General features: G+C 30.9%; 54 protein-coding genes and 1 pseudogene (2 of these 55 only partly in view). 23 read left to right on the forward strand and 32 right to left on the reverse strand.

What is annotated here, in order from left to right; all coding sequences use genetic code 11:
• On the reverse strand, window positions 1–454 hold the start of the coding sequence (hisS, locus tag QM746_RS12075; protein ID WP_414984461.1) for a histidine--tRNA ligase. Its footprint begins 893 nt before the window's first position; only the first 454 of its 1,347 coding nucleotides appear in the window; the start codon lies at window positions 452–454; its stop codon lies beyond the left edge, outside the window.
• A 158-nt stretch (window positions 455–612) separates the two neighbouring features.
• Window positions 613–1,098 (reverse strand): GNAT family N-acetyltransferase, encoded by a 486-nt coding sequence (locus tag QM746_RS12080; protein ID WP_414984462.1) that lies wholly within the window; start codon window positions 1,096–1,098, stop codon window positions 613–615.
• Window positions 1,099–1,762: 664 nt separating this feature from the next.
• On the opposite strand from QM746_RS12080, the gene QM746_RS12085 reads away from it, so the two are divergent.
• The 7 genes from QM746_RS12085 to QM746_RS12115 all read left to right on the forward strand — a co-directional run bounded on the left by QM746_RS12085 (window position 1,763) and on the right by QM746_RS12115 (window position 10,209).
• On the forward strand, window positions 1,763–3,220 hold the full coding sequence (locus QM746_RS12085) for a tetratricopeptide repeat protein (RefSeq protein ID WP_414984463.1): 1,458 nt from the start codon (window positions 1,763–1,765) through the stop codon (window positions 3,218–3,220).
• Window positions 3,221–3,580: 360 nt separating this feature from the next.
• Window positions 3,581–5,935, forward strand: coding sequence for a carbohydrate binding domain-containing protein (locus tag QM746_RS12090; protein WP_414984464.1), 2,355 nt, complete (start codon window positions 3,581–3,583; stop codon window positions 5,933–5,935).
• An 80-nt stretch (window positions 5,936–6,015) separates the two neighbouring features.
• Window positions 6,016–6,534, forward strand: a complete 519-nt coding sequence (locus tag QM746_RS12095) for a hypothetical protein (protein ID WP_414984465.1) — start codon at window positions 6,016–6,018, stop codon at window positions 6,532–6,534.
• A gap of 1,236 nt (window positions 6,535–7,770) precedes the next feature.
• Window positions 7,771–8,025 carry a hypothetical protein gene (locus tag QM746_RS12100; RefSeq protein ID WP_414984466.1) on the forward strand — a complete coding sequence of 85 codons (255 nt, stop codon included), beginning with the start codon at window positions 7,771–7,773 and terminating at the stop codon, window positions 8,023–8,025.
• Window positions 8,026–8,122: 97 nt separating this feature from the next.
• Window positions 8,123–9,163 (forward strand): BtrH N-terminal domain-containing protein, encoded by a 1,041-nt coding sequence (locus QM746_RS12105; RefSeq protein ID WP_414984467.1) that lies wholly within the window; start codon window positions 8,123–8,125, stop codon window positions 9,161–9,163.
• Window positions 9,164–9,214: 51 nt separating this feature from the next.
• Complete coding sequence (locus QM746_RS12110; protein ID WP_414984468.1) at window positions 9,215–9,451, forward strand: hypothetical protein; 237 nt, start codon at window positions 9,215–9,217, stop codon at window positions 9,449–9,451.
• A gap of 35 nt (window positions 9,452–9,486) precedes the next feature.
• Window positions 9,487–10,209: an MBL fold metallo-hydrolase gene (locus tag QM746_RS12115; protein WP_414984469.1), complete on the forward strand. Its 723-nt coding sequence runs from the start codon at window positions 9,487–9,489 to the stop codon at window positions 10,207–10,209.
• Between the two features lie 60 nt (window positions 10,210–10,269).
• Here the strand turns inward: QM746_RS12115 and QM746_RS12120 are convergent, their stop codons facing one another.
• Entirely contained in the window at window positions 10,270–11,103 is an 834-nt protein-coding gene (locus QM746_RS12120; protein WP_414984470.1) for an AraC family transcriptional regulator, read from the reverse strand.
• A gap of 181 nt (window positions 11,104–11,284) precedes the next feature.
• Between QM746_RS12120 and QM746_RS12125 the strand changes: the two genes are divergently transcribed.
• From QM746_RS12125 to QM746_RS12135, 3 genes are all read left to right on the forward strand, one after another.
• Window positions 11,285–12,478 (forward strand): MFS transporter, encoded by a 1,194-nt coding sequence (locus tag QM746_RS12125; protein WP_414984471.1) that lies wholly within the window; start codon window positions 11,285–11,287, stop codon window positions 12,476–12,478.
• Window positions 12,462–13,409: an aldo/keto reductase gene (locus QM746_RS12130; RefSeq protein WP_414984472.1), complete on the forward strand. Its 948-nt coding sequence runs from the start codon at window positions 12,462–12,464 to the stop codon at window positions 13,407–13,409. Before QM746_RS12125 ends, QM746_RS12130 begins: the two co-directional genes overlap by 17 nt.
• Before the next feature lie 132 nt (window positions 13,410–13,541).
• Entirely contained in the window at window positions 13,542–14,171 is a 630-nt protein-coding gene (locus QM746_RS12135; protein WP_414984473.1) for a CatA-like O-acetyltransferase, read from the forward strand.
• 120 nt (window positions 14,172–14,291) lie between these two features.
• Here the strand turns inward: QM746_RS12135 and QM746_RS12140 are convergent, their stop codons facing one another.
• The 3 genes from QM746_RS12140 to QM746_RS12150 all read right to left on the reverse strand — a co-directional run bounded on the left by QM746_RS12140 (window position 14,292) and on the right by QM746_RS12150 (window position 16,389).
• Entirely contained in the window at window positions 14,292–14,873 is a 582-nt protein-coding gene (locus QM746_RS12140) for a YceI family protein (protein WP_414984474.1), read from the reverse strand.
• Between the two features lie 34 nt (window positions 14,874–14,907).
• Window positions 14,908–15,468: an ester cyclase gene (locus QM746_RS12145; protein ID WP_414984475.1), complete on the reverse strand. Its 561-nt coding sequence runs from the start codon at window positions 15,466–15,468 to the stop codon at window positions 14,908–14,910.
• 93 nt (window positions 15,469–15,561) lie between these two features.
• Complete coding sequence (locus QM746_RS12150; RefSeq protein WP_414984476.1) at window positions 15,562–16,389, reverse strand: helix-turn-helix domain-containing protein; 828 nt, start codon at window positions 16,387–16,389, stop codon at window positions 15,562–15,564.
• A 189-nt stretch (window positions 16,390–16,578) separates the two neighbouring features.
• Between QM746_RS12150 and QM746_RS12155 the strand changes: the two genes are divergently transcribed.
• The gene (locus tag QM746_RS12155; protein ID WP_414984477.1) at window positions 16,579–16,929 is read left to right on the forward strand and encodes a DUF2200 domain-containing protein; all 351 of its coding nucleotides are present in this window, start codon (window positions 16,579–16,581) and stop codon (window positions 16,927–16,929) included.
• Window positions 16,930–16,986: 57 nt separating this feature from the next.
• Here the strand turns inward: QM746_RS12155 and QM746_RS12160 are convergent, their stop codons facing one another.
• Complete coding sequence (locus QM746_RS12160) at window positions 16,987–17,577, reverse strand: hypothetical protein (protein ID WP_414984478.1); 591 nt, start codon at window positions 17,575–17,577, stop codon at window positions 16,987–16,989.
• 190 nt (window positions 17,578–17,767) lie between these two features.
• Between QM746_RS12160 and QM746_RS12165 the strand changes: the two genes are divergently transcribed.
• The 4 genes from QM746_RS12165 to QM746_RS12180 all read left to right on the forward strand — a co-directional run bounded on the left by QM746_RS12165 (window position 17,768) and on the right by QM746_RS12180 (window position 23,877).
• Complete coding sequence (locus QM746_RS12165; RefSeq protein ID WP_414984479.1) at window positions 17,768–18,640, forward strand: AraC family transcriptional regulator; 873 nt, start codon at window positions 17,768–17,770, stop codon at window positions 18,638–18,640.
• Window positions 18,641–18,752: 112 nt separating this feature from the next.
• A complete protein-coding gene (locus QM746_RS12170) occupies window positions 18,753–19,496 on the forward strand; it encodes a hypothetical protein (RefSeq protein WP_414984480.1) in 744 nt (247 codons plus the stop codon).
• Window positions 19,497–19,544: 48 nt separating this feature from the next.
• Complete coding sequence (locus tag QM746_RS12175) at window positions 19,545–19,892, forward strand: hypothetical protein (RefSeq protein WP_414984481.1); 348 nt, start codon at window positions 19,545–19,547, stop codon at window positions 19,890–19,892.
• Between the two features lie 31 nt (window positions 19,893–19,923).
• Window positions 19,924–23,877, forward strand: a complete 3,954-nt coding sequence (locus tag QM746_RS12180) for a T9SS type B sorting domain-containing protein (protein WP_414984482.1) — start codon at window positions 19,924–19,926, stop codon at window positions 23,875–23,877.
• 27 nt (window positions 23,878–23,904) lie between these two features.
• Here QM746_RS12180 and QM746_RS12185 read toward each other — a convergent pair whose 3' ends face one another.
• The 9 genes from QM746_RS12185 to recQ all read right to left on the reverse strand — a co-directional run bounded on the left by QM746_RS12185 (window position 23,905) and on the right by recQ (window position 35,678).
• Window positions 23,905–24,741 (reverse strand): S1 RNA-binding domain-containing protein, encoded by an 837-nt coding sequence (locus QM746_RS12185; RefSeq protein ID WP_414984483.1) that lies wholly within the window; start codon window positions 24,739–24,741, stop codon window positions 23,905–23,907.
• 62 nt (window positions 24,742–24,803) lie between these two features.
• The gene (locus QM746_RS12190) at window positions 24,804–26,177 is read right to left on the reverse strand and encodes a pyridoxal phosphate-dependent decarboxylase family protein (protein WP_414984484.1); all 1,374 of its coding nucleotides are present in this window, start codon (window positions 26,175–26,177) and stop codon (window positions 24,804–24,806) included.
• 69 nt (window positions 26,178–26,246) lie between these two features.
• Window positions 26,247–27,431, reverse strand: coding sequence for a PepSY-associated TM helix domain-containing protein (locus QM746_RS12195; RefSeq protein WP_414984485.1), 1,185 nt, complete (start codon window positions 27,429–27,431; stop codon window positions 26,247–26,249).
• 78 nt (window positions 27,432–27,509) lie between these two features.
• On the reverse strand, window positions 27,510–29,639 hold the full coding sequence (locus QM746_RS12200) for a TonB-dependent siderophore receptor (protein ID WP_414984486.1): 2,130 nt from the start codon (window positions 29,637–29,639) through the stop codon (window positions 27,510–27,512).
• Between the two features lie 148 nt (window positions 29,640–29,787).
• Entirely contained in the window at window positions 29,788–31,191 is a 1,404-nt protein-coding gene (gene lpdA, locus QM746_RS12205) for a dihydrolipoyl dehydrogenase (RefSeq protein WP_414984487.1), read from the reverse strand.
• A 155-nt stretch (window positions 31,192–31,346) separates the two neighbouring features.
• Window positions 31,347–31,859 (reverse strand): hypothetical protein, encoded by a 513-nt coding sequence (locus QM746_RS12210; RefSeq protein WP_414984488.1) that lies wholly within the window; start codon window positions 31,857–31,859, stop codon window positions 31,347–31,349.
• A gap of 3 nt (window positions 31,860–31,862) precedes the next feature.
• A complete protein-coding gene (locus QM746_RS12215; RefSeq protein WP_414984489.1) occupies window positions 31,863–32,936 on the reverse strand; it encodes a glycosyltransferase in 1,074 nt (357 codons plus the stop codon).
• The gene (locus QM746_RS12220; protein WP_414984490.1) at window positions 32,936–33,472 is read right to left on the reverse strand and encodes a hypothetical protein; all 537 of its coding nucleotides are present in this window, start codon (window positions 33,470–33,472) and stop codon (window positions 32,936–32,938) included. Before QM746_RS12220 ends, QM746_RS12215 begins: the two co-directional genes overlap by 1 nt.
• Before the next feature lie 4 nt (window positions 33,473–33,476).
• Window positions 33,477–35,678, reverse strand: coding sequence for a DNA helicase RecQ (recQ, locus tag QM746_RS12225; protein WP_414984491.1), 2,202 nt, complete (start codon window positions 35,676–35,678; stop codon window positions 33,477–33,479).
• 239 nt (window positions 35,679–35,917) lie between these two features.
• Here recQ and QM746_RS12230 point away from each other — a divergent pair, with 239 nt between their 5' ends.
• From QM746_RS12230 to QM746_RS12240, 3 genes and pseudogenes are all read left to right on the forward strand, one after another.
• Complete coding sequence (locus QM746_RS12230; protein WP_414985152.1) at window positions 35,918–36,877, forward strand: KpsF/GutQ family sugar-phosphate isomerase; 960 nt, start codon at window positions 35,918–35,920, stop codon at window positions 36,875–36,877.
• An 86-nt stretch (window positions 36,878–36,963) separates the two neighbouring features.
• Window positions 36,964–37,794, forward strand: a complete 831-nt coding sequence (tatC, locus tag QM746_RS12235; protein WP_414984492.1) for a twin-arginine translocase subunit TatC — start codon at window positions 36,964–36,966, stop codon at window positions 37,792–37,794.
• Between the two features lie 5 nt (window positions 37,795–37,799).
• Window positions 37,800–39,150 (forward strand): annotated as a pseudogene (locus QM746_RS12240) (MATE family efflux transporter).
• Window positions 39,151–39,212: 62 nt separating this feature from the next.
• On the opposite strand, the gene QM746_RS12245 reads toward QM746_RS12240, so the two are convergent.
• The 13 genes from QM746_RS12245 to QM746_RS12305 form a co-directional block, all read right to left on the reverse strand.
• Window positions 39,213–39,428: a putative signal transducing protein gene (locus QM746_RS12245; RefSeq protein ID WP_374362035.1), complete on the reverse strand. Its 216-nt coding sequence runs from the start codon at window positions 39,426–39,428 to the stop codon at window positions 39,213–39,215.
• A 108-nt stretch (window positions 39,429–39,536) separates the two neighbouring features.
• Window positions 39,537–40,037: a hypothetical protein gene (locus QM746_RS12250; protein WP_414984493.1), complete on the reverse strand. Its 501-nt coding sequence runs from the start codon at window positions 40,035–40,037 to the stop codon at window positions 39,537–39,539.
• 184 nt (window positions 40,038–40,221) lie between these two features.
• A complete protein-coding gene (locus tag QM746_RS12255) occupies window positions 40,222–42,429 on the reverse strand; it encodes a TonB-dependent receptor plug domain-containing protein (RefSeq protein ID WP_414985153.1) in 2,208 nt (735 codons plus the stop codon).
• Between the two features lie 324 nt (window positions 42,430–42,753).
• Window positions 42,754–43,566 (reverse strand): 3-deoxy-8-phosphooctulonate synthase, encoded by an 813-nt coding sequence (gene kdsA / locus QM746_RS12260; protein ID WP_414984494.1) that lies wholly within the window; start codon window positions 43,564–43,566, stop codon window positions 42,754–42,756.
• A gap of 52 nt (window positions 43,567–43,618) precedes the next feature.
• Window positions 43,619–44,086: a PH domain-containing protein gene (locus QM746_RS12265; protein ID WP_414984495.1), complete on the reverse strand. Its 468-nt coding sequence runs from the start codon at window positions 44,084–44,086 to the stop codon at window positions 43,619–43,621.
• A gap of 67 nt (window positions 44,087–44,153) precedes the next feature.
• Complete coding sequence (locus QM746_RS12270) at window positions 44,154–44,933, reverse strand: zinc ribbon domain-containing protein (protein ID WP_414984496.1); 780 nt, start codon at window positions 44,931–44,933, stop codon at window positions 44,154–44,156.
• A gap of 4 nt (window positions 44,934–44,937) precedes the next feature.
• Window positions 44,938–46,035: a Nif3-like dinuclear metal center hexameric protein gene (locus QM746_RS12275; protein ID WP_414984497.1), complete on the reverse strand. Its 1,098-nt coding sequence runs from the start codon at window positions 46,033–46,035 to the stop codon at window positions 44,938–44,940.
• Window positions 46,036–46,129: 94 nt separating this feature from the next.
• Window positions 46,130–46,387 (reverse strand): RES family NAD+ phosphorylase, encoded by a 258-nt coding sequence (locus QM746_RS12280; protein WP_414984498.1) that lies wholly within the window; start codon window positions 46,385–46,387, stop codon window positions 46,130–46,132.
• Window positions 46,314–46,586 (reverse strand): RES family NAD+ phosphorylase, encoded by a 273-nt coding sequence (locus QM746_RS12285; RefSeq protein WP_414984499.1) that lies wholly within the window; start codon window positions 46,584–46,586, stop codon window positions 46,314–46,316. The genes QM746_RS12280 and QM746_RS12285 overlap by 74 nt, the downstream gene beginning before the upstream one ends.
• On the reverse strand, window positions 46,586–47,065 hold the full coding sequence (locus tag QM746_RS12290) for an antitoxin Xre/MbcA/ParS toxin-binding domain-containing protein (RefSeq protein ID WP_414984500.1): 480 nt from the start codon (window positions 47,063–47,065) through the stop codon (window positions 46,586–46,588). Before QM746_RS12290 ends, QM746_RS12285 begins: the two co-directional genes overlap by 1 nt.
• A 126-nt stretch (window positions 47,066–47,191) precedes the next feature.
• Entirely contained in the window at window positions 47,192–48,199 is a 1,008-nt protein-coding gene (locus tag QM746_RS12295; protein ID WP_414984501.1) for a peptidylprolyl isomerase, read from the reverse strand.
• A 79-nt stretch (window positions 48,200–48,278) separates the two neighbouring features.
• Complete coding sequence (locus tag QM746_RS12300; RefSeq protein WP_414984502.1) at window positions 48,279–48,788, reverse strand: FKBP-type peptidyl-prolyl cis-trans isomerase; 510 nt, start codon at window positions 48,786–48,788, stop codon at window positions 48,279–48,281.
• A 91-nt stretch (window positions 48,789–48,879) separates the two neighbouring features.
• Window positions 48,880–49,953 (reverse strand): branched-chain amino acid aminotransferase, encoded by a 1,074-nt coding sequence (locus QM746_RS12305; protein ID WP_374363394.1) that lies wholly within the window; start codon window positions 49,951–49,953, stop codon window positions 48,880–48,882.
• 85 nt (window positions 49,954–50,038) lie between these two features.
• Between QM746_RS12305 and mnmD the strand changes: the two genes are divergently transcribed.
• Complete coding sequence (gene mnmD / locus QM746_RS12310) at window positions 50,039–50,719, forward strand: tRNA (5-methylaminomethyl-2-thiouridine)(34)-methyltransferase MnmD (RefSeq protein WP_414984503.1); 681 nt, start codon at window positions 50,039–50,041, stop codon at window positions 50,717–50,719.
• A gap of 43 nt (window positions 50,720–50,762) precedes the next feature.
• On the forward strand, window positions 50,763–51,179 hold the full coding sequence (locus tag QM746_RS12315) for an NUDIX hydrolase (protein ID WP_414984504.1): 417 nt from the start codon (window positions 50,763–50,765) through the stop codon (window positions 51,177–51,179).
• On the opposite strand, the gene QM746_RS12320 is transcribed toward QM746_RS12315, so the two are convergent.
• Both QM746_RS12320 and QM746_RS12325 read right to left on the reverse strand, forming a co-directional pair.
• Window positions 51,171–51,962: a S1/P1 nuclease gene (locus tag QM746_RS12320; protein WP_414984505.1), complete on the reverse strand. Its 792-nt coding sequence runs from the start codon at window positions 51,960–51,962 to the stop codon at window positions 51,171–51,173. The two genes, QM746_RS12315 and QM746_RS12320, sit on opposite strands and share 9 nt — an antisense overlap.
• Window position 51,963: 1 nt before the next feature.
• Window positions 51,964–52,674 (reverse strand): DUF4294 domain-containing protein, encoded by a 711-nt coding sequence (locus tag QM746_RS12325; protein WP_414984506.1) that lies wholly within the window; start codon window positions 52,672–52,674, stop codon window positions 51,964–51,966.
• Window positions 52,675–52,727: 53 nt separating this feature from the next.
• On the opposite strand from QM746_RS12325, the gene QM746_RS12330 reads away from it, so the two are divergent.
• From QM746_RS12330 to QM746_RS12340, 3 genes are all read left to right on the forward strand, one after another.
• Entirely contained in the window at window positions 52,728–53,801 is a 1,074-nt protein-coding gene (locus QM746_RS12330) for a M28 family peptidase (RefSeq protein ID WP_414984507.1), read from the forward strand.
• Window positions 53,802–54,089: 288 nt separating this feature from the next.
• Window positions 54,090–55,034 (forward strand): alpha/beta hydrolase, encoded by a 945-nt coding sequence (locus QM746_RS12335; RefSeq protein WP_414984508.1) that lies wholly within the window; start codon window positions 54,090–54,092, stop codon window positions 55,032–55,034.
• Between the two features lie 119 nt (window positions 55,035–55,153).
• The gene (locus QM746_RS12340; protein ID WP_414984509.1) at window positions 55,154–56,023 is read left to right on the forward strand and encodes a hypothetical protein; all 870 of its coding nucleotides are present in this window, start codon (window positions 55,154–55,156) and stop codon (window positions 56,021–56,023) included.
• Here QM746_RS12340 and QM746_RS12345 read toward each other — a convergent pair.
• A protein-coding gene (locus QM746_RS12345) for a metallophosphoesterase (RefSeq protein WP_414984510.1) crosses the window boundary here: on the reverse strand, window positions 56,020–57,671 show its final stretch. It continues 2,071 nt past the right edge of the window; 1,652 of the gene's 3,723 nt are visible here — the last part of the coding sequence; the start codon falls outside the window, past its right edge — the gene reads right to left on this strand; its stop codon occupies window positions 56,020–56,022. The two genes, QM746_RS12340 and QM746_RS12345, sit on opposite strands and share 4 nt — an antisense overlap.

Raw genomic sequence — 57,671 nt, forward strand, 5'->3', positions numbered from 1 at the left:
TTCCTACCACATCAGCATCACACTGATAAAACTCTCTGAAACGTCCTTTCTGAGGTCTATCTGCTCTCCAAACTGGTTGAATTTGGTAACGTTTAAAAGGAAAAGTAAGTTGTCCATGATTCATCGCTACAAAACGCGCAAATGGAACAGTTAAATCATAACGAAGTGCTTTTTCGGAAATCTTTTTAGTTAACGGTTGATAGTTGATAGTTGATAGTTCTTCTTTAGAAATTTTATCTAAAAAATCACCAGAATTCAGAATTTTAAAAATCAAACGGTCGCCTTCTTCACCGTATTTTCCGGTTAAAGTAGATAGATTTTCAAAACTTGGCGTTTCCAAAGGTTGAAACCCAAACAATTCAAAATTCTTTTGTAAAGTATTGATAATGTATTTTCTGCGATATACTTCCTGCGCTGTAAAATCTCTAGTTCCTTTCGCTAAACTTGGCTTCATTTTTTGTAATTGATAAATGATAATTGATGTTTGAATTGCAAAAATACGGATAAATAATATAATTGAAGTTTGATAATTGATAATTGATGTGCGTTTTTACCTAAATAAGCATTTGTAGATGTTTTTACACAAAAAATATCTATCCTTATTTAGAAACATCACATTTCTTTCAGCATCCAGATATCACAACCATCATGACCAGAATTTCCCAAAGGTTTTTCTAAATGTCGAAAACCTTGTTTTTCGTAGATGGAAACTGCTGTAGAAAACTCAGGAATGCTTTCTAAATATATCTGAGAATAACCAAATTCTTTTGCCTTTTCTATGGTTTCTGCTAGTAATTTTCTGCCAACTCCTTTTCCTCTTCCTTTATTAGAAATGTAAAATTTCACCAATTCTGTACAATTTTCGGGTAAATTTTCTGTAGGAAAAATGCCACAACAACCTACCAATTCGTTTTCTAACTCGGCAACCCAAAGATAAGACTTTGGCGTCTGAAAAAGTTGATACAAATTATCAGTTGTAGAGTCTGTATAAACTGTTCCTTGGGTATTTTTCACACCAAAATCGTGAAAACAATTTCTAATTATAATGGCTAATGCAGCGTTATCTGATTTTTGAATGGGTCTTACATTAATATTCATGCCTCAAAAATAAGGAAAAAAAATTCTAAATATTCTGATATTTCAAATTGCTAAAAGTTTTAATAAATTTGTCAATCTACGTTTACGACGATTATAAACACTTCGTTTTATCTTGCATTATATTGTTTTGGGAATTTGCCTAAAAAGATGGTTTTCACTATCAACACCCTTAAATTCAGCTGTTAAGGCAAGCCTTATTAGCTCCAAATCTTTTAATTTTGTCGCTCGTCTTTGATAAGACAATAAATTTTCATTTGATATTTTTCGTAATACTTCCAAAATTGACTCCGTCGAACCACTTCGTTAGGTTTCTTTTGTAATTTGCGTCTATGTTGTTCATTGTAAATGTTTTGTAATTAATTCAATTTGCTAATTTTCAATCAAACAAACAACTTTTATCTCACTTAATTCATAATGCACAACGAATGAATATTGAATGAAATTAATGCTTTTAGACAAACTTTAATTAGGTGCAAAATCAAAAAAAACAATTTCTCAATTACTTAATTTACTCTTTTTAAGAAATTGAAATCTGAATAAAGAATATGTATAACAATTCTGTTATTTATTTTTTTTATATTTTTGTTCCTTTGAATGATGGTTCAAAATTTGCTACAGACTTATAACTTTAGAAAATTTCTCTAATAAAATAACCTTTAGCTCAATGATACAAAAATTTCTCCTCCTTTTTTTATTCACATTTCTTCATAATATTTGTTTTTCGCAACAGGAGAAACAAATAACCAAAACAGATAGCTTGCTAAATTTATCTGACAACTATATAAATGTAGATTATAAAAAATCTTTGCAATATGCAGAAGAAGCACTCATTATTGCAAAAAAAGAAAACAATTCTAATAACAAGGTAAGAGTTTATTACTATGCAGCAAAATCTCTGGTTTTCTTCAGACAATTTGAAAAAGCTTCGCAATACATAGAAAAAGGACTTCAAGAAAAAGCCTTAAAAAATGACAACTTATTAAAAGCTAACTATTATACTCTACAAGCTTCGTATTATAGTAGAATGTCTTTGTTTGAACAACAGTTTAATAATTTACGAAAAGCCTTAACGCTACTTAAATCAAAAAAAGACATAGAATCACAAATTTTAACTTCTAATATCTATACCTATTTTGCAGATTATTATACTGAACTTCAAGATTATAAATTGGCAAATATATATTCAGACAAATCAATTTCAATAATTGAAAAAATACCTATAAATAAATATCTTTCTACTAAAAAAATCTATAAAAATAAAGCGTTTATATATTTTTATAAAAGCTGGATATACTTAGAACAAAAAAATCCACATCTGGCTTATCCTTTTATTGTTAAAGCATATAATCAAGCTGTACTAGAGAAAATAGACTATATGGCTCTTTTTAACGAAATATATGGAGACTACTATTATCAAACAAATGATTATAAAAAAGCTATTAATTTTTATTTAAAAGCAGTAGATAACAAGATTAAATTTGGACAAAATCATGCAAATATTGACACAAAAATTGCCGATACTTATAAAAAAATAGGAAATAGTAACAATGAAATTTATTATTTGAAAAGAGCAGAAGATAGGCGAAAAATAGACCAAAAAGAATACAATAAAATTATACGAAATGAATTAAATAGAATCGTTGTAAAAAAGAATATAGAAAAGAAAGAAAGCTACAATAAAATTACAATCATAACCCTAGCTTTTTGCATCTTACTTATTGTGCTTATATTAAGGATACGAATCGTTAGAAAAAGAAAGAGAGGAATTATAATAGAAAGAGAAAAAGAAATAGAAGAATTACAACAAAAAGTAACCGACACATTCTCAGAATTAAATGAATTAGCTAAAGAAAATTCTCCACATTTTTGGGGGCGATTTCAAGAAATACATCCTTATTTTGTTCAAAAATTATTAAAAATTAACCCTAATTTAAAAACTTCTGAACTTACTTTATGTGCATACATTTATCTAGGCTTCTCCAATAAAGAAATTGCAGAATATACATTTAAAGCTATAAGAACTATTGAAAACAACAGATACAATTTAAGAAAAAAAATTAACTTAAATTCAACTGAAGATCTCACCGTATGGCTTAGAAAATATATAGACGAAACTTCTTAATTGTATTTCATTTATAAAAAAACAAAAAAGACTACCTCAACAGGCGGTCTTTTTTATTTATCCATAAACAACTGACTACCAAATAAAAGTAAAAAAAAGAGTAGTAATTGAGTGGTGCTTTTTTTTGTTCATATAAGGAGATTTATTCTTTTTGTAAATGAAATCCAAATGATGAAAAAAAACACACTGAAGAAAGGAATTTTCTATACAGTAGGTTTAGTATTATTCCTTTCAAACTTTTGTGTCATACATTTTATCCTTGCTATTTTTCAATCATTACCTAACCATCCAAATATTTTCATAAACAATAAAAAATAATTTTAGCAACATAAAATCTCAACCAATTTATAAACACAACACATGAAAAAAATATTTATAGCCTTTCTGCTTTTTGCAGAAATTCTGAATGCACAAGTGGTTTTTAAAGATGACTTTGGAGCAACAACAATACCCGTAGGAACTACTGACCTTACAACAGTAGAACTTAGAAAAACCTCCCCTTACATGACTACTGGCTCTGCAAGTAACGCCTATCAATTTGCATATTCCAAAGCAACTCTTGCTGATGCAAACAATGTGTATGGAGCTAATGATTTAGAAAATGGGTATTACGCCGTAGTAGCTCCAGAATTAATATGGTATGGTGTAAATCAAAATGATTGGTACAGCTGGACTCAAACAGAAGGAAATTCCGCAAACACATCAAAATCTATCGTTTACGATCATACATCAGGAGACACCCATGGTAATGTACTTGCTATTAACGCAGGTACTTTATCCAATGTACCCATCTATAAAAGAAGCGTAGCAGGGCTAACAAATAACTCTACTTATAGAGTTTCTTTTTGGTATTATATTGTAAATCCAAGTTCGCACGCAATTATTAGAATTAAAGATATTACTACAGGTGTTTTACTAGGAGAAAGTACAGGAACTGTAATTTACAGTGCATCCACAGATTGGGCACAACTAAGTTATGATTTCACTATGCCATCAGGATGTAGTAGCCATGATATATCGGTAGAAATATATAATACCTACTCTTCTACTTCTGGAAATGATTATTATATTGATGATATACAATTAGAAAAAATTACTTACAACGCTACTGCTCCTGTAATTAATTGCCCTACCACTTCTATGCCCATTGATTCGGATGGAGATGGCATCCCTGATGATATTGACCTAGATGATGACAACGATGGTATTTTAGATAGAGATGAAGCTGGCTGTGCATTTACGGGAATAAATTTAGAAGTTAGCAGTGTTGGTATTACAAATATAACACAAACCAAAAGTACCGTGAATGCCATTAATTATGGTGAAGGTAATGGTAAAAGACTAACTGATATGACTTTTGTAGATGGATCAAAAATGACTCGCGTCGCTGAGCCTACTTCTACTTTTGCTGTTCGAAGAAATAGTTTAACATTTGAAGGATCTCGTGCTTATGAAGTAATTTATGCTGAATCTTTAGCAAGTGGTGGTAACAATATCCTAATATCTCACCCTACAAATATGGAAGAATTATTTGAAAAAGGATATTTGAATGCAGGAATGGATAATACTTTTCAAAATGCATCAGGGCAAAACGGTTCAAACATTGAGAGACTTGATATTCTATGGAAGAATGGAGTAAAAATTATTGATGCTAAAAACACTTATATTCTAGTTAATGAAAGAGGCGGACAGGAAAACGCAAGAATCTCTATTATTACAGGAATCTCTAGTTCTGACGAACCCACAGGGTTTTTGCAAGCACAAACAACTCCAAGCGTCAGAAGAAAAAAGACAATAAGTAACATGCAATACACCCTTCTTAGAAAACCTACTGCTACTTCAGAGTATGAAATTACCTCAGGATCAAGCACACAAGATATGGTGGTTTCTATGCTATCTTTTGCTGAATTAGGCGTAAATAATGGTGATACAATCTACGGATATTCACTTCTACCAAATGATGCCGTTGTAGATGGTTCAGGAAAGCCTTATCTTGACTGGACAAATCCTACCTATTATCCTACTAATACCACAGACGGCGCAGACCTGGGTATCGTCTTTGGCCTTTATGAACCGTATTGCTCATACACTAAAGATACAGATGGAGATGGCATCCCAGATCACTTAGATTTAGACAGTGATAATGATGGTTGTCTAGATGCTATAGAAGGAGGAAACAATATATCTACTTCTCAACTTGTAAATACTGGAGGTTCTCTTTCTGTAGGCACTGGCTCTACAGCTTCAAACCAAAATCTTTGTGCGGGAAGCTCTTGTGTTGATGTTAGCGGTGTGCCTCTTATTGCAGGATCAAACGGACAAACAGTAGGAGATTCTCAAAATGCAGCCGTCAATTCTAAATGTAACGCCTCCTGCTACAAACCAGCAACAACAGATGGTAACATCTATCCTACAAAACATGGCATTACTTCTTTAGGAAGAGCTGGTACAGATAGTGATAATTGGCCAATGGTAAGACAAAGCGCTTGGACGGTTTTAGAAGCAAAAACAAAAGGTTTCGTTATTAATAGAGTGAAATTCAATGCTAGCAATTTACCTGTTGCTGATGATGGTACTACCTTAATTATTACAAACCCTGTAGAAGGAATGATGGTTTATGATACCACCAATAATTGCTTGAAAATATACAGCACTACTGATAATGGAACTACTTTCGGGTGGTATTGTTTCGGTACTCAGGCTTGTCCTAATTAATAAAAAAAATGAAAATAGGTTTTCGGTAGCAGGTATAAAAATCTGCTACTTCGAAAATCTTAAAATAAAATTCAAAAACGATGAAAAATTTATTCTTCATAATGTTTGCTTTCTTTTCCTTTCAAATAAACGCTCAGGTAGCCATAGGGAAAAGCAATGTAACAAACGAAAACGTATCATTAGAATTCGGAAATGATAACAAAGGGATAATATTGCCTTGGGTTGATTCTGAAACAGCAGTTTCGGGAGCTGTAAACGGAACAATTATTTATGATACTTATGCCAAGAAAGTAAAATATCTTAAAAACGGAACTTGGTTTGACCTTAGTGTTGATACTAATGGTGTAGTAGATACAACATTACAAGATTCTAAAACAGACCTACCAAATGCAAAAGTAGCCATTGGAAAAGATGCAGCAACAGATACTACGCCAGGGATTTTGGTGTTAACGGATGCAGACAAAGCAATGATTCTACCAAAAGTAGCCAGTCCGCATCTTAATATTAAGAATCCTTCAGCAGGAATGATGGTATATGATACCGCAGCTCATCAATTGGCTGTTTTCAATGGTACTAATTGGAGTTTCTGGAAACCTTAGAAATATTAAAAACCCAACAACACAAATAAAAAGAGATAACGCAATAAACAGAGTGAAGGTTATATAGATTCTATCAGTAATTTTTATCATAGTCTTACGAATCCTTTGATTCAGTTTTTTATAATGTAATTTAATAATCGAATCTCTGTTTTTTGCATATCTCAAATCAATTTTGGCAATTAAAAAGACAATCAGTACACCTTTTTAAAGGTTAATCAAAATTTACAATACAGCCTTCAGAGTCTTCATAGTTTTCATAGTTTTTTATCATTCAGTATGTTAAAAAAAATGTGTTTTAGAAAAGAGCAGCGTTCATCATAAATATCTGAAGGCTTTTTCAAATTGTATTGATAGGTGGTAATTTGTGAGTGTAATAATAAGAGTTATACTTCCTCTGACACAATTACTACTATATTAATAAGGATATTTCTGATATTAATAATTTCCTAGACTAGCGCAGACGAGTTCTATAAATTATCTCACGACAGAATTAGGCAAAAGAATTCTAGATAAGACAATCTGTTCTATAAGGTAATTGTTAGTAAAATGGTCTATAAAAATAATAGTGGTATATAAGCTCCATTATTATGAATTGAAGAGTATCCACAAAATAAACTTTGCAAATGTACATTGTAAAGAAATTTATTTAAATTTTTGAGGCTGTCTCACAAATGAGATAGCCTTTTATAATTCTTCGAATTAATTTTTAAGAAATTCTGTATATCTTCAAATAAAATCAAGCATTTTACATGTTGTAATTCTATCCAACGCTTAGGGAAACTTATACCTAATCCATAAAATGCGAACTTAAAATTTAGGTTAGACCACTCTACTTTGTTAGAAATTGGCGAATCATCATTCGCATTTTTTTCTTAATTTAGTACGTAGAAAATTCAACTAAACTTAATCAATTAAGAAATCGTTTTTTTTCGAAAATTTACAACGTATATACGTTGTGGTTTGTGATAATTTTAAACTAATACTATGCTCAACAAAGATTTTTTCAGAATTTTAATAAAGATAATTGGTCTTTATTTTTTTATTCAAGTTATTTTCAGTGTACTTCCTTCACAGATTTCTTTTTTAGGATTTGATACAGATTTAAGTCAAAAAATTTTCTCAATAATCTATTTTTTGGCAATTATATTAGTTTCAATTCTCATTCTATATTTTCTAATTAGATTTCCTGATAAAATAATTAATTTATTCAAACTTGATAAAGGATTTGATAATGAGATGATTTCTATTAAAAATTTTGATTCAAAAAACATATTAACCGTTGGTGTTTTTATTATTGGCGGATTTTTAATCCTTGAAAACATAACTACTCTAATTTCTTTACTTTATTTTGAGCTCAAGAATTCTTATAATCCAATGTTTCCGAAAGAAAACAATAATGGTTTAAATATTTTATTTGCTGCATTAAATATTGTTTTAGGAAGTGCTTTAATAATATATCGAAAAAATATTTCCGAATATTTTGAAAAATAGACAATTAAAGTTTCATTAATTCAACTCTTGAAATTTAGTAATTCTACTACATATTTCCTCCTACTATTCTTTTACAATTTATTATTCCGAATTGAAAATGATTATAGAAAATTTTTTACCACAAGGCGGTCATCATTGCATCACGAATTCTTTAAAACAGATTTTTGAGTTTAATAATTATCCTATAAGCGAACCAATGCTACTAGGATTAGGTTCTGGTTTAGGATTTGTGTATATTAATCTGGCAAATTCTCCAATGATTGCCGGAAGAGAAAAAATTGGTGTTTACGAAACTAATCTTGAAAACAGAACCGGAATAAAAATCAGGATAAAAACACCTAAAAATGAAGAAATTGCACATGAAAAATTATTAATTTCCATCGAAAACAAAACCCCAATTTTAGTTTATGTTGACATGCCATATTTAAACTACCTCAATATGCAAAACAACGGTCATTTCGGCGGTCATTCTATTGTGGTTTTTGGGGTTGATAAAGAAGAAAAATGCTTTTATATTTCGGATAGAGACAGTTCAAATTGGAAAATCCATACCCCAAAAGGAAAAATTGGCGCTGATTTTCACAAAGTTACATTTGAAGAATTAATGCAAGCTCGTAATTCATCTCACAGACCTTTCCCAGCGAATAACAAATGGGTAGATTTTGATTTTTCAAATGCTAAATCTATAGATAAAAAAGCCATTTTTGATGCCATCCGTTTAAATACAGATAATATGTTAGATTCTCCGGCAAATCTTTTGGGAATAAAAGGAATAAGAAAATTTGCCTATGAAACCAAAAAATGGTTAAAATTTGATGATGATAAAAAAAGACTCACCGGAATAACCAATTATTTCATGATTAGTGCTGATGGTGGAACTGGAGGTGGAATTTTCAGAAAAATGTATGGAGAATTTTTACAAGAATCGTCTGAAGTAACAAAAAATAAAGAACTTTTTGCAATTGGAACCGAATTTCTTAAAATAAGCGAAATGTGGAACAACATAGCCAATCTGCTGATGGAATTGTATGAAACTGGTAAAGATTCTATAATCCAAAATTTATCCACTTATATTATAGAAATCGCAGACAAAGAAGAGGCAGAATTTAAACAATTGAGAATAATTACAAACTCATAAATCTGCTAAAATACAACACCACAAACAAAGAAAACTCAACAATTCAATACTATGAAAACAAAACTTTTCCTAATTTTGCTCTTTACATCTCATCTGGTTTTTTGTCAAATCAATGTAAATCCCGAAAGTAATTCTGTAAGCAATACCATTACCAAAGGAGGTATAGGATTGGGTTCTGTATTAGCAATTGTTCTTTCTTGGGACAGAAATAAATCTATATTACTTGCTATTCTACACGGAATTTTCAGTTGGTTTTATGTTATCTATTTTGCAATTACTAGAAAATGAAAAATAAATAAAGTTATCACTCCTTAAAATAATAAATGAAAATATACCCTTTAAAAGACGGAAACTTTTACGTTAACAAGAATAAAGATTTTTATAACCTCAACGATGCTGAAGGCTTAAAAGGTATAAAACTAGCTGTACAATCTTTTTTAATAGAAACAAGCAACCAATTAATTCTTTTAGATGCAGGAAATGGCTTCAAAGAAAACGGAAAGCCCAAAATATTGAGCAATATTGAAGCAGTTGGCTTAAATCCAGAAAAAATAAACAAAATTTTACTTTCTCATTTACACAAAGACCACATTGATGGTTTGGTGAATAGAACAATGGAAGGCTGGGTTCTCAATTTCCCGAATTCAGAAATTTATCTTCAGAAAAGAGAATACGATTTTGCAATGACTAATGCAGGAAATCCGTCTTATGATTTAGCCATTCTTCAATTTATTATTAAAAATGCCAAAATTATCTGGATGGAAGAAGACAATGGCTACATTTCTAATGAAATAAGATTTCAAGTTTCAGGAGGTCACAGCCCTTTTCATCAATCTTTTTGGATAGAAGAAAATAGCGAAATTGTTTTTTATGGAGCCGACAACTTGCCTACAGAATATTATTTAACCCATCATTTGGCATATAAAACAGATTTTGACGGCAAAAAAGCTTTGGAAAACCGACAAAAATGGGCTCAAAAAGCTCAGGAAGAACATTGGAAAATTCTACTTTATCACGATATGAAAAAAGCAATTTTAGAATTTTAAACCTCTAAAAGTACAATTTTCAATCAATTTTTTTTCAAGAAATTAAATTTGAAAATTCCATTAATTTTTGAATGATTTTTTATATTCGCTAGGGCTAATGCCTTTGTATTTTTTGAAAATTCTATTGAGATGACTGGCATCGCTAAAACCTAATTCGTGAACAATTTCGTTAATCTGCATATCTGTAAATTTCAATCTGGTTTCAATTAATTTTAGTTTATAATCTATGATATACTCTTGCAAACTTTGTCCGATTTGAGCTTTAAAATATTCACTAATATAATTAGAAGAAATACCAAAATGCTTTGCCAAAACCTCAGCTTTTAACATTTTAGGTTCATAAATATTTTGATGAATATAATTGAGCAAAGGCAATGCGTTTTCTGATTTACCATTTTCTGAGGTAGATAAAGGCAACTGCACTATATTTCTGGCAGCAATGGTAATAATGGTATTTATTAATTGTTTTATAACTTCTTGTTGCTGTGGCTGATGATTAACGTGTTCTCTGATAAGAGCTTCTACTAAGGCTCTTACTAAAGGTTTATCTGTAATTGTTTTTAAAATACAACTAGGAGAATGATTGTGATTATGAAAAATAAATTCCAACTTTTGAACCCATTCTTTACTCTGCGTTTTTAGATAAGTTTCATTAAACCTAATGAAAAAAAATTTACTTGGTAATGTTACTTCAAAAGAATGTGTATCTTGCGGAAAAATCAGAAAAAGTTTATCACTACAATATGGTAATCTATGATTATTAATGATTTGAGTACCTTTTCCATTTAAAACAAACACCATTTCGAAAAAAGTATTTTTGTGCTGTTGAGATTCATAATCGGTAACTTCTACCAAATCTAACTCAAAAGGTTGGTGCAAATTTCTTATTTCCATACTTACAAATATACAAATACTCCCAATAATTATACAACAAAAGCAAAATTGTTATTTGTAATTTTGTATCGAAAAAGTGAAAAATGAATAAGTTAGAATATTTCTTATTATGCCTTTCTGTGGCATTATCAAAAAAACACCTTTTCATTAAATTATAGATTAAGAAAATTTTTATTGAAGAATGATTGATAAAAGAATGTTGCCGTTAGCTGTAGGCGGTTTAGGAATTGGAACTACGGAATTTACAATCATGGGATTGTTACCAGATATTGCAAATGCTTTACACGTTAGCATTCCGCAAGCTGGACATTTTATTTCGGCTTATGCCTTGGGAGTTGTAATAGGTGCACCTGTGTTAGTGGGATATTCGGTAAAACATCCTCCCAAAAAAGTACTCATGTGGCTAATGGTTTTGTTTACCATTTTTAATGCTTTATCTGCAATAGCTCCCAATTATACCTCGATGCTTTTTGTAAGATTTCTTTCGGGGCTTCCGCACGGAGCATTTTTTGGAGTAAGTACAGTAGTAGCAACAAGATTAGCAGAAAAAGGTAAAGAAGCAAGGTTTATTTCTCTAGTGTTTTCGGGACTTACGATTGCTAATCTTGCAATGGTGCCTTTGGTTACTTATATTGGGCATACCTTTCATTGGAGTTTATATTTTATTATAGTGGCGATTATTGGCGCTATAACCATCTTACTGATTCACTTATGGCTACCAGAAATGGAAGGAAAAAAGAATGGACATTTTACTAATGAGCTTCATTTTATAAAAAATCCTCAAAGTTGGTACATCTTACTTATTACCGCTATTGGATTTGGAGGCTTGTTTACTTGGCTAAGTTACATCACTCCGTTAATGACAGAAGTATCTCACATTTCGGAAAATAATATACCCTACGTAATGATTTTGGCTGGAGCCGGGATGGTAGTAGGAAATTTACTTGGCGGTTACCTTACAGATAGAATTGGAGTATCAAAAGCCAGCATTACATTACTCTTTTTAATGATGTTAACATTAATTTGTGTATTCTTTTTATCATCAAACAAAGCAATTTCTTTGGTACTTACATTCTTGTGTGGAGGTTTATCAATGTCTTTGTCGCCCCCAGTCAATATTATGATGATAAAAGCTGCACCAAATGCAGAGATGATGTCTGCAGCCTTTATGCAAGCCGCTTTCAATATTGCTAATGCAGCAGGAGCTTATCTTGGGGGAATCCCTCTAACACTAGGATTTTCCTATTCTTATCCATCACTTGTAGGAGTTGGAATGACATTAACAGGTCTAATAATTTGCGTAGCTTATGTATCAAAATACAATAAGCTTAATTTAATAACAATTAAAAATAAAAGTTATGACAGAAAAAATTAAAATTCATAACACAGATTTAGAAGTTAGCCGAATTAATTTTGGTGGAAACGTTTTTGGTTGGACTCTAGACGAAAAACAATCTTTTGAAATCTTAGACGCTTTAGTTGAGAAAAACTTCAATTTTATTGATACAGCAGATACTTATCCTTGGTGGGTAAACGGAAAAGGTGGTTTATCGGAAGCCATTATCGGAAAATGGATGAAAGAAAGAAACAATCGTAATCAATTGGTAATTGCAACAAAAGTAGGCTCTGAAACCAAAGAACATGGTTTTGATGTGAGTAAAAAACACATTTTAAAATCTGTTGACGAAAGTTTACAACGCTTACAGACAGACCATATCGATTTATATTACACTCATTTTGACGATAACAAAACGCCATTAGAAGAAACACTTTCAGCTTATGACGAAATTGTAAAAGCTGGAAAAGTGAGATACATTGCTGCTTCTAACGTTTCGCCAGAAAGATTAATAGAATCTTTTGAAGTTTCAGAAAAGAACAATTTTGTAAAATATGTAGCACTTCAACCTCATTATAATTTGGTAGAAAGAACAAAATACGAAACCGAATATTTACCAATTGTAGAAAAATTTGGATTAAGCGTTTTCCCGTATTGGGCTTTGGCAGCAGGTTTTCTTACTGGGAAATATCGTAACGAAGCAGATTTAGGCAAAAGCGTTCGTGGTGGCGGAGCTCAAAAATATTTGAATGAAAAAGGTTTATCCGTTTTAGCGTCTTTAGACAGTATTGCTGAAAAACATGATACTCAACAAGCAGCCGTTGCACTAGCCTGGCTTTTGGCACAACCTAATATTGGAGCTGCAATTGCTAGTGCTACTTCTAAATCCCAATTAGCAACCTTATTTGAAGCAACTGAACTAAAATTAGACAAAGAAGACCTTAATTTATTAGACCAAAAAAGTAAATAATTCAAAGAAAAAAATTGAATTCTAGCCTAATATAACTATAAAGACAAATGCAAAAATCTGCATTTGTCTTTTATTTATTCAAATTTTACTTAAATAAATTTTTTAGTTTAAATTCACATCAATTAAAATAAAATGAAAATACTAGATATAGAAAATTGGAAAAGAAAAGAACATTACGAGTTTTTTTCTAAAATGGCAAGTCCGTATTTTGGAATTACAGCAGAAGTAGATTGCACCAAAGCCTACGAAAAAGCCAAAGAAAAAGGAATTTCTTTTTTCTCTTACTATCTTCACAAGTCTATGATTGCAGTAAACTCTGTAGAAGAATTAAAATTGAGAATTATTGATAATCAAGTTGTTTTATTCGACACCATTCATGCAGGAGCAACAATAGGAAGAAATGACGGTACTTTTGGATTTATTTTCGCAAATTTTTCAAACAATTTTGAAGAATTTAATTCAGAAATTCAAAAAGAAATAGAAGCTGTGCATCAGTCTTCAGGTTTACGATTGAATAATGATGACATAAAGAAAAATTTGATTCGACACTCTACCCTTCCTTGGACCCATTTTACAAGTTTGCTCCATCCCACCAATTTTGACAGAACAGAATCTGTTCCTAAAATCACTTTTGGTAAATTTAGCATTAGAAATGACAAAAAATATCTACCTGTTTCTGTAGAAGCTCATCATGGTTTGGCAGACGGTCTTCATCTTTCTCAATATTTTAATGAATTTCAAAAACAACTCGATTCCGAGTAAGCAAAAATTAAAAAATAACCTCAAAAAGCAACATTACATCACTAATTGAGGCACTTAAAACAATTTCAAAAAAGGCAAAACCAATGAATCAATTTTGCCTTTTTATTTATTGCTCTATATCTAATCTTTTGCTATTTCTGTGTTCGCCCAAACGATAATATCGTCTCCTACTCCACTTACAGCTGGAGCTTCGCCAACGCCAAAGTCTGTACGTTTTATTTTACCTTTAATTGTAAAACCTGCAGTATTTTTCTTAGACATTGTAACAGCCATACCGTTGTAAACTGCATCAAAAACTACAGGTTTTGTAATTCCGTGAATGGTAATATCTCCTTTTAATTTATATTGATTTCCTTTCACTTTTGTAAAAGAAGTACTTTTGAAAACCAATGTAGGATATTTATCAGCATCAAACCAAGCACCACTTTTAAGGTCATTATCTCTGTATTCTACTTGTGTATTGATAGATTTAATATCTGCTGTCATAAGGAAAGTAGCATCAGAAAAATCGCTTTTATCTGATTGAAAATCTACCGTAAATTTTTGAAATGCACCTTCAACCTGAGAAATGCCAAAGTGTGTTGCGCTAAAATGCAACTGAGAATGGTAAGGATCCATAGACCATTTTACAGGTACAAAAGGAGCAAATGACAACAATACCAATGATAAAATTGACATTGTTAAAATTATTCTTTTTTTCATGTTTTAAGTTTTAAGTATTAATATATTTTTAAAATTATTTTGCCAAACCAATTTGTTTCATAAACGCCTGATTGTCCCAAAACAAATGCTCTTCGTACATTACGCCATCTTTCCAAAGTCCTATTGTACACATTGGTAATTTAAAAGATTTTCCTGTTGGCGGAATAGAAGTTCCATCTGCTAATTTCATGGGTTGAGAAAAAGTTCCTTCTAAAACACCTGTTACTGCGGTATATTCTCCAGAGCCAAAACGAATTGGGTGAACTTTAATTTTAGTATCTGGTGCAAATGTAAACATTGGTGCTAACTGAGCGATATGGTCTTCGATACCTACAGTTACACTACCATCAGGATACACTACTCTAATATTTTTCGCATGACTTTCGTGCAACCTGCTCCATTCTTGTTTGCTATAAATTACAAAGTCTAAAGTATCAAATTTTACTAAATTTTGCTCTGTTAATTTATTGGCTTTCAGAATTTCACTCATTTGTTTTTTAGAATCAGAAATTTGTTTTTTTGTTTGCGCATTAACCTGTAACACACTCATTAACAATACCATCAATGTTAATGTAATCGATTTTAAATTTTTCATCGTCTTCACTTTTTTTTAATTGAAAATAACGATACAAAATTATAACGATTGAAAAGGTAAGCGGTATCAGATTTCGGAAGAAAGGTTGTAAAATTAGGGCAAGAGTAATTTTCTCATCTCATCTCTGAATTCGGTAGGTGTAAATCCAGATTTTTTCTTAAAAACATTGGTAAAATATGCTTTTTCGTTATATCCCAATTCAAAACCAATTTCAGAAATCGTTTTATCTGAAGTGATGAGTAAGTTTTTTGCTTCTATTAATTTTCGGGTTTCAATAATTTCAGAAACACTTTGTTCCATTATATTTTGGCAAATATGATTGAGATTTCTTGTTGACATAGAGAGTTTTTCTGCATAAAAATCTACACCAAAAGGTTCGCGAAAATGAAGTTCTAATTCGGATAAAAATTTTTTAAAAGATGTTTGCTGAATTTTAATAGTATCTTCATTATGTTTTTTCCTTTCGGTTTCTATCATTGTGAACATTGTGCTGAGCAATTGTCTTATAATAGCGTAGTTTATAGTTGGTTGTTGAGTTTCTTTATACATTAAATCGCATAAAATAAGCAATCTTTCAAAACAAAAACCTTCTTCAAAAACAATCGTAGCGTTGTTATGATAGTAAGAATAAAGCTGAAAAGTAGATTCTGGCACAAATTCACTTTTAAATCGAATTGCCCAAATATCGCACTCTCCGTTCAAAGGTTTTGGGATTACTCTGTGAACTTTTCCTTTGGTAACGAAACTCACCAGAGGAGCTTTATAATTTTTGGCTTCAAAATCTATAAAATGCTCTACCTGTCCTTTGTTTACGATAATTAATTCTTCAAAATCATGATTATGAGGTTCACCAGGATGAGAAGCAATTTTAGAGGCTTCATCTGCTGTTAACATAAACATGTGGAACAATTTATTCATCATTTTAAAAGAATATCATTAAAAAAATTTGGAACGCTAATTTACTGAAAAAAAAATGAGTTTTTTTCGAGTCTTTTTAAGAACTATAAAACTATTAAAAATTGTCTCTTTTCATTTTCTGGAAAGAGGTTTTATTATGTTTTTTAGATTCTATTAAAAATTTGTATTTTGGTTCATTATAAAAAGTATCTTATGAAAAACGCCAGAGTCTATAAAATGTCTTTTGCGAGTGTATATCCACATTATTTACAAAAAGCAGAAAAGAAAGGCAGAACAAAAGAAGAGGTAAACGAAATTATCTTTTGGCTGACAGGCTACAATAATGATTCTTTAAAAAAAATATTAGACCATAAGATAGATTTTGAAACATTTTTCACCAATGCTCCAGAAATAAATCCTAATGCAAACAAAATAACCGGCGTAATCTGTGGATACAGAGTAGAAGAAATAGAAGAAGATTTAATGCAAAAAATTCGCTATTTAGACAAGCTAATAGACGAATTGGCAAAAGGAAAAGCGATGGATAAAATCCTTAGAAAATAAAAAAAAGTCTCAAAAACTCGAGACTTTAATTAACAACTCAATTAAGATTACATAGTCTTATTTAACATAGAAAGTTTGTTTATAAACTTCTCCATTTTTTTCAACTCTAATCACATAAACATCTGAAGCATCAGGATTTAAGTCAAAATTAATATTTAACTTTCCATCTTCTGGCGCTTGCACTTCATTGTAGTACACATAATCAGAAAGGTCGTAAACAGAGATTTTCACTTTCCCTTTAAGATTATTCATACGTAAATTCACCACGTTTCCTTCTACGTTATATTCTGGCTTATCTAATTGCTCTACTGGGGTTTTGTCTAATAAAACTTCACCATTTTTGATGATAATTTTATATTTTTCAACTTTAAAATCCGATTCAGCAACTAAATAATAAGTACCTGAAGCTAAATTTTTAAAATTAAAATCTTTATTGTATACTGTATTGTTTATCTCTTCAGAATAAATCTCCCCTTCATTTTCGTTGTACACATATAAAGAAACATTTTTAGCATTTTCTAATCCTACATTAATTGTAGATGTAGTAACAGTCTCTAATGATACTAAATTATCATTATCCTTTGCGAAAGCAAGTGTTGAGAAAAAAGTAAATCCTGCAACAAATCCAATTTTTAATAAATTTTTCATAATAAATAAGTTTTTTCGTTATCAATATTAATTCTGGGACAAAGATATGGCGACCAAATTGTAAATGTTACAACACAATTCTCTTATACATGTACTATATTAACATAGCACATTTAATTAATTATTAACAAAAGTTAATATTAGATATAGTTTTTTTTCGTAAATTATTTGCCCAAAAATGAGTTTTACCATGAAACATCTAAATCCCGCTTTCGAGTCTATTAAACCTAATATTGGCAGTAGTTTTACCAGTTTAAGATTTAGCCGAAATGAAAATGCCAAAGCAAATACATGGCATTACCACCCAGAAATAGAGATTGTATTTGTAGGTGGTGGTTCCGGAAAAAGACAAATAGGAAGTAGCATTAGTTATTTCAAAAAAGGAGATTTGGTAATGATTGGAAGCAACCTTCCCCATTGCGGTCTAACCAATGAAAACACCAAGAATGATTTCGAAATCGTGATTCAATTCAAGCCAGATTTTTTGGGTGAAGCCATCTGGAAAACCCCAGAAATGAACAAGGTGATTAATTTGATAAACACAAGCAGGTCTGGAATTGTTTTCGGAGATGACACCAAGAAGTATTTAGAGAAAAAAATTATTTCTATGCACAATGCTTCTTCTCTTAAAAAGCTGGCAAAACTATTAGACATTTTAAACGAACTGGCAAATACAGACGATTACACCATTCTAAATGCTGGAAAATATTATCTACAAACTCAAGTGGAAGATAATGAAAGAATTAATGTAATTTTCAACTTTATTAAAAATAATTTCAGAAAACAAATCACATTAGAAGAAGTTTCTGACATTGCTAATATGACGGTTCCTTCTTTTTGTAGATATTTTAAAAAAATCACCAATAAAACCTTCACACAGTTTGTGAATGAATACAGAATTATTCACTCTCAGAAGCTTTTGGCAGAGCAACCGATGAGCATTACCGAAATTTGCTTCGAAAGTGGCTTCAATAATTTTAGTTATTTCAACAGAACTTTTAAAGAATACACGCAAAAAAGTCCGTCAGAATACAGAAAAGAGTTTAGTAATATTATTTCGTAGAATATTACTTTCTCAAAAAAATTATAATTGTTTATTTTAAAAGGAATTATTGATATTGGATTTCAATAGTTCCTTCTTTTATGTGTAATTTTAAGGAGTTAAAAATTAATTGATGAAATATTTTCTATCCTTTTTATTCTCAATATTCCTTTTTTCTGAAATTTTTGCTTGTACTTGTGAAAAAGGAAATTTCGCCAATCATTATAAAACTGCAGATATTGTCGCTATTGTTACCGTTACTAAAAAATATGGAGATTATACCGATAAAAGTAAAACTATTGAACTAAATTATTACAAAGCTGAATTGAAATTTGACAAAATCTATAAAGGAGAAAAATTTAAAGAACTCACAGCATTAGGAAGCACAACTTATACCAACAGTGCAGGTTGCGAAATTTATCTTACCGTAGGAAACAAATATTTAATAATGCTAAGAAAAAATGCTGACGGCAAATATTATACAAATGCATGTAGCGCCATTTTTAATATTAATACTCAAAAATCACAATCAGCAACAATTAGGCATTTTGATTATATTTTTGACTGTTTTAAAAAACATAAAAAAGCTCTTTCTGAATTTGAATTTGCCAATTTCGGGAATTATTCTTCTTTGATTGATGAATCTAAATTTACCAAAAAAGATATAAAAATCCTTAAAAACAAAATAGCAGTTTATAAAGTATCTATTGACAATAACAACAAAATAACTGCAATTAATCCAATAATAAAAGTGGGCTATAAAGACAAAAAAATAGAAAAAATAATAAAAGAACATTTCTCAATCGACAATTCTTTAATCAATTACCAAACAAATACTTACCTTATTTACATTGATTTTAGCATTTATTTTATTTAGCTGTATCATTAAAAAATTTTTACATATATTTACTTAAAACTAAAATCGATGGAAACATGTATTGAGTGTGGCGAAAAAATTATTGGCAGAAGCGATAAGAAATTCTGTAACGACGCTTGTAGAAATTCTTACAACAACAAGCAGAACAAAGACAGCAGCAATTTGATGCGTACCATCAACAGTAAATTACGCAAAAATTTCAAAATTCTCTCCGAACAAAATTTTGTAGAAGGCAAAGCAAAAACGTCTAAGAATAAACTTACAACTGCAGGCTTCGATTTTGAATATTTTACGAATATTAAGATTTATAAAAACGGTTCGCAGTATTTCTTTGTTTACGATTATGGTTATAAATTACTAGAAGATGGCTTTGTGTTAGTTGTGAGAAAAGACTAAAATGAGTAGATTTGAATACCTAAAATGAACCATGAAAAAAATCTACATTCTTTTTATATTTATACACTATATTTCAATTTTTTCGCAACAAAAAATTCAATCGCAGTCTGATTTTTATTTCTACGAAAACAAAGGTCAAATTGTAGACCAAGAAGGAAAATTAAACCCGAAAGTTAAATATTTATTCAATTCTGGTGGATTAAATGTCCAAATTAGAAAAGAAGGATTCTCTTATGATGTTTACGAAGTAGAAAAAACGAAAAAGAAAAAATCTAAAGTCGAAAATTCTTTAACTGTTATTGACAGAAAACCAAAAGATGAATTTAACTATAAATTCAAGTTTCATAGAGTTGATATTGATTTTTTAAACGCCAATAAAAATCCTGAAATTATTGCTGAAGGTAAATCAACAGACTACGAAAATTACTACAATATTCCCGAAAAACCAGAAGGAATAACAGAAGTACACCGTTACCAAAAAATCACTTATAAAAATATTTATCCAAAAGTAGATTTGGTTTTCTTTAAACCGAATGATACTACCAAAACGATAGAATATAATTTCATCGTTAATCCTGGTGGTAGAATTTCGGATATAAAAATGAAATTCAAAGGCGCAAAAACCAAACTAAAAGATGGTAAACTCTCTATGAATCTAAGATTTGGGGAGATGCAAGAAAACATTCCACATTCTTGGATTGAAGAAAAAACCTCAAAAACTGATATTGCTGTACAGTTTAGAGAAATAGAAAACGGTATTTTCGGGTTTAGTTCATCCAAAGATTCTTTTGATAAAACAGTGGTGATTGACCCTGTTCCTACGAGGATTTGGGGAACGTATTATGGTGGAAGTGGTAATGATTATGGAATTATAGAAACAGATAAGATAGGTAATGCTTATGTAGTAGGTTCAACTGATAGCTATAATAATATTGCGACAGCAGGTACTCCTCAAAATAATTATGCAGGTGGATATACTGATGCATTCATTGCAAAATTAGATAAAGATGGAAAAAGAAAATGGGGCACCTATTATGGTTTTGTTTTACAAGATGAAGGTGATGTAGCAGACTTTGATGATGATTCAAATGTATACTTTGTTGGTACTATATCTGGTAAAATCTCAACACAATTTAATAGAAATATATTTTTATTAAAATTAGATTCAAATGGATATTTAGTTTATGAAAAACTTTTTGGCGGACCAGGTGTTGATTATCCTTATGACATTTCATACGCTGATAATCACATTTATATTTCAGGTGTAACCAGAAGTAAAAACTCCCTAGGTACTGTTGGAAGTTTTCAAGAGTACAATAAATCAAATGAAGATGATGGATTTCTCACCAAATTAGATCTTGATGGAAATATGATTTGGAGTTCATATTTTGGAGGAGAAGACGCATCAACAGGTTTTTTTAAAATAATTAATATATCAAATAATAAAATACATTTATTAGGAACTACATATTCTAATAAACTATTTATAAAAGATGCATTTCAACCTACACTTGTTTCATCTATTCAGTATGAAAGAGATGGTTTATATGTGGTTTTTTCTGATGATGGTAAAAGTGTTATTAAAAGCAGCTATATTGGTTTTGATGGTGATGACTACTTAATTAATGGTAGAATCATAAACAATACTTTATACTTTACGGGCAAATTCATGAGAAAAGGTATTGATCCTTACAAAGCTGGAATTATTAAAGTTGATATTCTATCTAATAAAATTATTGAAAAAAATTTTTGGGATATTTTCATACATAACTGTAGTTATGTAGATGAGTATGGAAATACTTTTTTTTCAGGAAATACAATATGGCATCCTTTTAATATAGCAACACCAAATGCTTATATCAATACTTTTGCACCATATTCTGACTTTTACATAAAAATTAAACCAGACAACCAAATAGATTGGATTACCTATTACAGAGGTGAAAATTATGGAGTTCAACTTGGATATATTACAAAAGATATAAACAATTATATTTATATATCTGGATTAAATCATCAAAACACAAAAGGAATTGCAACTCCTGGAACATTTCAGCAAACAGGATTTAGTAATGATGTATATATCGCAAAATTCGCAGATTGTGAATCTAATGTAAAAGTAAGTTACACACCTATTTGTAACGGAAAAGATTTAGAATTAAAAGCTGAAGGTGGAAATACATATGAATGGTTTGGTCCTAATAATTTTCATTCCTTTGAACAAAATCCAATTATTAAAAATGCTCAAATTTCAGATTCTGGAGAATATTATGTAAGAGCCACTGGCGCAAATACTTGTGGTGGAATATTTACATTAAACGTAGTTGTTGGTAGTCCCGCTCCTCCAAAACCAGAAATTACAGATTTACCTACTATTAATGGAAATTGTAAAACAACTTTAAATGCTCCTACTGCAACTGATGGTTGTGGTAACAAAATAATAGCTACTACAGCAGATCAAATATCAAATTTTTCTCCTGGCACTTATACCATCACATGGAAATATGATGACGGAAACGGAAATATTTTTACTCAAACTCAAAAAGTAATTATTACTTCTCCTGCGTTGCCTACTGCATTAGCGACTCAAACATTTTGTGCAACCAACTCACCCAAAATATCAGACATCACTATTACCGGACAAAATATTGTTTGGTACGATGCTTCCAGCAATATTTTGAACACTTCAGATATATTGATTGACGGAATAACTTATTACGCAACTCAAACCATCAATGGTTGCGAAAGCGATAAATTACCTATTTTAATCAATATAAACACTACTCCACTTCCTACAGCAAAAGCCAATCAAGATTTTTGTACTTCTCGAAATGCTCAAATTAAAGATTTAGACGCCACTGGCACTTCGCTCAAATTTTATGATGTCTTAGGAAATTTATTACCAAACACTACCATTCTTCAAGACAACACCTCCTATTTTGTTACACAAACATTAAACAATTGCGAAAGTCCGAAATTTGAAATAAAAGTAACTTTGTCTGCTAATTCTTTACCAGCCAACGATTATAATCTGGCTTTCTGTAATGATACTACTTCTCATTCTAAAACAGAAAATTTAACGAAATACCAAGAAAATATTATCACTGGTTCTTCTGGTTACTCTTTTGAATATTTCGACCAAAATAACAATCAATTTTTTGATTTTGCAGATAAAAATATTTCCGTAGGAACTAACATTTTTTATGTAAAAGTTAAAAGCAAAGATGGCTGTCGGAAAATGGTAAATCTAACACTTCAACTCAACCAAAAACCTATAGTTAATCTCCCCGAAAATGAAGAATTTTGTAGAGGATTGTCTGTAGATTTAGATGCTGGTTTAGATACAAGTTCAAATCCACCAGTAAAATTCAAAAACTATAAATGGACCAAAGACGATTCTTCTGTTTCTATTTCTAACGACCAAATTTTAAAGGTAAATACTGCAGGAAAATACACCGTAGAAGTCACCAATAGTTCAGATTGTAAAAATACTTCTTCTACTGTTGTTAATCAATCTATTTTAGCCGATATACTAAAAGTGGAAATTTTCAACAATAATGCGAAAGTTCTCCTTTCGGCAGGTGGTGATTTTGAATTTTCTCTAGACAATACAATTTGGCAAGATTCTAATGAGTTTAAAAATCTTGGAAACGGAAATCATACAGTATTTATAAGAACAAAATTGGGTTGTATTATTGGGCAAATGACTTTTACAATCTTTAATATTTCTAATAGTTTCACACCAAATGGTGATGGAATAAACGAAACTTGGAAAATAGGCGGTATGGAAAATTACCCAAACTCTGAAATTACTGTTTTCGATAGACAAAGCACCACCGTTTTACACGTTATTACCACAGGAAGTTTTGAGTGGAATGGCTACTATAACGGAAGACCGCTTCCTACAGCAACCTATTGGTATATTATAAAAGTTTCAGATGGAAGAATTTTTCAAGGTTCTTTATTGATAAAAAATAGAAACTAAAAAGAGCAGAAATTTCTGCTCTTTTTCTTATTCTTCTGAGATAAGTTTTATTTTATCGTCTAAAATTTCAATTACATTTTCTTTGTACAAACCGCCAATTGCTTTTTTGAAATTTTTCTTACTCATCTGCAATTCTTCTTTTATTTCTTCGGGCGAAGAATCGTCTGTAAGATAAAGCAAGCCATAGTTTTCTTCTAATTTATCTAGAATTTTTTGTTTGAATTCATCAATATTCTGTACAAAACCTTGTTTCTGAAGCGTTACATCTATTTTCCCATCTTCTCTAATGGTTTTAATGTAGCCTATTTCATCTGACAAAGGATACAATTTTTTGAAAACATCCGAAGTATAAATCAACCCGAGATATTTTTTATTTACCACTACATTCCAACCCAATTCAGATTGTCCTGCAATAATTAAATCTACTTTATCACCCGCTTCAAAAGGTACATTTTCGTAATTTTGATTTCTTTTGAATTTTGTAGTTCCGGTAATTCTGCCAGAAACTTCATCAATATAAATGTACACCAAATAACGTTTTCCTTCCAGAATTTTACCTTTTTGCTGTTTGTACGGAATAAACAAATCTTTGATAATTCCCCAATCCATAAAAGCACCACTTGGCAAAGATTGCACGCAATTCATCACTGCAAACTCTCCTACTTCTGCCACAGGAATTTCTGTAGTTGCTTTCAATTTATCATCGTCTTGATACACAAAAACATCCAATTCTTCTCCTATTTGGGAATTTTCGTCCAAAAATATTTTAGAAATGAAAGCACGTTCGCCGTTATCTGCTTCTAAAAAAGCTCCAGAATTATTGGTTTCAACGATTTTTAAAGATTGAGTTTTTCCTATGTTCATTGTACTATTTTTAAAAACTTTGTCTAAGATTTTTAAACTTTTGCAAAGGTAAGGTTTTAAAATCAATTCATTGTTTCCAAAATCACTTTTAAATCTTCTTCTGTAGTATCTGGATTAATGAAACAAAATCTGGCAACAGTTTCTAATTCGTTATCTTTTTGCCATTTTGTAGGCGTTACCAAAGCGATATTTTCTTTATGATTTTTATATGTCCAATTGTAATAATCTTGCGGTTGCCAACCTTTTCTACGGAAAAGTACACAACTTAAACCTGGCTCTCTCACCATTTCTAACAGCGGATTTTCATCAATTAATTCTTTGGCTTTTTGTGCCAATTCCAAACCATTTTCTACTGCTTTTCTATATACTCCCGTTCCGTGCATTGCAAGGGAAAACCAAAGCGACAAACCTCTTAATTTCCTGGTTAATTGCACCTGATAATCTGATGGATTAAAACCTCTAGCTCCTTCATCTTGAAAAATATCCAAATAAGAACCATGCTGAGAAAGAGCTTCTTTTGCCAATTCTGGTTTTTTATAAATTACAGCTCCACAATCGTAGGTTGTAAAAAGCCATTTGTGAGGATCTATGGTGATACTATCTGCTTTTTCGACGCCCGAAAAAAGATTTCTTACTTTTGGGGAAGCCAAAGCACCACCTCCATAAGCTGCATCAATATGAAACCAAAGTCCTTTTTCTTCGCAGAGATTTGCAATTCCGTCTAAATCGTCAATAATCCCTGCATTGGTAGTTCCCGCAGTTGCAATTACAGCAAAAAGTCGGTTTTTGTCTTCATCAGACATTTTATTAATTTCTTCTTCTACATCTTTTGCCGTTAATTTTTCTTCTTTGTGAATAAGGTAAACATCGGTATCTGTAATTTTCGCCATTGTAATTACCGAAGAATGCGCTCCACCAGAAGTAATAATTAAGCCTTTTTTATTTTTATTTTCAGGATTTTTGCTTCTCCAAAATTCTCTAGCTGTAACAATTGCAGAAAGATTAGCACCAGTTCCGCCAGGTGTAAAAACCCCAAAAGCTCCCTCTGGAAGCCCTGTAAGAGAAACTATCCATTCCATTGCTTGATTTTCTGCAAAAATTCCGCCCGCTCCCATCATCCAATAAGAACCGTGAATATTGGAGGCAGAAGTAACCAAATCAAACAAAATAGAAGCTCTGGAAGGAGCAGATGGTACGAAAGATAAATTTCTGGGATGATTAATAGGAACATTGGCTTTAGACAAAACATCTGTCCAGATTTTAAAGGCTTTTTCGCCTGAAATTCCGTTTGGTGTAATGGTTTCTCCCACTAATTTTTTCAACTCTGAAGCTTTTTTGGGACTTCCCAAAACCGGGCTGTTGTCTGTAACTCTGTTGATTGAATATTTCATAATATCCAATGTCATTTCAATAAAATCTATATCTATATTGTGCATACAAGTATTTTTATACAATCACTAAATATAAGCATAAAAAAAGAGAAGCAAAAATACTTCTCTTTTCAATTATTTAAACTTTCTTCCTTTCCAGACTAAAAAGCCTGTGATAGGCAAACTTGCACATATTAAACTAACAATAAATGCTAAAATTTTGCCCCAAACTCCTAAAATTGCTCCTACATGAATATCGTAATTGGCAGCAACAAATTTTTCTCCGAAATTCTTCTTTTGATGCGGTCTATTGAATAAAACTTCACCAGAATTTTCATCAAAAATAACCTGATGATTGATGTGATAAGAATAGTCTAATTGTTTTACATACACTTCATAATTAGGATGTTCGTGGTCGTCTAAATGTTCATGTCCAAAATCTAAACTATACACCGAAGCCGATGGATAAAGCTTTTCCACATTTGCTGCGATTTTATCTAAAGTGGTAGAATTCCTAAGTTCTATTGGAGCTTTGGTTTTAATATTAGAAAAATCTGGATATTTGGTTTCGCCTCCAGAAAATAATATGTAAAAGAAAGCTTGAACAAAAAAGAAAGCGTAAAAAAGTCCTGTTAAAGTTAAAATTAACGCAAAAAAAGAAGCATAAAAGCCTAAAATACTGTGAAGGTCGTAGTTTTTTCTTCGCCAAGATTTAATATTTTTCCATTGAAACCAAAAGCGTTGTTTTCTAGCTTTTTTGTTTTTTGGCCACCAAAGAATAATGCCCGAAATTAGCATAATTAGGAAAATAAGAACAGGAATCCCAACAATATAAGTTCCCCAATCAGATTTTAAAAGAAAACTCCAATGGATAAATTTTACGATATTGAAAAAACCATTTTTTTCGTCTTCCAGAGCTAGAACTTTACCTGTAAAAGGATTTACATAAGCCGTTTTGTAAATTACAAATTCGTCAAAATAATTCCAAGCATTAGGATTTCTTTCGTAGTAAAAGAATTTATAAGATTTTGTTTTATCTAAAGGAATTTCTGCCCAATGAATTGGATATTTTTCGTTGGTTTGCGCTTCTACTTTTCGTTCTAAAATCTTAAGTGGAAGAATCTTTTTTTGGGAAATATTTTGTTCGTTATGGTGAATGTAATCTTTTCTTAAAACATTCTGAATTTCGTCTTTAAAAACATACAAAGCGCCAGTAATACTAATGATTAAAACGAAAAAACCAACCGTTAATCCAAGCCAAAGATGTAATTTGGAAACAATTTTTTTAAATGTATTTTTCTTTTTAGATTTCACCTTCATTTTATAAAATTTTAAAAGTTAGCAGAACAAAAAAATTCTGCTAACTCAATAGTGACTTATGATATATGAAAAGTTTTTTTAAAATTTAAAGTCAACTCCCAATGCTACAGTGCTAGGTTTTTGCGGAGTTACAGTGCTCCAACCTGTGAAATATTTTTCGTTGGTAAAGTTGTCGAACTTAAGATTTAGGTTGTACTTATTTGTGGTATAAGAAATTACGGCATTGAAAACGGTGTAACTTGGTAAAGTAAAAGTACCAATATTGCTTCTATTAAGAGTTTTGTTTTCGCTAGCATAATTAGCCCCAACTCCAAAACCAAGTCCTTTTAATACACCTGAAGAAATTTTATAATTTGCCCAAAAATTCACTAAATTTTGAGGACCTGCTTCTTCTGGCCTTAAACCTAAATAACCTGCATTTTCTGTATCTTTAGTTACTTTAGCATCATTATAACTATAGCCCGCAATCATGCTCAACCCTTGAATAGGATTGGTAACCAAAGAGATTTCAAAACCTTTGCTTTCTACTTCGCCACTTTGCACTTGGTTATTTGGATTTACGGCATCTGCCATTAATTTATTAGAAACTAAGATATTGTAATAACTAGCTGTAACCGAAACTTTATCTTTGTAAAGATTTGCTTTAGTCCCAACTTCCCATTGGTTTGCTCTTTCGGGGTCGTAAACTTGTACTCCAGTTACATTTCCAGAACCATCATAAACATTACCTGGAGTTAAATTTTTGAAACCATTCATATAATTGGCAAACAATGATAATTTATTCATTATTGGTTGGTAAACGATTCCAAATTTTGGTGAAAAAGTAGTTTGAGATTTCACTTTTTCTGTACTATACAATGCAATACCTTGATAATGGTCTAATCTTACACTCGCCATTACTGATAAATTAGGCAAAAAATCTATTACATCACTTACATAAGCACTTTTTGTGGTAATGCTAGAAGTGGTTTTACTAGCAGTTAAACTTGATAAAATAAGGTCTGTATCGTAAGGAGTTAACTTACCAGTATCTGTTCCGTTGACTAACGAAACGGTTCCATTACCTCCCCAAGCTCCAGTATTTTCGGTCTCTGTAGAAAAATAATCTAATCCAACTACCATTCTGTTTCTGAAAGAACCAATTTTAAAATCACCTTGAAAATTTTGTTGAACATCTACTGCATAAGTATTCCCATTAGCTTTAGAAATACTTCTTGTAAACTCGTCACCGTTAGCACTATCCCAAAGATATTGGTAATAACCATCAGTTTTAGAATTACTTGTGGAAACAATAGTTTGAGAAGTCCAATTTTTACTAATTTTATATAAAGCTTGTCCTTGGAAACTAAAACTAGGTGTTTTAATCGTTAAAGAATTATCTGTAAAAGAAGTTTTATAATATTTTTTAAAAATATCAATTGAATTAAATGAAAGAGGAGAATATCTGCTCAAAAATATCATAGGAGCAGAAGCAGTTTCAGAATTTCTAAACTCCGTATTAATTAAGAAAGTTAATTTATCACTAGCAACAATTTTAAAACTTGGTGCAATAAATAAATATTTGTTAAATCCTGCATCTTGAAAAGAATCTTCAGAATGATAAACTGTAACCAATCTTGCAAATACATTTTTACCCAGAGGAGTATTAACATCTAAAATATATCTGTTTAATCTGTTACTTCCAATTACAGCACCAATTTCTCCACCGAAAGTTTCATAAGGTTTTTTAGTGGTAATATTAATTAAACCGCCATAAGAAGTTACGCTACTCCCGAAAAGAGTTCCAGAAGGACCTTTCATAATTTCGGTACTTTCAATATTTGCGGGTTCTATTGTCGAATTATTAATATTTGGCATTCCGTTTACCAAAGCTGGTTGAACAGAGAAACCTCTCATGGTGTAATATTCTGCTCCATCTCCTGCTCTACCCGTACTTTCCCAAAGCCTAGAAACACCAGTTGCGTTATTTAGAACCGCCTGAAAACTCGTAGACAATTGGTCTTTTATTACATACTTTGAAATACTGTTGTAAACCTGAGGATTTTCTATATTCTTCAAAGGTAGCTTAGCCACCACTTCTGTACTATCTACTTTATAAACATTTTTAGTAGCATAGATAAGTACCTCATCAATATTCTTTTCTTTTCCTTCCTGAGAGTATGCCATAACACCAACCAATGACAAAATACTCATAATAGTTTTCTTCATAATTTAGAATCGTTTTAAATAACGATTGCAAATGTATAATATTATTTTTAATAATTCTAAATAAAATTAATAAAATTTAACAAAAAAAGAGAAGCAATATAGCTTCTCTTTTTTAAATATATCTATTTAAATATTCAAAATCAGACCATTACACATGAATTGATCTTTTACCTGTTGCATCCAAACAAGCTTCTTTTATCGCTTCTGTAAATGTAGGGTGCGCATGAGAACTTCTTGCAATATCTTCTGCACTTGCTCTAAATTCCATCGCAATTACAGCTTCTGCAATCATGTCTGCTGCTCTTGCACCAATCATGTGAACTCCTAAAATTTCATCCGTTTTTTCGTCTGCCAAAACTTTAATCAATCCATCAATGTCTCCAGAAGCTCTACTTCTACCCAATGCTCTCATCGGGAAAGAACCTACTTTGTAAGCAGCTCCTTCTTCTTTTAATTGCTCTTCGGTTTTACCAACACCCGCAACTTCTGGCCAAGTATAAACAACTCCAGGAATCAAATTATAATTAATGTGAGGTTTTTGTCCAGCTAAAACTTCCGCTACAAAAACGCCTTCTTCTTCCGCTTTGTGAGCCAACATTGCTCCTTTCACTACATCACCAATTGCATAAATATTTGCAACATTCGTTTGAAGATGCTCGTTTACTTTTACTCTTCCTCTTTCATCTAATTCTACTCCTGCATTTTCTAAGCCAAGACATTCTGTATAAGGTTTTCTACCTACAGAAACGAGAACATAATCTCCTTCTACAGCTACTTCTTCACCTTTTTTATCCTTTGCTGTAATTTTAACAGTATCACCACTTCTTTCTACCGATTGAACACCTGTAGAAAGCATAAATTTCATACCTTGCTTTTTAAGAACTTTCGTTAATTCTTTAGACAAAGCACCATCCATTGTTGGGATAATTTTGTCCATAAATTCTACTACAGTTACTTGAGAACCTAATCTTAAATAAACAGAACCCAATTCTAAACCAATAACTCCACCTCCAATTACAACCAAATGCTTTGGAATTTCTTTTAAATTTAAAGCTTCTGTAGAAGTAATTACTCTTTCTTTATCTAGAGAAATAAAAGGCAAACTAGACGGTTTAGAACCCGTTGCAATGATAGAATATTTAGATTCGATGCTTTCTGAAGAACCGTCTTTTTTAGAAATTTTGATTTTAGTAGCAGATTCGAAACTTCCTACACCTTCGAAAACCGTTACTTTATTTTTGTCCATCAAGAAATTAATTCCTTTGGTTGTTTGCTCTACAACTTCATTTTTACGAGCAATCATTCTTGCAATATCCGCCTTTGGAGCATCAATAATAATCCCGTGATTTTCAAAATTATGAGCTGCATTGTGAAAATGCTCAGAGCTGTCTAACAAAGCTTTAGAAGGGATACAACCTACATTAAGACAAGTTCCACCTAAGGTTGAATATTTTTCAATTAGAGCTGTTTTGAAACCCAATTGTGCTGCACGAATTGCTGCAACATAACCACCAGGACCAGAACCAATTACGGTAACATCGAATTGTGACATTTTTATATTTATTTTTCGTTATAACTTATTTTATGCGAATTTAAGAAATTTGAATGAAGTTTCCTCGCAATATTGCTACGTTTTCGCAATGATTGTAATGAATAAAATAAATGAGAAAATATATTAGAAAATTTCAGAATTATTTCTTCCTTTAACTAATTGATTTTTTTTTGCTTTACATTTAAATAAAAAATCATTTCATAATCAACTTTAATCCCTATATAGCTTTGTGCAGATTTCCATTTTTTTATTTCTGGAAGACTCAAAACTCTTAATATTTCTTTTTTTACTTTTTCATCTTTATAATTAAATATCTCAACTTTTTTTATACTATCATTTTTTCCTATTACCATTTTAATCTTATAAATGAATGGCTTTGAATTACGAGGAATAATCAAGTTTTGATAAATATCTTTTCTAAATTTAGGTATTCCTCCTTCATATTGAGGATAAATATCAGTAGCACAAAAAAAACAATTGAGTTTATATTTCTCACAAGAATCAGAAAATTTTTTGAGCTTTAAATTTTCTCTATCAATAAGCAAAGAGTCTTCTTTAGTTAAAAGAAATTTTTGTTCACTAAAAGTTGAAAGTGTAACATATTTTTCTTTATTCATAACTGAACAAGAAATTATTCCTAATAAAAAAAAGAAAACCAAATATTTCATCTTTTAAATCTTTTCAAAAACCTCAAAATATTTCTCCAAAATCATATCTTTAGAAAATCTAGATTTTATTGAATTCTTAATCAAATCTTTATTATGATTCTCATCTAAAATTTCTAGTATTTTTTTAGCAAATTCTTCGTGATTTTCTATATCCGAAATTTCTCCGTTAATTTTTGGTTGAATAATTTCATTAATTCCGCCTTTGCAATTATTGGCTAAAGAATAGGTTCCACAAGCGCCAGCTTCTAACAAAACATTTGGGAAACCTTCGTATCTGGAACTCAGAATAAACAAATCTGCAAACTTCAAAAAAGGATAAGGATTCTTTTGAGCTCCATGAAAAATCACGTTTTTTAACCCTAAATTCCCCTTCATTTCACGAAGCAAATCTTTGTCTTTTCCGCCTCCTAAAACATGCAATAAAATATTTTTATCTTTCAGATTTTCAAATACTTTTAGTAAATTATCAAAACCTTTTCTGGAAGATAAATTTCCAACTGCTACAACATTTTTATATCCTTCTTTATAACTTTCAGGCTTTGTAGAATTCTCTAATTTTTCTTCAATAAAATTAAAATCTACAGGATTGTTAATTTTTGTAAGTTTATCTTTTTTGATGTTAAAATGATGAATTAAATCAAACATCATGTCATCACTCTGGCAAACTATTTTGTGATAATTATTATAAAATTTATAGAAAAATCTAATTTCTCTTCTCGTTACGTGCTGGGAGACAACATTGGTTTCTCGCGCAATGAATTTTATCTTAGGAAAAAGCTTTATAAACAACGATAAATAGGCGTTTACTTCGCCAAAACCACTGAAAACAATGTCTGGTTTTCTCTTTCTAATTTGTTGTAAAATTGACTTTAAAGAATTTCGAATTCTTGGAGTTTTGATGTCTATAATTTCTATATCTTCCTTTAAAAAATCCAGATAAAAACCTTCTTTTCTCAACAACAAAATGCTTGGAGAAAAAAAATCTCTAGGCAAATGATTCGCAATTGTAGTTACAATTCGCTCTGCACCACCTGCATTAAGATCTGGAAGAATAAAAAGGATAGATTTTTTTTGCACTAATAAAAAGTTTTAGAAATTTTAAGATTTAATTCTTCAAAAATTGTTATAATTTCATTTATATTTTCAACACTTTGAAATGAAAATTCATCTTCTTTGAAATTCATCCCAAAACTTCTTCCAAAAACAAATTTTTCAAAATTAAGTGCCATTTCTGGTTCTCCAAAAATAATATTACCAAAAAAATTATTATTCATTTCAATATTTACAATTTTTATATTATCTAATTTTAAAAATTTATAAATATATCCCGTTTGATTTTCTACAATTATAATTCTTTGATTTGTAATTATATATTTATTATTCTTCAATTCAAAATACTTAAAAATCCATCTACCAAAGGAATAATAGAAGCCCGCTACTAAAAATAAAATTCCAAACACTAAAAAAAAACCAGAAAAATTGATGAAAATTAAAATCATAATTATCAAATAAAAAAAAGAAAAAGGGATTCTTAATCTTTCTGTGGAATTAAAAAAGAAACTCTTTTTAGGAAGAATTTCTTTTAATATTATTTCATCTAAATTTAGTTTCATCTATTTAATTCGCTACATCAGAAATGAATTTAATACGAAGCATTCTCACTTCTTCATCAGATAAATCATCTCCAAATTCTGCTAAAAGAACTTTCATAGAATCGCTTTCAGATTCGCTCATAAAATCCATAAATTCTTCTACAATATCTTCGTCAAAATTTTCGTCGATATAATAATCAATATTCAATTTAGTACCTTGATATACAATAGATTCCATTTCAGAAAGCAGTTCATCCATTGTAAGATGTTTTGCTTTTGCAATGTCTTCTAAATCAATTTTTTTGTCGGTATTTTGTATAATAAAAACTTTATGAGAAGACTTATTGGCTACTGTTTTCAAAACCATATCCTGAGTTCTCTCAATATTATTTTCTTCAACATATTTTGCAATAAAATCTGCAAATTCTTTACCGTATTTTTTCGCTTTTCCTTCGCCAACACCATATACTTTTGCAATTTCTTCTACAGAGATAGGATATTGCACCGTCATATCTTCCAAACTTGGATCCATGAAAACCGTATAAGGTGGAATGCTATATTTTTTGGCTACTTTTTTCCTTAATTCTTTCAGTTGATTGAAAAGATTTTGGTCTAAACCGCCTCCAGATTGCACCTGAATTTGCTCCGCATCTGCAATAGCAGCCAAATCAAACTCTCGGTCTTCGGCAATCATAAATTCGGATTTATCTTTTCCTGCAAGGAATTTTTTAGCTTTTTCAGAAAGTTTTAAAACACCATACGTTTCTATATCTTTGGTTAAAAATCCTTGTACGGTAGCTTGTCTAATGATAGATTTCCAATAGTTATCTGTTTCAGATTTACCAATACCAAAATGCTTAGAATTTTCTAGCTTATACGCTTTAGTAGTAGCAGATTCTTTACCCGAAATTATAGAAATTAAGTCTTTTGTTTTGAATTTTTCTTCCAAATCTTTTACAATTTCTAAGACTTTATTCAAATCTTTAGAAGCATCTTTCAGTTTTGGCGGATTTACAGAGTTATCATCCATTTTGGCACCATCACCATTAATTGGGTCGAATTCTTCACCGAAATAGTATAATAAATATTGTCTTCTGCTCATAGAAGTTTCGGCATAACCTACTACTTCATTTAATAATTGAAGCCCTATTTCGCGTTCTGAAACAGGTTTTTGAGCTAAAAATTTTTCTAATTTTTCAATATCTTTTGGGTCATAGAACGCCAAACAATGCCCTTCGCCACCATCTCTACCAGCCCTACCTGTTTCTTGATAGTAACTTTCAAGAGATTTCGGAATGTCATAATGAATTACAAATCTCACATCTGGTTTGTCAATTCCCATCCCAAAAGCAATGGTTGCAACAATTACATCTGCATCTTCCATCAAAAATTTATCTTGATTGGTAACTCTCGTTTTCTGGTCTAAACCAGCGTGATAAGGCAATGCATTAATGCCATTAACTTGCAAAAGCTGAGCAAATTCTTCTACTTTTCTTCGGCTCAAACAATACACTATGCCCGATTTACCTTTGTGCAGATTAATAAATTTTACAATTTCTTTATCTACATTTACTTTCGGGCGAATTTCGTAATATAAATTTGGTCTGTTGAAACTTGCTTTAAAAACTTCAGCACTATTCATTCCTAAAGTTTTCTGAATATCATCTTGAACTTTTGGAGTTGCCGTTGCAGTAAGTGCAATTACAGGAACTTTTGCTATTTTTTCAATAATGAGTTTTAAATTTCTATACTCTGGACGGAAATCATGTCCCCATTCAGAAATACAGTGCGCTTCGTCTATTGCTACGAAAGAAATCTTAATTTCCTTTAAAAAATTAAGATATTCTTCTTTTACCAAACTTTCTGGTGCTACATATAAAAGTTTTGTTTTACCACTTTTTATATCATCAAAAACTTGTTTGGTTTGTGTCTTATTAAGAGAAGAATTAAGGACATGTCCTACCCCTTCTTCTGCAGAAATTCCGTTTATAGCATCTACTTGGTTCTTCATTAAGGCAATAAGTGGAGAAACCACAATAGCTGTACCTTCCGAAAGCAACGCCGGCAATTGGTAACATAGAGATTTACCTCCACCAGTTGGCATCAATACAAAAACATCTTTTCCCTCTAAAAGTGAGGATATAATTTGCTCTTGTCTTCCTTTAAAATTAGAAAAACCAAAATATTTTTTTAGTGCTACAGTTAAATCTTCGTGTTTAGGCTTCATCTTTTAGTGTAAGTTTTACTAAATTTGCATCTTACCAAAGATAAAAATTTTTAATGATATTTAAAAATTTTTGAAAAATTTGGAATATATTTTTTTTGATTATTCAAAAGTAAGCATTGAAAGCACTTTGCTGCAATCATAAAGGCTTTTTTTAATAAAACTTTAAGTTTTTTATGGAGTTTTTTAGAAAAATTTGCTTTAAGAATTCAAAAAAAAAGCATCATAATTTTAAAATTATAATAAAAGTGACTAACATTCAAGAATTAGCAAAAAACGCAATTTCAATAGAAATTTCAGAATTAATTTCTTTAAAAGAACGCATTGACGAGACTTTTGAAAAAGCAATTAATTTAATTTTTAACTCTACAGGCAAATTAATTATTGTAGGAATAGGAAAATCTGCTCATGTAGCCAACAAAATAGTGGCAACACTTAATTCTACAGGTACTGCTTCTCAGTTTTTACACGCTGCAGAAGCTATTCATGGAGATTTGGGAGTAATCCAAAAAAACGATATTGTGCTATGTATTTCAAATTCTGGAAACTCACCAGAAATTGTTTACTTATTGCCTTATTTAAAAGATTATTCTTCTGCTTTAATTGGTATGACGGGAAATCCTAAGTCTAAATTGGCTGAAATTTCTGATATTGTTTTGGATTCTTCTGTAAAAGTAGAAGCTTGTCCTAATAAATTAGCTCCAACCAGTTCTACAACAGTTCAAATGGCAATTGGAGATGCTTTGGCAATTTGCTTGATGGAACTTAGAAATTTTAAAGACCAAGATTTTGCAAAATTCCATCCTGGAGGAAGCATTGGCAAAAATCTTACTGCGAAAGTAGAACAGTTTCTTTCTTCTCAAAAACCAATGGTAGAAAAAAATTCTACTATTAAAGATGTAATTTTTTCTATTTCGAGTTCTAAACACGGGATTACCGTAGTACTAGAAAACGGAGTGATTTCTGGAGTAATTACTGATGGAGATTTAAGAAGAATGCTTTTGAAAACCGATAATATTGGTGGTATTTTAGCAAAAGATATTATGTCTAAAAATCCTAAAACAATAGAAAAAGAGGCTCTAGCAAAAGAAGCTTTATTTATTTTAAAACAAAATAATATTGGACAATTAATCGTTACTGAAAACGGAAATTACTTTGGCATCATAGATTTGCATAGATTGTTAGATGAAGGAATTAATTAAAGTTAGAAGTACGAAGTAAAAAGTTAAAGGTTAGAAGTTAGAAGTCTGAAAAATATAAAAATACAAAACTCGGAAGAAAATAAAATATGGCAGAAGAAAAAGAAATGTCTTTTTTAGGACACATTGGCGAATTAAGAGCGCATCTCATCCGTTCTATTATTGCGACTATTATTGGAGCTTTAATTATTGGTTTCAACATCAATTGGATAATGGATCATATCTTTTTTGGACCTACCAGAAACGATTTTTTAACCTTCAGAGTGGTAAATCATTTTTCTAGAGAAATTATAGGACACAATAGTATTCATTTGCCAAAAGATTTTCCTGTAAGAGTGCAAAAACTTTTCCAACAGTTTAATGTAATGATGGCAGTTTCTGTTTTTGGCGGAATGGTTATGGCATTTCCTTATATTGTTTGGGAATTATGGAAATTTATCAGTCCTGCACTTCACGAAAAAGAAAGAAAAAATTCAATTTTCGTAATTAATGGTGTTTGGTTTCTATTTATTCTTGGTGTACTTTGTGGTTATTTTTTAATTCTTCCATTTGCCATTAATTTTGGTGTAATTTTTAAAATTTCAGACATCATTGTTCCTTTGTATGATTTAAGCGATTACACTACTCTATTCTTACAAGTAGTTCTTGGGATGGGTGTTATTTTCCTTTTTCCAATGGTGGTTTATTTGCTTACAAGTATCGGAATTTTAACTCCACAATTTTTGAAAACTTACCGAAGACACGCAATTGTAGTGATAATGGTAGTTGCAGCTATTATAACACCAGCAGACGTTCTCAGCATGATGGCAGCCGCAATGCCACTGGTTGTTTTATACGAAATGAGTATCTGGATGAGTATCTATGTTCACCGAAAATTACAAAAACAAGAAAAAGCTTTAGCAAAAGCAAATAACAATTAAATTCAATGAAATTTTTAGATAAAAAATTCACACAGGAAACCCTGAAATTGGCGCTTCCAGTGATGCTTACGCAAGTAGGACAAGTCTCTGTAAACTTATTCGACAATATTATTGTAGGAAAACTCTTGGGAGCACAAGCTTTGGCTTCCGTTTCTCTTGGAAACGCCATATTTTTCTCTATTTTTATTTTTGGAATGGGATTTTCTTTGGCTATTCCGCCATTGGTTTCAGAAGCGCATTCTCAGCACAATCACGAGAAAATAAGTTCAGTTTTCAGACACGGATTTGTAGTAAATTTACTTATTGGTTTATTACTGATAGGTCTTATTTTTTGCTTAATTCCGTTTTTACCGCATCTTGGTCAGCCCAAAGAAATTTTACCAGACACCATTTCGTTTTTGAGCATCGTAACGCTTAGTATTTTTCCTTTTATGATTTTCCAAACGATGAGAGAAGTTTCAGAAGGACTTTCTTTTACGATTGGCGTAACCAAAGCTACCATTATTGCAAATGTTATTAATATTATTTTGAATTACGTTTTCATTAAAATATTTTCTTGGGGAGTAGCTGGTTCTGCTTGGGCAACTTTTATTGCCAGAGTTTTTATGATGATTTTTATCTATTTCGTATTGCTAAAAGAAGAAAAAACCAGTAGATACATCAAAGATTTTTCTTTGAAATTAAACCTTTTCAAAAAAGAAATTTTCGAGAAATTAATCAGACTAGGATTTCCTACAGCTTTGCAAATGTTTTTTGAAGTAACAGCATTTGCGGGAGCAGCTTTTATCTGTGGTTTGGTATCCGCTAGAGATATTGCAGCCCATCAAATTGCACTTTCTATGGCAAGTTTCACTTTTAACCTGTGTATTGGTTTTAGCGTAGCTTCAACGGTGATGATTGGGAGAAAACTCGGAGAAAAAGATTTTGTAAATTTAGAAAAAGTAGGTTTCAACAATCTAAAAATTGCATTTTTATTTATGTTGGCGTGTGGCATTTTCTTTATTTTCGGTAGAAATATTTTGCCAACATTTTTCACTAAAAAAGAAGATATAGATGTTATTTTATTAGCCTCAAAACTAATGATTATTGCTGCTTTATTTCAACTTTCAGACGGAATTCAAGTTACAGCATTAGGTTGCCTCAGAAGGAATTCAAGACGTAAAAATCCCTTCTATTCTTACCTTTATTGCTTATTGGGTGGTTGCAATTCCGCTTGGTTATTATTTAACTATTACACAAAAAATGGGAGCTTTTGGAATGTGGATAGCCTTAGGAATTGGATTAACGATTTCCGCAGTATTATTGGTATTAAGATTTAGAAATTTATCTGAAAAGAAAATAAAAAACAATTTATAAAACTATAAAAAAGAGCCTTTTTCGACATTGAAAAAGGCCCTTTTTATTTTCATTAAAATATATTATTCTTCGATAATATCTTGTTGATTATTAATAATTTCTTTAGCTTTTTCAAAATCTTCTTCGCTTACCAAAAGAAAATAATCCTGATTAATTGGCATTACTACTACGTTATTCACGTATTCATTTTTTAAATAACTGTTTATTCCTTCCGAAGCCAATTTAGCTTTTAAAATTTCTAACTCTACCAATATTGTAGATTGTGCTACTACTACCATAATAAATAAATTTCAATGAAATTACGCAAACTTTTAGAAATCTCAGATGATTTAATAAAGAAATTTAAAAGGCTTTCTCAAAATTGAAAAAGCCTCTTTGTTTTTTTATTAAAAAGTATATCTAATCCCAAAACTAAATCTACCAGGTTCTAAACCTTTTTTTATTTGCATTGTATTATAAAAGCCTGGATCTTTTTGGTACAATCTTGGTCTCCAATCAGCAAAAAAACTTACAGGAAAATCTACCAATTCATACTCTGCACCCGCAGTCCCTACAATATTAAATTCTTTTACTTCATTTGGATGTCCACCAGTAATATAAGAAGGACCGGCACCAAGATAAAAAGCCAAACCATCTGTTTGTTCGCTAACTGTATAAATAAACTGAGGGATAACTTGTACAACCGTAAAACCACCACCATAATTTCCACCAAACTCAATTCCTACAAATCTTGTTGGCTGCCATTTTGCACTAATCCCTACAAGAGATTCGCCAACGCCAGTATCTACACTACCTCCAATTGCAAAATCGTACAACTGAGCTTTGGAAAGATTTACCCCCAAAAATAGCATCATCATTATGCTAAAGCTTCTAAATAATCTTTTCATCTTCAAAATTTTCAAAATCAAAAATAGTAATATTTTATTAATACAGTATGAATTTATCTATAAATATTCATTGTTTTCGTCTAAAAACAGATAAACTTCATTATTTTCATAATTATTAAAAAAAAATATTTTTTATCAAAATCTATAATTCAGTATTTATTAATTCTCAAACTAGAATTATATTTTAAAATTTAAATTCTAATTTCACATTAAAGAATCTACCCGTTAACCTTACAGGAACAGGATAAATATTGCTAGAATTAACATCAGTAACCCATTGATTAGCAATAGTATTATTAATATTAAATGCGTTAAAAATCTGTACTCCTAAAGCCAATTCTTTAAATTTACCCCAGAAATTGCCTGAAGCTTTATTCTCTTTTTGGTCTATAAAAACTTTAGTTAAACCAATATCTACTCTTTTGTAACTTGGCAAATTCTTTTGGTAAACATATCTGCTCGCAATATTGGGCAAACCAGTATTAGAATCAATAACAATAGGACTTCCGGAAGGCAAACCATTGGCAAAAACCAACATTAAATTAACCTTCATACTAGGAAATTTCGGCATAAAATCTTGATAAAACATCGAAATTCTAAAACGTTGGTCTGTGGGTCTTGCAATATAACCCATGCCGTCTATATTTTCTTTGGTTCTGGCATAACTTGCAGAAATCCAAGAATCTACACCCGGAACAAATTCACCAAACAATCTAGCATCAATACCATAAGCATACCCTTCAGAATTGTTTTCACCAGCATATCTTATTCTCACATTATCAAGATAATACGGAATTAAATTGCTCATTTTTTTATAATACAATTCTGTGGTTAATTTAAAAGGTCTGTCAACCATTTTGAATTCATAATCATTTGCTGCAATAAATTGAACAGATTTTTGAGATTTTATATCACTATTAAAACTTCCGTCTAAATCTTTAATTTCTTTGTAAAATGGCGCTTGATAATAAATTCCTCCAGAAAATCTAAAAAGCATATCTGCGTCCCAATTTGGTTTTATGGCAAATTGTGCTCTTGGAGAAATTATCGTTTCGTTATTAAAATCCCAATGTTGCGCTCTAACGCCTGCATTTACAAAAACCCTGCTTTCTCCCCAATAAAATTTCTTAGAAACTTGCGCATAACCAGAAATTCTAGTAGGATTAATATCGTTATTACCTGCAATTAAATATCTCAATTTCAACTGAGAAGCATCCAAAATCCCAGGAATTGTATTGCTTCTAGGCACGCTATAACCAAGAGAATCTACCAATTGCCATTCGTTGGTCATATCTTTCAGTTTCTCTTTTTCATATTTTACACCAATTTCAATATCTGTATTGGCATCAGGAGAATATTTTGCTCTCAACTGACTTCCATAGACTCTTGCTAACAAATCATTTCTTGCGTGGTCTATTTGTCCGCCCGCATCATAAATTGCAACAGGATCACCAGTTGTTGGGTCAAAAGCTTGAAGCATATAACCTGAGGCAATGCTATAATATTCTTTTTCTCTATTTTGATAAGCAAAATTATCAAGAGTAAAAGTTAATTTTTTATTTGGTTTAAAAGTAACAGAAGCCGTTCCCATCATATTTTTATACTGGTCGTCTTCTTTTCCTTCGTAGCCAACATATAATTTTATAGGTTGTTGAAGTGTACCAAAATCTACTTCCTTATATTTTGGAATCATTTCGTAATCATTTTTAGACCAATATCCTAAAAAGGAAATTGCCCATTTATCATTAAATTGATAATTGATATGAGATTGAAAATCAAAATATTGTGGATTAAAATCTACATCTTCATTTAAAGTATTGAGCACCATATTCGTATTTCTGTATCTACCAGAAAACAAAGCACTCAATTTCTTATTTTTAGAAGCAAAACCAGTTGAAAGTTTTCCTCCAATTAAACTCGCTTCTCCAGAAACTTCAAATTTCGTGGGTTGTCTGTAATAAATATTAAGTGCAGAACTCATTTTATCACCATATTTTGCTTCGAAACCACCAGCAGAAAAACTGATTGCAGAAACCATATCCGGATTTACAACACTCATTCCTTCTTGCAAAAAATTTCTAATTAGAAAAGGTCTGTAAAGTTCAATATCATTAATATAAATTAAATTTTCGTCATAATTTCCACCTCTCACCATGTATTGAGAAGAAAGCTCTGTGTTTGAATTTACCGAAGGAAGAGATTTTACCAATCCTTCTACACCACCAGAAAGCGAAGCTAAAACCTGCGCTTGTTTCGGGGAAATTTCCAGAGAAGTAATATCTGTAATTTTTGGTTTTCCTTTTCCACGGAAAACCACTTCTTGTATATCTTTTGTCTTAACCGAAGAAACAAATTTTACATTAAGATATTGATATCTCTGTTTTGGATTTATTTTTTTTTGAAAACTGGTAAAAGTTTCTTTTTCGGCTATTAAAGTTTGTTCTGTCTCTGCTACAGGGATTTTCACAAAACCATCAACATTCGTTTTATAAGATTTTGAGTTATAATTTACATTTACATCAGAAACAGGATTGCCATTTTCGTCTAAAATCTTCAAATTAATTTGAGAAAAAATAAGCACTGGAAATAAGGCAATTAATAGTAAGGCGAGCTTTTTCAAACGGTTTAATTTTAATGGATAAATTTATAAAATTTAACGAACTTTTAAAAGTTTTATTTCAAAAGAAAAACCAAGCGAATGGCTTGGTTCTGTTATCTATAAAATTGCTTCTCTTACTCTGGTTAATTTACCTAGCAAATCGTCTAATAAATCTAATTTCAACATATTAGCGCCATCAGATTTCGCCACAGAAGGATCTGGATGAGTTTCTATAAAAATTCCGTCTGCTCCTACTACAATTCCTGCTTTTGCAATGGTTTCTATCAATTCTGGTCTTCCTCCTGTTACCCCAGAATTTTGGTTGGGTTGTTGCAAAGAATGGGTAACGTCTAAAATTACAGGTGCATAATTTCTCATCGTAGGAATTCCTCTGAAATCTACCACCAAATCTGTATATCCGAAAGAATTTCCTCTCTCAATAATTGCCATATTATCATTTCCACTGTCAATTACTTTTTGCACGGCAAATTTCATAGATTCTGGAGATAAAAACTGACCTTTTTTTAGCGTAACAGCTTTCCCTGTTTTGGCAGCAGCAACCAACAAATCTGTTTGGCGAACCAAAAATGCAGGAATTTGCAAAACATCTACTCCATAAGAAGCCGCCAATTCTGCATGAGCATTTTCATGAATATCTGTAGTGGTAGGAATATTGAACGTTTCGCCAACTTTTTGAATAATTTTAAGAGCTTTTTCATCTCCAATTCCTGTAAAACTATCTACTCTGCTTCTGTTTGCTTTTTTAAAACTTCCTTTAAAAATGTAAGGAATTTGATATTTATCTGTAAGTTTTACTATTTTTTCGGCAATTTGCAAAGCCATATCTTCTCCTTCTATGGCACATGGACCAGCAATTAGAAAGAAGTTTTGAGAATTTTTGTGATGAATTTTAGAAAGTGATTGAATCATTTTTATTTTTTTATGTTCCAAAATTAATTAAATATCATTGGAAAATCTATTCTTAAGAGAAATTCTTTACTTTTTTGATGAACTCTTCTGGATTTTCGGGAGAAATCATATAAACCTTACCAGATTTCATCGTTATTTTTACTTTGTTATAGATATTGGTAACATACCAAACATCGTTTCCGTTGAAATATCCAAAATGCCCAAAAAGTCCGCCAACGCCCATTGTTCTTATATTTAAACCAATTTTAGGATTTTCTTCAATGGTATTTATATCATCAAAAGGAATCTTAATGTTCACAAAATTATTTTTAATTACAATTGTTTTATCATTTAAAAATAATTGAGGAATCATCATATAACTGGTAATAAAAGCCAAAGCCATAATGAGACTCACCATAAATAGAGAAACTCTTGGCGCACCCAATTTATACATAACAAACGGAACAGCAACTGCAAAAACCACAAAGGAAGTAGTCATAAGCCCTGTTCTTTTGTCCATTTTAGAAGTAAAATTTTTCATAAGATAAAAATAAAAAAATTCCGCTTATAAAATTACAAGCGGAGTTTTTATATTTCGAAAATTTTTATTAAAATTTAATAATAGAAGCCATTCTTTCGTTTTCCTCCATTACCAATTCGTCATCTACCAAAATTTTACCAGAATGCTCATCAATAATAATTTTTTTACGTTGAGCAATTTCCATTTGTTTTTGTGGCGGAATAGTGAAGAAAGAACCTTTAGGAGCTCCTCTTTCTAATCCTACTACCGCAAGACCGTTGATAGAACTTGTTCTAATTCTGTTATAAGAAGCCAATAATCTTTCGTCTATTTTTTCAGAAAACTCTTTAGATTTTTCTAAAAGATAATCTTCTTCTTTTTGAGTTTCTGCGATTAATGCATCTAGTTCGTTCTTTTTGAAATTCAAATGAGATTCTAGTTCATTAATTTTAGCTTTCAACTCGTCTAATAATTCGTTTTTGTGAGCAATTTTAGCATTGAATTCTTTAATTCTTTTTTCAGAAAGCTGAACTTCTAATTCTTGAAATTCAATTTCTTTAGCCAAAGCTTCAAATTCTTTATTATTTCTAACGTTGTCTTGTTGAGATTTGTATTTCTCCATCATAGACTTAGAATGAGTGATTGCTTCTTTTTTTGCTGCAATTTCATTTTGTAAATCTTTGATTTCGTTGTCAAATTTAGAAGCTCTCTTGTTAAGTCCTTCTACTTCTACTTCTAAATCTTCCACTTCAATTGGTAATTCGCCTCTTGTATTGCGGATTTCGTCTAATCTAGAATCAATAATCTGAAGATCATAAAGAGCTCTTAGTTTTTCTTCAACAGAAATTTCGTTTGTCTTATTTGCCATATCTTTAAAAGAAATAATTTACAGGGTTGGTTTTTTCTGTGGATTTTAAGAATGCAAAGGTAGGAAATTTTTCCGATAAAATATCAACTAATTGCTCAGTAACAAATTGTTCTGATTCAAAATGCCCAATATCACAGATTAAAATTTGATTTTCTGCTGAAAAAAAATCGTGATATTTTACATCACCAGTTAAATAAGCATCACATTTTGAAGCTTTTGCCGCAGAAATTCCACTTACTCCGCTTCCTCCTAAAACACCTACTTTTTTAATTTTTTTATTCAAATAATTTGAATGTCTAATTACTTTAAGATTAAATTTTTCTTTCACAAAACGCAGAAAATCTTTCTCTTCCATTTCATTTTCCAATTCTCCAAATCTTCCTAAACCTACAAATTGATTTTCGTTTTCCAAAGCATAAATTTGATACGCCACCTCTTCGTATGGATGTGCAGATTTAACCGCAGAAAGAATCTTGTTTTTCTTAAATTTTTCAAAAATTACAGAAATCATTACTTCATCTGCATTTTCTCGAACATTTTGCGTCCCCGAAAACGGATGAGAACCTTCAATAGGTCTAAAAGTTCCGTCTCCTTTGATGGTGAAACTGCATTCGTCATAAAAACCAATATTTCCTGCACCAGCATCAAACAAAGCTTCTTTTACCTTCTCCGAAAATGCTGTAGGAACGTAAACCACCATTTGTAATAGATTGTCTGATTTTGGCATTAAAATTTGTTGATTTTTCAAGCCTAATTCATTACAAATTCTGTAATTTACTCCAAAATAATCATTATCAAACGCTGTATGAATAGCATAAATGGCAATTTTATTTTCAATTGCTTTTAAAACGGCTCGTTCCACATAATTTTTGCCCGTGATAGATTTTAAACCCGAAAAAATAATTGGATGAAACGTTACAATCACATTACAATTTTTAGAAATTGCATCATCTACAACGCTTTCTAAAGCATCATGACAAACCAAAACTCCAGAAACCTCACGTTCAGGATTTCCGCAAAGCAAACCAACATTATCAAAATCTTCAGCTTGTTTTATAGAAAATATTTTGTCTAATTCTGTGGTGAATTGTTTTAAAATCATAATTTTAATATGAATAATGTTATTAATTTATTTGCTGCTAATTCACTAAATATTTATAAAAATTCTAAAAAATTTTCGTGAATTTGAGGCAAAATCATCTCCTAAACAACCTTTCGTCAAAGTTAAAGTTTTCTATTTTAAGAATCTTAATTTGATTAAAATTTTTATGTCTGGGATTTATCAAATAATTAAACTCACCTTGAACCGTTGCAGAAGGAACTTTTAGCACCAAAAACTTACTATCTTTTAGAAATTTGTCGCCAATAATTTGTGTAGAATTAGAGTGAGGAAAACTTTGCCAATCCTTTGGAAGCCTCTTTATTTCTAGAAAATCTACCTCTCGGAATTTCAATTTGAACCAATTGATAATCTTTCGGTAAAATCCCCAACGGAACGTGTACTGCAATCTCCGTAACACACAACGCAATAGATTGAGACATGTACAACATCGCATTTCCTCGGCTGTTCCATCTACCGCCTACCAATTCTGCTCCTTTACCAGACAAATCTTGGGCAAATTGCTCTTTTGAAAGCCTAAAAACAATCATCATTACGCTAAAACACCATGTTCTATTCTTGTGAGCTCGTCTATAAGTAATTGAATCCCAAAAGAAGTTTTTAATAAATCTAAAGGCAAAATATCTCCTAAAGCTAAATTATTAGTTTCTAACCATTTTGTGAAATTTTCTCTTTCCCCAAAAACCACTTCGCCTTTGCTGTAAAGAATTTCTATCTGCAAAATACGCTCTGATTGTAATGCATCAAAAGTTTTGGACTCTTTTTGATAACGAGATAAAGTTTTATTAGAAATATGAAGAAAATCTGCCCAATTCTGAAGCGTAAAACTATATTTCTTAATAATTTTTTCAAAAGAAGTAAAAGAAATACCCTTGTTAATAGAATCTATAATAGAAAAAACACCTCTATCATCAATAGAAGAATATTCTATAGAAGCACCATAAACAGCCAGAGGTTCTTTTACCAAAGAGTTTCCTTGCTCTTTTTGAATGTAAGACTTATTCTTTTTCATCTCATAAATTTTACACAAATATAAGACTTTTGTCCAAACAAAAAAAGACTTTTGTCTATTTTTTTAATATATATAAAAAAAAGAACGTACCAAAAGATACGTTCTTAAAATATTTTATTGAAAGAATTACTTTACCTTAACTAATTCCACATCAAAAATCAACCAAGCATTTGGAGGAATAACTCCACCAGCACCTCTTGCTCCGTATCCTAATTCTGAAGGGATTAATAAAGTAGCAGATTCGCCTTCTTTAAGAAGAAGGATACCCTCGTCCCAACCTTTAATTACTTGCCCAGCACCAATTGGAATCTCAATAGGTTCGCCTCTTTTGAAAGAATTATCAAATTCTTGTCCGTTGGTTAATTTACCAGCATAATGTACAGAAACCATATCTCCAGCTTTTGGAGCTTTACCTTCTGGGTTAGACTTAGTAATTTTATACATAAGACCAGAAGCAGTAGTCGTCATACCAGCTTTTAAATCTTCTAATTTTTTAGCAGCTTCTGCTTCTTGTTTGGCAACGTAAGCTTTATTACTTTCTTGGATTTTCCCTTTTCCTTCGTTGAAGATTTTTGCAGCATCATATTTTTTGTAATCATCACCTTTAGTAAAAACGGTAACTTTTACGATTTTAATTTCTTGTTTTGGTCTATCTTGAGTGCCAGTTTCAGAATTAGCAATAGCATCAATTACATCATCACCTTTAATCACTTTACCAAAAACAGTATGTCTTCCGTCTAACCAAGGCGTAGCAACTTCGGTAATGAAAAACTGAGAACCATTGGTATTAGGCCCAGAATTTGCCATAGAAAGATAACCTTTACCTTCGTGTTTTAGGTCATTTTTTTCATCATCAAATTTATAACCAGGATCTCCCATACCTGTACCTTGAGGATCACCACCTTGAATCATAAAATTTTTGATCACTCTGTGAAAAACAATTCCGTCATAATAAGGAACTCCTTTTGCTTTTGCTTTGTTTTCGATAGTACCTTCTGCAAGTCCCACGAAATTCGCTACAGTTACAGGCGCATCTTTATCAAAAAATTTGATAATTAATTCACCTTTAGAAGTTTCCATTTTTGCATATACACCGTCTTGAAGACTGTTGTAAAAATCTTTGTCTATATTCATTTTTTTATAAATTGGAGTACAACTCGTTATTGAAATTATTGCTAACAGTAATAAAATTATTTTTTTCATATTATATTTTCTATAAAATTTTAAGTTTAATAATAAGAGGCATATCATTTGGGATTTTCTCATCATCTCCATACGTACCGAAAGCCAACACAGAAGGTACTAAAAGCGTAGCCTCTTCTCCTTTATTCAAAAATCTTACGGCATCTTCTACCGCTTTCAATTCATCAAATTTACCTAACTGAACCTCAATATTTTTTGTAGGCTTATCATATAATTTCTCTTGGTTAAAATCGTACAAATCGTACTGATAAGAAACCAAATCACCATCTTTTTTCTTAGTTCTTTGCTCGAAATCTTCAACATTAATCCAATAATTAAGTCCGGTAGAATAAAATTTTTGATCTTGATGATTTATCCAATCTTGAATTTGATTTCTCTCCATCAAATTGAGACTTTTAGCTCTGTTTTTAGAAACTTCCAAATCCTTTTCGGTAAGAATCCCGCCAACAGGAGGATGTACTTGTGTATTTTTAGCACAAGAAATTACCACAAAAACTAAAAAAACAATTGCTTTTTTCATACAAAATGCGAAAGTAATAATAACTTACAAAATAAAACAAAAAAAACCGAGAAAAGTTTTCTCGGCTTCAACTATAATATTTAGATTTTTCTTAAACAGTTTCAAAAACTTGTTTTTCTACTTTTACTCTCCAGCCAAATGGATCTTCCACTTTATTGGTTTGAATATCTACCAAAGCTTTTTTAAGAGTAAGTGCATAACTTTCTTCTTCGCTAAGAATTGGCAAGTCAAACTTCTCTTCTCCAAAAGCAATTTGTTTGAAAACAGTAGTTACAACAGCTGTACCAACGCCCCAAGCTTCTTTAAGTGTACCATTTTTAGCAGCTTCTTTCACATCATTTACCAAAACATCACCTACTTTCACCTCATATCCTTTGCTTTCTGCTAATTTCAAGAAAGAATCTCTGGTAACACCATCAAGAATTTTTTCAGAAGTTTTTGGCGTTAAAATAGTATCATTAATTCTAACAAAAACATTCATTGTACCACTTTCTTCAAACTTAGTATGCGTAGCATCATCAGTCCAAATTAATTGGTCGTAACCTTCGTCATTTGCTAATTGAGTTGGATAAAAACTACCTGCATAGTTTCCAGCAGCTTTAGCAGAACCTACTCCACCTTCTGCAGAACGAGAATAATGGTCTGAAACTTTTACAGCAACAGGTTCAGCATAATACATCTGAGCTGGCGATGTAACAATAGCAAACATATATTTTTCAGAAATTCTAGCTTTAAGCGTTTCTTCAGTAGCAAAAACCAACGGACGAATATATAGAGATTTTCCTTCACCTTTTGGAATCCAATTTCTATCAATATCAATTAGCGCCTTTAATCCATCTAAAAAAACATGTTCAGGAATTTCTGGAATTGCCAATCTTTTAGCAGATTTATTAATTCTAGCAAAATTCTTTTCTGGTCTAAAAAGAAAAACTTCATCAGTTTCATCTTTATACGCTTTCATCCCTTCAAAACACGCTTGACCATAATTAAAAGCCATATTAGCTGGCGTAATTGGCAATGGTCCGTAAGGCATAATTTTAGGTTCGCCCCAGTTACCGTTCTCATATTCACATATTAACATGTGATCCCCAAATGTAGTTCCAAACGAAAAATTATCAGGATCAAAGCTTGATATTTTTGAGTTTGAAGTTTTTTGAATTATCATTTTTTAAATTTATTTTGATGTTCTACAAATTTAATATAATTTTTTAAATCTCAGTAAATTAGTTTAATTTTGAAACAAAAATACTTTGAAAAGAGAGATAAAAACCACAGAAGACGGCAGTAAAACACTGTTTATCAATGAATTAAACGAAGGATATCATTCTCATCATGGTGCTTTACAAGAAGCAGAACATGTATTTATAAAAAACGGAATAAATAACATAAATAATTACGAAATCAACATTCTTGAACTTGGTTTTGGTACAGGATTAAATACTTTAGTTACAATTAATCATCATTTGAACAATGATAAAAATCATAAAATAAATTACTTCACCATCGAAAAATATCCTGTAACAAGTGATGAAATAGCTGAGCTATCTTATGTAAAGCATTTTAATTTTGAAAATTCTGAAGAAATTTATCAAAAAATTCATTCGGTAAGTTGGAACGAAACTCATCAAATTCTGCCCAATTTTTCTCTCACAAAATTTGAATGTGACTTCTTTAATCTAGAAAATCTAGAATTACCACCAATAGATTTGGTATATTATGATTGTTTCGGTGCAAGAGTTCAACCAGACCTTTGGGAAATGCCACTTTTCGAAATGGTAAAAAATAAAATGCGAGTTGGCGGTTTGCTCACCACCTATTCTTCCAAAGGAAGTGTGAGAAGAATTTTAAAAGAATTAAACTTCGATGTAAAAAAAATAGAAGGGCCGAAAGGAAAACGCGAAATGATAAATGCGGTTTTGCTGGAAGATTAAATCATTATTAAATATAATACCAATTACTAAATACTAAAACAAAATGATAGACAAAATTAACATAAGAGTTTACGCGATATATGTAAACGAAAACCAAGAATTAATGGCATTAGACGAAGGTTACGCTGGCAAAAAATTGGTAAAATTACCTGGCGGAGGACTAGAATTCGGAGAAGGAACGTTAGAATGTCTTCACAGAGAATTTGCCGAAGAATTAAACCTTAAAATAGAAGTTTTAGAACATTTTTACACTCAAGAAGAATTCTTGGCTTCTATGTTTAGAGAAAATGAACAATTACTCACCATTTATTATACTGTAAATATTTTAAATTTTGACGAGTTAAAAATTCTAGACGATAGCATAGAAAACGTAAAATGGATTTCCCTGCAAGAAGAAAAGCCATTACCTTTACCAATTGATAAAATTGTATTTGAAAAATTGAAAGAAAAATTACTCTAAAATTTCGTTCAATATTTTTGCAAGTCTAAGACCACCTTTCAAGAGTTGGTCTTCCATAATTCCAGAAAATTTATAGTTATAATCGTAACTATAATTTCCGTTAATTGGAGTCTGAGAATAAATTTTTGCAGCAGTATTATAGCTTTCGAAAAGCCAATCTTCAAGATTCCCTGATTGAATTTTCTCTACTTCATCTTTAGATTTTTTTTCTAAAACATCAGCATATTCGGTATAAGAATATTTTTGAAAATCTACCAATTTACTATCCCATAAACTGTGCAGATTGGTTTGTTCTCTGAAAAAAGTTAACGGAACAAGATTTCCGCCTTGATCTTCGGCTTTACCAACGTGAAACGGCTGGTGCAAATCTCCCATCAAGTGAATTAGAAAAATTACAGCAATTTCTTTATCTTCTTTTGTAGCGTTTTTGTCTTTAATTATCGCTTCTTGTTTTTGAATTGCAGAATAAAGATTTGGCGTTTTATTCTCTTTTAATTCATTCTCAAAATTTTGAAAATTGAGCTTTGGAGTTACATTTACATAATGCCAAATTTCGGTTTCTTTATATCTTTTTAGAGAATCAGATTTTACAAAATCTGGCCAATTGGCAAAATACGCTAGTTTTTGGTTTCCAAGAATTTTCTTTAGTTTCTTTTTAGATTTATTGCTAAGGTGATGCTCTGCAATTTCGGCAATCGTTCTGTGCCCTGTTGTTCCCCATGAATAAGCTTCTGCAGATTGTAGCACAAAAGCGAAAATCAAAATTCTGAATAATAATTTCATTCTATTTATTTACTTTAAAATCTTTGTATCCTTCGTAAGGTTGCAGATAGCCCAAATTCCAATTAGACAAAAGTAGAGATTCTATAAAAGTATCTTCTCTCACCGAATAAGGGTCGTACACTTGTTTTATATCCACATCTGCGAGGTTTCCTTTTACATTCCACCAAAAAGCACTCCAGCCTCCACGCAATTCTTTTATAATTTCATACACCGTTTTTCCGGTAGCGCGGTTCATTAATTTAGCAAAAATTCTTCCTTCGGTTGTGGTAAGGTCTCGCAATTGTTTTTCGTATTGATTGGCAAGTTCTTCTTGGCGTTTCCTAATGTACACTTTCCTTTTTTCAGAATCAATTTTCTCTAATTCGTCTTCTATATCACGATATTGTTCTAATGCTGTAATAAAATAAGGATAAACTCTATTGAGTTTTTTATTGAGAAAATAATAGAAATTTCTATCTAGTTGATTATTAAAATGAGGCTTATTAAGCAAAATAAGCTCATCCATTACCACCACTTTTTCGCCGTTTATTTCGTAAACTCTGGCTTTCTGCGCATCGTCGTAATAATAAACATAACCAAATTCATCTTTTTTAAGCTTTTCTTTCGGCACATCTTTCAATGCCTTCAACTCTACTTTTATGGTATCTTGTTGTGCATTAAGGCTAAAACCAAACAATAAAAGCGCAATAATTAATGGGATTCTAAATTTCATTATTCAAAAGAAAATTAAATTGATTAATTTTACCACAAAAATCGTTCCTTTATATGAAATTTGAAAGTAAATCCTTAAAATTTTTAGAAAAATACCTCAATACTGCTTCACCAACTGGTTTTGAGCAGAACGGGCAAAAAGTTTGGACAGAATACATTAAGCCTTTTGTAGATGAAATTAAAGTGGACCATTACGGTACTGCTTACGGAATTATTAATCCAGAAGCCGAATTTAAAGTAGTAATTGAAGCTCATGCCGACGAAATTTCTTGGTATGTAAATTATATTACAGACGATGGTTTAATCTACGTTATCAGAAACGGAGGTTCAGACCAATTGATAGCACCTTCTAAAATTGTACACATTCACGGTGAAAAAGGCATTGTTAAAGGCGTTTTCGGTTGGCCAGCAATTCACACAAGAGTTAATCAAAACGAACCAACTCCAAAAATTGAAAATATTTTTATAGACTGTGGTTGTACCAGCAAAGAAGAAGTAGAAAATCTAGGAATTTATGTAGGTTGTATGATTACTTACCCTGATGAATTTTTCGAAATGAACGACCGCTACTTCGTTTGTAGAGCTTTAGACAACAGAATGGGAGGTTTTATGATTGCCGAAGTTGCCAGACTTTTGAAAGAAAATAAGAAGAAATTGCCTTTCGGTTTATATATTACCAATTCCGTTCAAGAAGAAGTTGGCTTGTATGGAGCAACCATGATTGCGCAAACCATCAAACCAAATATTGCCATCGTTACAGACGTTACGCACGACACCACTACTCCAATGATTGAGAAAAAGAAAGAAGGCAGCATGAAATGCGGAGACGGACCTGTAATTGCATACGCACCTTCTGTTCATCATATTATAAGAGATTTAATTACAGAAACTGCCAACAAAAAGAAAATTCCTTTCCAAAGAAATGCACTGAGCAGAGCAACAGGAACAGACACCGATTCTTTTGCGTTTTCTAATGGCGGTGTACCTTCTGCGCTTATTTCTTTACCTTTAAGATATATGCACACTACCGTAGAAATGGTAGCCAAAGAAGATGTAGCCAACGTAATAAAACTTATCTACGAAACGCTTCTCAAAATAAAACCAGAAATGAATCTGAAGTATTTTTAAAAAATATTATAAAAAATTTGTTACTAAATTAACACCTACTAAAAAAGTTATAAAATTTGAGCTAAATAAAATTTTTAAATAAATTTACCCGTTGTGCATTTTAAATATTACTTACTTTTAAGTTATTAATATTTCGATTGAAATAAACTTTCCAAATAATTTGAACAACAGGTATGTAGATATATAAAACTTAAAAAAACATAATATCATTGGCAATTTTCTAAGTTTTTAATAATATTCTGTAACAAAAGAAAAACTTATAATACTGATACTTGAAAAGCATTAAAAATGAAAAAACTTTTCAAAATCTTAGGAATCTTCTGCATTATAATTATTGCATTATATTTAATTTCTATACCTTATATTAGGTCTAAAAATCCAATTAAAGAAACCGTTTTCTTTACTCCAACGAAATACGATAAAACAAAAATCTTCAATCAACTAGCACCATCTTATTTAACCGTTATTTCTAAAGATTCTGTTCAATTTGCAGCCAATAAATTTATCATTTCTAAAAATTCGGATTCTTTAATATTAAATCACACAAAAATTAAAAGAGATTTTAAGAAATTTAGCGATAATTCATTGTCAGAATTTTATACAATACAACCAAAAACATATAAAAAAGTTGGCGTTTTCATGCTAGGAAATACATTCAATGTTTTTAATATTTTCGACCAACTTACCACTTTGGCTCAAAAAGATGAGATGAAAATTTACGTAATTACATATAACGGAAATGGCTATTCTGAAGGAAAATCTAGCTTTGAAAATCAATTTAAAGTCAACCAAAATTTCTATAAATTCATTAATTCTAAAGAGAAAACAGATTATATTTTTGGGCATTCTTTGGGAACCGTTTTCGCTACCAAATTAGCGGTAGACAACAAAATTCCTCATCTTGTTTTGCTTGCTCCGGCTTCTAATCTTAAGGATATGATTTCTTATTTTAAAAGTTTAACAAATATCTTGGTAAGACCATATTTTAATACTACAGAACTTACAAAATCTGGAATTGACAAACTTGCAGACAACTCAGAAAAAATTAAAAATTATAATGGGAATTTATTGCTTATTCACGGTACAAAAGACACCAATTTACCTTATTTTATGTCTCAAAAAATCTTAAAAAACTGCAATTCGAGCCATAAAAAACTCATCACTGTTCCCGATGGAAACCATTACGCAGCTTTTGATAAAGAAATTTGGAATAAATTGATTAATGAGTTATAAAATTCGTGAAAAATATCACAAAATACAAACCTCGTCTAATTTAAGCGAGGTTTTTTTTCAAATCCATTTCTAATTTTTACTAAATTTTTTCTGTGAAAAATATTTTATAAGTTTGTTCTATGAAATATTTTGTATATCCTTTGGCCATTTTAGCAGTTTTGAGTTGCTATCCAAAATCTGAAAACACTTCTGAAAATCAAAATTTTGAAGTAATTACCAAACTTCCTAAAAAATTAAAAGAACTTTCGGGAATGGTAGTTTCTACAGACCCAAAAACCATTTGGGGAATTGAAGACCAAGGCAATAAAAATGCAATTTATGCTTTTGGAGAAAACGGAAAACTCCTCTCTGAAACTTTGGTAGAAAATACAGAAAACACAGACTGGGAAGACCTTATAAAAGACAAAGAAAACAACATCTACATTGGAGATTTTGGCAATAATGATAACGACAGAAAGAATCTTAAAATCTTAAAAGTTGATTTAAAAAACCCAGAACAAGAAACCACAAAAGTAATACAAACTACTGCTTTTCATTATGAAGGACAAACAGAATTTCCACCAAAAAAATCTCATTGGCTATACGATTGTGAAGCTTTTGTAGAAAAAGATGGTTACTTTTATCTTTTCACCAAAAATAGAAGCAAAGGTTTTGATGGCACTTTCTATGTGTTCCAAATTCCTAATAAAGAAGGAAATTTCGAAGCTAAAAAAATTGCAACTTTACAGTTAGAAGGTGGTTATAACGATGCTGCTATTACTTCGGCTTCTATCAATTCTAAAAACCAAATTGCATTGCTTACACACAAAAATTTGTATTTAGTTTCAGATTTTTTCAAAACAAATTTTAAAAATCCACAAATTAAAAAGCTTCCTTTCGGACACGAGTCTCAAAAAGAAGCTTTGGTTTTTATAAATAATAATTCTGTTTTAATTGCCGACGAAAAAGACGGAAAAGACACTGGAAATCTCTATCGTTTTGAGTTTTAAAATCTCATCCCAATACTTGCAGAAACTCGTCCTTTGTCGCTGCCTGTAAAATAGTTTACTCTTGCCGAGAAGCTTTCCAGAAAACGAATCCAAACACCTCCTCCTACAGATTGATGCCATTTTTGGGAAATTTCGCTATTGTTCCATACTCTACCGAAATCATATCCTAAAGCCACTCCAAAATCTGTAGGTCCGAGATTATTTTTAACTTTAGAAAGATTCCATCTTATTTCTGAACTATTTACCAAAGCAGATTTTCCAGAAAATCTTTGATTTCTGTAAGCTCGTAAACCGCTATTTCCACCGATGTTTGCAGCTTGATAAAATTCAAAATTTTCATTGCTTACCCAAGTTCCGTTCAAAGAATTGGCAAAAACCACTTTACCTTGCTTGTCAATTCTATGGTCAATATTTAAAAGCGCCGAAAGCACCAAAAAGTTTTGATTGAAGTCTGAGATATTGAATTTCCACAAAGCATTTGCCTGAAGTTTCATTCCTAAAGCAGGAAAAGCTTTATTGTCATAATTTTCAAAACCAAAAGCGTAATGAACGTTAGCAAATTGTTGATTTTTAAAAACTTCCGAATTCACATCAGAAGAATTCATTACAAATCGGTCTTCATTTTTTTCAATTTTATTATTTTCGTAACCTAGCTCAAAACTATTCTTAAAACTCAACCAATTTACTTTAGAAACCACTACCGAAGCCTTTGCCTGCGAAATTCTGGCTCTGTAATAATCTTGTTCAAATTTTTCTTTATCAAAACTACTCTCATTGCTCAACCCGAAAAAATTCTGTGTAAAATGAGGTGTTGTGTACAAACCGTGAAGCTCCAAATCCCAACCTTTGAGCGCTTTTTTAAAAATTCCGGTATATTCTAAACTCAAACCATTGGTTGCAGAATAGAATTCCGTTTTCAGAGAATGTTTCTGGGAAAATGGGTCTCTCACAAAATTATTTACGGCTCCATTTATAAGAAATCCTACCGCAATTCCGTCATCAGGATTGTAATTAAAATTGGGATAACCCGCCATATAATTGTATTTCGGGCGTTTGAACTGGTAGCTATTCAAGTCGTAATCGTCTGTTATAATTTTGGAGGTTTTCGCATCTGTTTCATACGTATTTTTTTGAGATTTAAAATCATAAATTTTCACATTTCTGCCGTTCTTAACTTTGTAAACATCGTGATTATAACCTCCAATCAATCGAATATTAATCTTAGATTTTCCGTTTCCAAAAACTTCGTAAGTATCATCATCTTCCAAACCAAAAATCCAGATTTCTTTGGTTAAATGATTATGATAAGTTTGTTCAAAAACAAGTTTTTCTTCAGATTTTTTAATTTCATATTGCTGAATTTTAACTGAATCTCCTTCTTTGGTAATCACAAATTTATCTTTACCTACTGTTCCTACCAACGGAATTTTTTTCTGCAAAACCTGAAAATATTCCGAAGCATATTTTTCTAAATTTTTCTCTCTGGAAATAATTTTCTCTTGAATTTCTTTTATCGTTTCATCCTGAACTTCTTTCGGAAGGTTGCTAAAAGCATCTTTAATTTTTGTTTCAGACAAATGTTCTTTGATATATTGAGCTTGTTTTTTCCAATCTTCTTCCGATGCGTTTTTAGCAAAAACCAAATCCA

This window comes from Cloacibacterium sp. (assembly GCF_047601505.1).
Classification (GTDB): domain Bacteria; phylum Bacteroidota; class Bacteroidia; order Flavobacteriales; family Weeksellaceae; genus Cloacibacterium.

What these genes read in the sequence shown, in the direction of transcription:
- QM746_RS12285 (WP_414984499.1), bottom strand. Translation starts at nt 46,586, where the DNA reads ATGATGATTGTTTTTAGGCTTTCAAAAGAGCAATTTGCCCAAGATTTG.
- QM746_RS12335 (WP_414984508.1), top strand. Translation starts at nt 54,090, where the DNA reads ATGAAAAAACTTTTCAAAATCTTAGGAATCTTCTGCATTATAATTATT.
- QM746_RS12125 (WP_414984471.1), top strand. Translation starts at nt 11,285, where the DNA reads ATGATTGATAAAAGAATGTTGCCGTTAGCTGTAGGCGGTTTAGGAATT.
- recQ (WP_414984491.1), bottom strand. Translation starts at nt 35,678, where the DNA reads ATGAAGCCTAAACACGAAGATTTAACTGTAGCACTAAAAAAATATTTT.
- QM746_RS12170 (WP_414984480.1), top strand. Translation starts at nt 18,753, where the DNA reads ATGAAATATTTTCTATCCTTTTTATTCTCAATATTCCTTTTTTCTGAA.
- QM746_RS12340 (WP_414984509.1), top strand. Translation starts at nt 55,154, where the DNA reads ATGAAATATTTTGTATATCCTTTGGCCATTTTAGCAGTTTTGAGTTGC.
- QM746_RS12135 (WP_414984473.1), top strand. Translation starts at nt 13,542, where the DNA reads ATGAAAATACTAGATATAGAAAATTGGAAAAGAAAAGAACATTACGAG.
- QM746_RS12080 (WP_414984462.1), bottom strand. Translation starts at nt 1,098, where the DNA reads ATGAATATTAATGTAAGACCCATTCAAAAATCAGATAACGCTGCATTA.
- QM746_RS12250 (WP_414984493.1), bottom strand. Translation starts at nt 40,037, where the DNA reads ATGAAAAGATTATTTAGAAGCTTTAGCATAATGATGATGCTATTTTTG.
- QM746_RS12245 (WP_374362035.1), bottom strand. Translation starts at nt 39,428, where the DNA reads ATGGTAGTAGTAGCACAATCTACAATATTGGTAGAGTTAGAAATTTTA.
- QM746_RS12160 (WP_414984478.1), bottom strand. Translation starts at nt 17,577, where the DNA reads ATGAAAAATTTATTAAAAATTGGATTTGTTGCAGGATTTACTTTTTTC.
- QM746_RS12275 (WP_414984497.1), bottom strand. Translation starts at nt 46,035, where the DNA reads ATGATTTTAAAACAATTCACCACAGAATTAGACAAAATATTTTCTATA.
- QM746_RS12220 (WP_414984490.1), bottom strand. Translation starts at nt 33,472, where the DNA reads ATGAAACTAAATTTAGATGAAATAATATTAAAAGAAATTCTTCCTAAA.
- QM746_RS12090 (WP_414984464.1), top strand. Translation starts at nt 3,581, where the DNA reads ATGAAAAAAATATTTATAGCCTTTCTGCTTTTTGCAGAAATTCTGAAT.
- QM746_RS12295 (WP_414984501.1), bottom strand. Translation starts at nt 48,199, where the DNA reads ATGAATATAGACAAAGATTTTTACAACAGTCTTCAAGACGGTGTATAT.
- QM746_RS12175 (WP_414984481.1), top strand. Translation starts at nt 19,545, where the DNA reads ATGGAAACATGTATTGAGTGTGGCGAAAAAATTATTGGCAGAAGCGAT.
- QM746_RS12315 (WP_414984504.1), top strand. Translation starts at nt 50,763, where the DNA reads ATGATAGACAAAATTAACATAAGAGTTTACGCGATATATGTAAACGAA.
- QM746_RS12305 (WP_374363394.1), bottom strand. Translation starts at nt 49,953, where the DNA reads ATGATAATTCAAAAAACTTCAAACTCAAAAATATCAAGCTTTGATCCT.
- QM746_RS12095 (WP_414984465.1), top strand. Translation starts at nt 6,016, where the DNA reads ATGAAAAATTTATTCTTCATAATGTTTGCTTTCTTTTCCTTTCAAATA.
- QM746_RS12130 (WP_414984472.1), top strand. Translation starts at nt 12,462, where the DNA reads ATGACAGAAAAAATTAAAATTCATAACACAGATTTAGAAGTTAGCCGA.
- kdsA (WP_414984494.1), bottom strand. Translation starts at nt 43,566, where the DNA reads ATGATTCAATCACTTTCTAAAATTCATCACAAAAATTCTCAAAACTTC.
- QM746_RS12115 (WP_414984469.1), top strand. Translation starts at nt 9,487, where the DNA reads ATGAAAATATACCCTTTAAAAGACGGAAACTTTTACGTTAACAAGAAT.
- lpdA (WP_414984487.1), bottom strand. Translation starts at nt 31,191, where the DNA reads ATGTCACAATTCGATGTTACCGTAATTGGTTCTGGTCCTGGTGGTTAT.
- QM746_RS12290 (WP_414984500.1), bottom strand. Translation starts at nt 47,065, where the DNA reads ATGAAAAAGAATAAGTCTTACATTCAAAAAGAGCAAGGAAACTCTTTG.
- QM746_RS12105 (WP_414984467.1), top strand. Translation starts at nt 8,123, where the DNA reads ATGATTATAGAAAATTTTTTACCACAAGGCGGTCATCATTGCATCACG.
- QM746_RS12195 (WP_414984485.1), bottom strand. Translation starts at nt 27,431, where the DNA reads ATGAAGGTGAAATCTAAAAAGAAAAATACATTTAAAAAAATTGTTTCC.
- QM746_RS12185 (WP_414984483.1), bottom strand. Translation starts at nt 24,741, where the DNA reads ATGAACATAGGAAAAACTCAATCTTTAAAAATCGTTGAAACCAATAAT.
- QM746_RS12085 (WP_414984463.1), top strand. Translation starts at nt 1,763, where the DNA reads ATGATACAAAAATTTCTCCTCCTTTTTTTATTCACATTTCTTCATAAT.
- QM746_RS12320 (WP_414984505.1), bottom strand. Translation starts at nt 51,962, where the DNA reads ATGAAATTATTATTCAGAATTTTGATTTTCGCTTTTGTGCTACAATCT.
- QM746_RS12330 (WP_414984507.1), top strand. Translation starts at nt 52,728, where the DNA reads ATGAAATTTGAAAGTAAATCCTTAAAATTTTTAGAAAAATACCTCAAT.
- QM746_RS12180 (WP_414984482.1), top strand. Translation starts at nt 19,924, where the DNA reads ATGAAAAAAATCTACATTCTTTTTATATTTATACACTATATTTCAATT.
- QM746_RS12270 (WP_414984496.1), bottom strand. Translation starts at nt 44,933, where the DNA reads ATGGCAAATAAGACAAACGAAATTTCTGTTGAAGAAAAACTAAGAGCT.
- QM746_RS12110 (WP_414984468.1), top strand. Translation starts at nt 9,215, where the DNA reads ATGAAAACAAAACTTTTCCTAATTTTGCTCTTTACATCTCATCTGGTT.
- QM746_RS12140 (WP_414984474.1), bottom strand. Translation starts at nt 14,873, where the DNA reads ATGAAAAAAAGAATAATTTTAACAATGTCAATTTTATCATTGGTATTG.
- QM746_RS12165 (WP_414984479.1), top strand. Translation starts at nt 17,768, where the DNA reads ATGAAACATCTAAATCCCGCTTTCGAGTCTATTAAACCTAATATTGGC.
- QM746_RS12145 (WP_414984475.1), bottom strand. Translation starts at nt 15,468, where the DNA reads ATGAAAAATTTAAAATCGATTACATTAACATTGATGGTATTGTTAATG.
- QM746_RS12120 (WP_414984470.1), bottom strand. Translation starts at nt 11,103, where the DNA reads ATGGAAATAAGAAATTTGCACCAACCTTTTGAGTTAGATTTGGTAGAA.
- QM746_RS12300 (WP_414984502.1), bottom strand. Translation starts at nt 48,788, where the DNA reads ATGAAAAAAGCAATTGTTTTTTTAGTTTTTGTGGTAATTTCTTGTGCT.
- QM746_RS12265 (WP_414984495.1), bottom strand. Translation starts at nt 44,086, where the DNA reads ATGAAAAATTTTACTTCTAAAATGGACAAAAGAACAGGGCTTATGACT.
- QM746_RS12200 (WP_414984486.1), bottom strand. Translation starts at nt 29,639, where the DNA reads ATGAAGAAAACTATTATGAGTATTTTGTCATTGGTTGGTGTTATGGCA.
- tatC (WP_414984492.1), top strand. Translation starts at nt 36,964, where the DNA reads ATGGCAGAAGAAAAAGAAATGTCTTTTTTAGGACACATTGGCGAATTA.
- QM746_RS12325 (WP_414984506.1), bottom strand. Translation starts at nt 52,674, where the DNA reads ATGAAATTTAGAATCCCATTAATTATTGCGCTTTTATTGTTTGGTTTT.
- QM746_RS12155 (WP_414984477.1), top strand. Translation starts at nt 16,579, where the DNA reads ATGAAAAACGCCAGAGTCTATAAAATGTCTTTTGCGAGTGTATATCCA.
- QM746_RS12210 (WP_414984488.1), bottom strand. Translation starts at nt 31,859, where the DNA reads ATGAAATATTTGGTTTTCTTTTTTTTATTAGGAATAATTTCTTGTTCA.
- QM746_RS12190 (WP_414984484.1), bottom strand. Translation starts at nt 26,177, where the DNA reads ATGCACAATATAGATATAGATTTTATTGAAATGACATTGGATATTATG.
- QM746_RS12100 (WP_414984466.1), top strand. Translation starts at nt 7,771, where the DNA reads ATGATTTCTATTAAAAATTTTGATTCAAAAAACATATTAACCGTTGGT.
- QM746_RS12150 (WP_414984476.1), bottom strand. Translation starts at nt 16,389, where the DNA reads ATGATGAATAAATTGTTCCACATGTTTATGTTAACAGCAGATGAAGCC.